At 65.1% G+C, this 55,363-nt stretch carries 55 protein-coding genes and 1 other RNA gene; 29 read left to right on the top strand and 27 right to left on the bottom strand.

Annotated features, from left to right (window positions below; genetic code table 11):
• Positions 1-143: 143 nt before the first annotated feature.
• From NTCA1_RS10110 to NTCA1_RS10100, 3 genes are all read left to right on the top strand, one after another.
• Positions 144-926: an SDR family NAD(P)-dependent oxidoreductase gene (locus tag NTCA1_RS10110; RefSeq protein ID WP_159830354.1), complete on the top strand. Its 783-nt coding sequence runs from the start codon at positions 144-146 to the stop codon at positions 924-926.
• Positions 927-1,172: 246 nt separating this feature from the next.
• Positions 1,173-1,661: a VOC family protein gene (locus NTCA1_RS10105; protein WP_086492824.1), complete on the top strand. Its 489-nt coding sequence runs from the start codon at positions 1,173-1,175 to the stop codon at positions 1,659-1,661.
• An 89-nt stretch (positions 1,662-1,750) separates the two neighbouring features.
• Positions 1,751-2,938, top strand: a complete 1,188-nt coding sequence (locus NTCA1_RS10100) for an acyltransferase (protein WP_159830352.1) — start codon at positions 1,751-1,753, stop codon at positions 2,936-2,938.
• Positions 2,939-2,966: 28 nt separating this feature from the next.
• Here NTCA1_RS10100 and NTCA1_RS10095 read toward each other — a convergent pair whose 3' ends face one another.
• Together NTCA1_RS10095 and NTCA1_RS10090 are read right to left on the bottom strand one after the other, a co-directional pair.
• Positions 2,967-4,136, bottom strand: a complete 1,170-nt coding sequence (locus NTCA1_RS10095) for a thiolase family protein (protein ID WP_201282452.1) — start codon at positions 4,134-4,136, stop codon at positions 2,967-2,969.
• Positions 4,136-4,540 carry a Zn-ribbon domain-containing OB-fold protein gene (locus NTCA1_RS10090; protein WP_159830350.1) on the bottom strand — a complete coding sequence of 135 codons (405 nt, stop codon included), beginning with the start codon at positions 4,538-4,540 and terminating at the stop codon, positions 4,136-4,138. Before NTCA1_RS10090 ends, NTCA1_RS10095 begins: the two co-directional genes overlap by 1 nt.
• A gap of 252 nt (positions 4,541-4,792) precedes the next feature.
• Here NTCA1_RS10090 and NTCA1_RS10085 point away from each other — a divergent pair, with 252 nt between their 5' ends.
• Positions 4,793-7,105, top strand: a complete 2,313-nt coding sequence (locus tag NTCA1_RS10085; RefSeq protein WP_374705172.1) for a TonB-dependent receptor — start codon at positions 4,793-4,795, stop codon at positions 7,103-7,105.
• 61 nt (positions 7,106-7,166) lie between these two features.
• Here NTCA1_RS10085 and NTCA1_RS10080 read toward each other — a convergent pair whose 3' ends face one another.
• From NTCA1_RS10080 to NTCA1_RS10060, 5 genes are read right to left on the bottom strand one after another with little or no spacing between them, the layout of a single operon-like run.
• Positions 7,167-8,375 (bottom strand): CaiB/BaiF CoA-transferase family protein, encoded by a 1,209-nt coding sequence (locus NTCA1_RS10080; protein WP_159830348.1) that lies wholly within the window; start codon positions 8,373-8,375, stop codon positions 7,167-7,169.
• Complete coding sequence (locus NTCA1_RS10075; RefSeq protein ID WP_159830346.1) at positions 8,362-9,522, bottom strand: CaiB/BaiF CoA-transferase family protein; 1,161 nt, start codon at positions 9,520-9,522, stop codon at positions 8,362-8,364. The genes NTCA1_RS10080 and NTCA1_RS10075 overlap by 14 nt, the downstream gene beginning before the upstream one ends.
• The gene (locus NTCA1_RS10070; RefSeq protein WP_159830344.1) at positions 9,519-10,271 is read right to left on the bottom strand and encodes an SDR family NAD(P)-dependent oxidoreductase; all 753 of its coding nucleotides are present in this window, start codon (positions 10,269-10,271) and stop codon (positions 9,519-9,521) included. The genes NTCA1_RS10075 and NTCA1_RS10070 overlap by 4 nt, the downstream gene beginning before the upstream one ends.
• Complete coding sequence (locus NTCA1_RS10065; RefSeq protein WP_159830342.1) at positions 10,271-11,698, bottom strand: SRPBCC family protein; 1,428 nt, start codon at positions 11,696-11,698, stop codon at positions 10,271-10,273. The genes NTCA1_RS10070 and NTCA1_RS10065 overlap by 1 nt, the downstream gene beginning before the upstream one ends.
• An 11-nt stretch (positions 11,699-11,709) precedes the next feature.
• Complete coding sequence (locus NTCA1_RS10060) at positions 11,710-12,996, bottom strand: amidohydrolase family protein (protein ID WP_159830340.1); 1,287 nt, start codon at positions 12,994-12,996, stop codon at positions 11,710-11,712.
• Between the two features lie 217 nt (positions 12,997-13,213).
• Here NTCA1_RS10060 and NTCA1_RS10055 point away from each other — a divergent pair, with 217 nt between their 5' ends.
• From NTCA1_RS10055 to NTCA1_RS10040, 4 genes are all read left to right on the top strand, one after another.
• On the top strand, positions 13,214-13,549 hold the full coding sequence (locus NTCA1_RS10055; RefSeq protein ID WP_086490717.1) for a 2Fe-2S iron-sulfur cluster-binding protein: 336 nt from the start codon (positions 13,214-13,216) through the stop codon (positions 13,547-13,549).
• Between the two features lie 101 nt (positions 13,550-13,650).
• On the top strand, positions 13,651-14,976 hold the full coding sequence (locus NTCA1_RS10050) for a cytochrome P450 (protein WP_159830338.1): 1,326 nt from the start codon (positions 13,651-13,653) through the stop codon (positions 14,974-14,976).
• Positions 14,976-15,830: an SDR family NAD(P)-dependent oxidoreductase gene (locus NTCA1_RS10045; protein ID WP_159830336.1), complete on the top strand. Its 855-nt coding sequence runs from the start codon at positions 14,976-14,978 to the stop codon at positions 15,828-15,830. The genes NTCA1_RS10050 and NTCA1_RS10045 overlap by 1 nt, the downstream gene beginning before the upstream one ends.
• Positions 15,831-15,896: 66 nt before the next feature.
• Positions 15,897-18,260, top strand: a complete 2,364-nt coding sequence (locus NTCA1_RS10040; RefSeq protein WP_159830334.1) for a TonB-dependent receptor — start codon at positions 15,897-15,899, stop codon at positions 18,258-18,260.
• A gap of 126 nt (positions 18,261-18,386) precedes the next feature.
• Here the strand turns inward: NTCA1_RS10040 and NTCA1_RS10035 are convergent, their stop codons facing one another.
• The 4 genes from NTCA1_RS10035 to NTCA1_RS10020 all read right to left on the bottom strand — a co-directional run bounded on the left by NTCA1_RS10035 (position 18,387) and on the right by NTCA1_RS10020 (position 21,538).
• Positions 18,387-19,205 (bottom strand): alpha/beta fold hydrolase, encoded by an 819-nt coding sequence (locus tag NTCA1_RS10035; RefSeq protein WP_159830332.1) that lies wholly within the window; start codon positions 19,203-19,205, stop codon positions 18,387-18,389.
• Positions 19,206-19,248: 43 nt separating this feature from the next.
• Positions 19,249-20,001 (bottom strand): SDR family NAD(P)-dependent oxidoreductase, encoded by a 753-nt coding sequence (locus NTCA1_RS10030; protein ID WP_159830330.1) that lies wholly within the window; start codon positions 19,999-20,001, stop codon positions 19,249-19,251.
• A 77-nt stretch (positions 20,002-20,078) separates the two neighbouring features.
• Positions 20,079-20,570, bottom strand: a complete 492-nt coding sequence (locus NTCA1_RS10025) for a flavin reductase family protein (RefSeq protein ID WP_086490711.1) — start codon at positions 20,568-20,570, stop codon at positions 20,079-20,081.
• Between the two features lie 68 nt (positions 20,571-20,638).
• The gene (locus tag NTCA1_RS10020; RefSeq protein ID WP_306439283.1) at positions 20,639-21,538 is read right to left on the bottom strand and encodes a LysR family transcriptional regulator; all 900 of its coding nucleotides are present in this window, start codon (positions 21,536-21,538) and stop codon (positions 20,639-20,641) included.
• 151 nt (positions 21,539-21,689) lie between these two features.
• Between NTCA1_RS10020 and NTCA1_RS10015 the strand changes: the two genes are divergently transcribed.
• From NTCA1_RS10015 to mmsB, 6 genes are all read left to right on the top strand, one after another.
• Positions 21,690-23,183, top strand: coding sequence for a CoA-acylating methylmalonate-semialdehyde dehydrogenase (locus NTCA1_RS10015; protein ID WP_159830328.1), 1,494 nt, complete (start codon positions 21,690-21,692; stop codon positions 23,181-23,183).
• Between the two features lie 67 nt (positions 23,184-23,250).
• Positions 23,251-23,754 (top strand): hypothetical protein, encoded by a 504-nt coding sequence (locus tag NTCA1_RS10010; RefSeq protein WP_236549214.1) that lies wholly within the window; start codon positions 23,251-23,253, stop codon positions 23,752-23,754.
• A 28-nt stretch (positions 23,755-23,782) separates the two neighbouring features.
• The gene (locus NTCA1_RS10005; protein WP_159830326.1) at positions 23,783-24,925 is read left to right on the top strand and encodes an acyl-CoA dehydrogenase family protein; all 1,143 of its coding nucleotides are present in this window, start codon (positions 23,783-23,785) and stop codon (positions 24,923-24,925) included.
• A gap of 13 nt (positions 24,926-24,938) precedes the next feature.
• Complete coding sequence (locus tag NTCA1_RS10000; RefSeq protein ID WP_159830324.1) at positions 24,939-26,012, top strand: enoyl-CoA hydratase/isomerase family protein; 1,074 nt, start codon at positions 24,939-24,941, stop codon at positions 26,010-26,012.
• Positions 26,009-26,791, top strand: coding sequence for an enoyl-CoA hydratase-related protein (locus NTCA1_RS09995; protein WP_086490707.1), 783 nt, complete (start codon positions 26,009-26,011; stop codon positions 26,789-26,791). The genes NTCA1_RS10000 and NTCA1_RS09995 overlap by 4 nt, the downstream gene beginning before the upstream one ends.
• 144 nt (positions 26,792-26,935) lie before the next feature.
• The gene (gene mmsB / locus NTCA1_RS09990; protein ID WP_086490706.1) at positions 26,936-27,805 is read left to right on the top strand and encodes a 3-hydroxyisobutyrate dehydrogenase; all 870 of its coding nucleotides are present in this window, start codon (positions 26,936-26,938) and stop codon (positions 27,803-27,805) included.
• 28 nt (positions 27,806-27,833) lie between these two features.
• Here the strand turns inward: mmsB and NTCA1_RS09985 are convergent, their stop codons facing one another.
• From NTCA1_RS09985 to NTCA1_RS09965, 5 genes are read right to left on the bottom strand one after another with little or no spacing between them, the layout of a single operon-like run.
• Positions 27,834-28,043 carry a hypothetical protein gene (locus tag NTCA1_RS09985; RefSeq protein WP_086490705.1) on the bottom strand — a complete coding sequence of 70 codons (210 nt, stop codon included), beginning with the start codon at positions 28,041-28,043 and terminating at the stop codon, positions 27,834-27,836.
• 1 nt (position 28,044) lies between these two features.
• Positions 28,045-28,599, bottom strand: a complete 555-nt coding sequence (locus NTCA1_RS09980; RefSeq protein ID WP_086490704.1) for an NUDIX hydrolase — start codon at positions 28,597-28,599, stop codon at positions 28,045-28,047.
• Positions 28,596-29,279 (bottom strand): TPM domain-containing protein, encoded by a 684-nt coding sequence (locus tag NTCA1_RS09975; protein ID WP_086490703.1) that lies wholly within the window; start codon positions 29,277-29,279, stop codon positions 28,596-28,598. Before NTCA1_RS09975 ends, NTCA1_RS09980 begins: the two co-directional genes overlap by 4 nt.
• A gap of 11 nt (positions 29,280-29,290) precedes the next feature.
• On the bottom strand, positions 29,291-30,112 hold the full coding sequence (locus NTCA1_RS09970) for a YgcG family protein (protein WP_086490702.1): 822 nt from the start codon (positions 30,110-30,112) through the stop codon (positions 29,291-29,293).
• A gap of 4 nt (positions 30,113-30,116) precedes the next feature.
• Positions 30,117-30,722: a LemA family protein gene (locus NTCA1_RS09965; protein WP_086490701.1), complete on the bottom strand. Its 606-nt coding sequence runs from the start codon at positions 30,720-30,722 to the stop codon at positions 30,117-30,119.
• A gap of 211 nt (positions 30,723-30,933) precedes the next feature.
• Here NTCA1_RS09965 and mscL point away from each other — a divergent pair, with 211 nt between their 5' ends.
• Both mscL and ssrA read left to right on the top strand, forming a co-directional pair.
• Positions 30,934-31,353 carry a large conductance mechanosensitive channel protein MscL gene (gene mscL, locus NTCA1_RS09960; protein WP_159830322.1) on the top strand — a complete coding sequence of 140 codons (420 nt, stop codon included), beginning with the start codon at positions 30,934-30,936 and terminating at the stop codon, positions 31,351-31,353.
• Between the two features lie 48 nt (positions 31,354-31,401).
• Positions 31,402-31,806, top strand: a transfer-messenger RNA (tmRNA) gene (gene ssrA / locus NTCA1_RS09955).
• Between the two features lie 41 nt (positions 31,807-31,847).
• Here ssrA and NTCA1_RS09950 read toward each other — a convergent pair.
• Positions 31,848-32,141, bottom strand: a complete 294-nt coding sequence (locus NTCA1_RS09950; RefSeq protein WP_159830320.1) for a hypothetical protein — start codon at positions 32,139-32,141, stop codon at positions 31,848-31,850.
• Positions 32,142-32,461: 320 nt separating this feature from the next.
• Between NTCA1_RS09950 and NTCA1_RS09945 the strand changes: the two genes are divergently transcribed.
• Both NTCA1_RS09945 and NTCA1_RS09940 read left to right on the top strand, forming a co-directional pair.
• Complete coding sequence (locus NTCA1_RS09945; protein ID WP_159830318.1) at positions 32,462-34,594, top strand: malate synthase G; 2,133 nt, start codon at positions 32,462-32,464, stop codon at positions 34,592-34,594.
• Between the two features lie 184 nt (positions 34,595-34,778).
• Positions 34,779-35,054, top strand: a complete 276-nt coding sequence (locus NTCA1_RS09940; protein WP_133083854.1) for a hypothetical protein — start codon at positions 34,779-34,781, stop codon at positions 35,052-35,054.
• A 37-nt stretch (positions 35,055-35,091) separates the two neighbouring features.
• Here NTCA1_RS09940 and rsmA read toward each other — a convergent pair whose 3' ends face one another.
• From rsmA to NTCA1_RS09920, 4 genes are all read right to left on the bottom strand, one after another.
• Positions 35,092-35,922 (bottom strand): 16S rRNA (adenine(1518)-N(6)/adenine(1519)-N(6))-dimethyltransferase RsmA, encoded by an 831-nt coding sequence (rsmA, locus tag NTCA1_RS09935; RefSeq protein WP_086490696.1) that lies wholly within the window; start codon positions 35,920-35,922, stop codon positions 35,092-35,094.
• Positions 35,919-36,980 (bottom strand): 4-hydroxythreonine-4-phosphate dehydrogenase PdxA, encoded by a 1,062-nt coding sequence (gene pdxA, locus NTCA1_RS09930; protein ID WP_159830316.1) that lies wholly within the window; start codon positions 36,978-36,980, stop codon positions 35,919-35,921. The genes rsmA and pdxA overlap by 4 nt, the downstream gene beginning before the upstream one ends.
• Positions 36,981-36,998: 18 nt before the next feature.
• Positions 36,999-38,366, bottom strand: coding sequence for a peptidylprolyl isomerase (locus NTCA1_RS09925; protein WP_086490694.1), 1,368 nt, complete (start codon positions 38,364-38,366; stop codon positions 36,999-37,001).
• Between the two features lie 213 nt (positions 38,367-38,579).
• Positions 38,580-40,883, bottom strand: coding sequence for an LPS-assembly protein LptD (locus NTCA1_RS09920; RefSeq protein WP_086490693.1), 2,304 nt, complete (start codon positions 40,881-40,883; stop codon positions 38,580-38,582).
• A gap of 94 nt (positions 40,884-40,977) precedes the next feature.
• Between NTCA1_RS09920 and NTCA1_RS09915 the strand changes: the two genes are divergently transcribed.
• The 5 genes from NTCA1_RS09915 (at position 40,978) to NTCA1_RS09895 (ending at position 44,189) form a co-directional block, all read left to right on the top strand.
• A complete protein-coding gene (locus tag NTCA1_RS09915; RefSeq protein WP_159830313.1) occupies positions 40,978-42,441 on the top strand; it encodes a leucyl aminopeptidase in 1,464 nt (487 codons plus the stop codon).
• 32 nt (positions 42,442-42,473) lie between these two features.
• A complete protein-coding gene (locus NTCA1_RS09910; RefSeq protein ID WP_159830311.1) occupies positions 42,474-42,911 on the top strand; it encodes a DNA polymerase III subunit chi in 438 nt (145 codons plus the stop codon).
• A gap of 127 nt (positions 42,912-43,038) precedes the next feature.
• Positions 43,039-43,461: a nucleoside-diphosphate kinase gene (ndk, locus tag NTCA1_RS09905; protein WP_007684747.1), complete on the top strand. Its 423-nt coding sequence runs from the start codon at positions 43,039-43,041 to the stop codon at positions 43,459-43,461.
• A 109-nt stretch (positions 43,462-43,570) separates the two neighbouring features.
• The gene (locus NTCA1_RS09900; protein ID WP_086490690.1) at positions 43,571-43,816 is read left to right on the top strand and encodes a hypothetical protein; all 246 of its coding nucleotides are present in this window, start codon (positions 43,571-43,573) and stop codon (positions 43,814-43,816) included.
• A 118-nt stretch (positions 43,817-43,934) separates the two neighbouring features.
• Positions 43,935-44,189, top strand: a complete 255-nt coding sequence (locus NTCA1_RS09895) for a YdcH family protein (protein ID WP_086490689.1) — start codon at positions 43,935-43,937, stop codon at positions 44,187-44,189.
• A 24-nt stretch (positions 44,190-44,213) separates the two neighbouring features.
• On the opposite strand, the gene purN is transcribed toward NTCA1_RS09895, so the two are convergent.
• Both purN and purM read right to left on the bottom strand, forming a co-directional pair.
• The gene (gene purN, locus NTCA1_RS09890; protein WP_159830309.1) at positions 44,214-45,179 is read right to left on the bottom strand and encodes a phosphoribosylglycinamide formyltransferase; all 966 of its coding nucleotides are present in this window, start codon (positions 45,177-45,179) and stop codon (positions 44,214-44,216) included.
• Positions 45,172-46,275 (bottom strand): phosphoribosylformylglycinamidine cyclo-ligase, encoded by a 1,104-nt coding sequence (purM, locus tag NTCA1_RS09885; RefSeq protein ID WP_159830436.1) that lies wholly within the window; start codon positions 46,273-46,275, stop codon positions 45,172-45,174. Before purM ends, purN begins: the two co-directional genes overlap by 8 nt.
• A gap of 218 nt (positions 46,276-46,493) precedes the next feature.
• On the opposite strand from purM, the gene NTCA1_RS09880 reads away from it, so the two are divergent.
• From NTCA1_RS09880 to NTCA1_RS09865, 4 genes are read left to right on the top strand one after another with little or no spacing between them, the layout of a single operon-like run.
• The gene (locus NTCA1_RS09880) at positions 46,494-47,795 is read left to right on the top strand and encodes a heavy-metal-associated domain-containing protein (RefSeq protein ID WP_159830435.1); all 1,302 of its coding nucleotides are present in this window, start codon (positions 46,494-46,496) and stop codon (positions 47,793-47,795) included.
• Positions 47,796-47,807: 12 nt separating this feature from the next.
• Entirely contained in the window at positions 47,808-48,446 is a 639-nt protein-coding gene (locus tag NTCA1_RS09875; RefSeq protein WP_086490687.1) for an ATPase, read from the top strand.
• Between the two features lie 44 nt (positions 48,447-48,490).
• Complete coding sequence (gene epsC, locus NTCA1_RS09870) at positions 48,491-49,192, top strand: serine O-acetyltransferase EpsC (RefSeq protein ID WP_159830307.1); 702 nt, start codon at positions 48,491-48,493, stop codon at positions 49,190-49,192.
• A gap of 7 nt (positions 49,193-49,199) precedes the next feature.
• On the top strand, positions 49,200-49,562 hold the full coding sequence (locus NTCA1_RS09865) for a DUF2794 domain-containing protein (RefSeq protein ID WP_086490685.1): 363 nt from the start codon (positions 49,200-49,202) through the stop codon (positions 49,560-49,562).
• Between the two features lie 20 nt (positions 49,563-49,582).
• On the opposite strand, the gene NTCA1_RS09860 is transcribed toward NTCA1_RS09865, so the two are convergent.
• Together NTCA1_RS09860 and NTCA1_RS09855 are read right to left on the bottom strand one after the other, a co-directional pair.
• On the bottom strand, positions 49,583-50,212 hold the full coding sequence (locus NTCA1_RS09860) for a DUF4328 domain-containing protein (protein ID WP_159830305.1): 630 nt from the start codon (positions 50,210-50,212) through the stop codon (positions 49,583-49,585).
• 76 nt (positions 50,213-50,288) lie between these two features.
• A complete protein-coding gene (locus NTCA1_RS09855; protein ID WP_159830303.1) occupies positions 50,289-51,200 on the bottom strand; it encodes an SDR family NAD(P)-dependent oxidoreductase in 912 nt (303 codons plus the stop codon).
• A 144-nt stretch (positions 51,201-51,344) separates the two neighbouring features.
• Between NTCA1_RS09855 and purS the strand changes: the two genes are divergently transcribed.
• Positions 51,345-51,578, top strand: a complete 234-nt coding sequence (gene purS / locus NTCA1_RS09850) for a phosphoribosylformylglycinamidine synthase subunit PurS (RefSeq protein WP_086490682.1) — start codon at positions 51,345-51,347, stop codon at positions 51,576-51,578.
• Positions 51,578-52,255 carry a phosphoribosylformylglycinamidine synthase subunit PurQ gene (gene purQ, locus NTCA1_RS09845; protein ID WP_086490681.1) on the top strand — a complete coding sequence of 226 codons (678 nt, stop codon included), beginning with the start codon at positions 51,578-51,580 and terminating at the stop codon, positions 52,253-52,255. The genes purS and purQ overlap by 1 nt, the downstream gene beginning before the upstream one ends.
• Before the next feature lie 46 nt (positions 52,256-52,301).
• Here purQ and NTCA1_RS09840 read toward each other — a convergent pair whose 3' ends face one another.
• The gene (locus NTCA1_RS09840) at positions 52,302-53,123 is read right to left on the bottom strand and encodes an enoyl-CoA hydratase/isomerase family protein (RefSeq protein ID WP_159830301.1); all 822 of its coding nucleotides are present in this window, start codon (positions 53,121-53,123) and stop codon (positions 52,302-52,304) included.
• A 14-nt stretch (positions 53,124-53,137) separates the two neighbouring features.
• Entirely contained in the window at positions 53,138-55,348 is a 2,211-nt protein-coding gene (locus NTCA1_RS09835) for an acyl-CoA dehydrogenase family protein (protein ID WP_159830299.1), read from the bottom strand.
• Between the last annotated feature and the right edge of the window lie 15 nt (positions 55,349-55,363).

Here is a 55,363-nt window from a genome sequence, read left to right as displayed (position 1 = left end):
CTAGACCTGCCCTCGAAGGCGGCCAAGGTGGGCGGCCGCGCTTATCGCAGAAGCGATCAAGCATCGTTGCCGCCGTGGTCAGGCTTATCCGCCGCGCCGAAAGCGCCTAGCCGAAGGGGAAAGACGATCACGAGAGGTATGCGATGAAGACGGCGATCATCACCGGCGCGGGCAGCGGCATCGGGCTGGAGACCGCGAAGATCCTTCATGCCGAAGGTTTCGCCATCGTCGGCGTTGGCCGCAGCAAGGACAAGCTGGCCACGCTGGAGGCCGAGATCGGCAATCCCGACCATGTGTTGGCGATCAGCGCCGACCTGACCGACCCCGCCGCACCCGGCGCGATCGTGAAGGCGATGCTGGAGCGCTTTGGCCGGATCGACGCGCTGGTGAACAATGCCGGCGTCGGCAGCCCCAAGCCGCTGGACGAGACCGACGACGAGACGCTGGACGACTTCCTCGACATCATGCTGGTCGCGCCGTTCCGCCTCTGCCGCGACGTGATCCCGCACCTTTCGCAAGGGGCCAGCGTGGTCAACGTCACCAGCACTTTCGCCCATATCGGCGGGCGGCGCGGGGGCGCCTACTCTGCGGCCAAGGGCGGCCTCAAGTCGCTGACCGAGCACATGGCCTGCGAGTATGGCCCGCGCGGCATCCGTTCGAACTGCGTGGCGCCGGGCGTGACGATGACCGACATGGTGCGCCACCGTTTCGAGGATGAAGGCTTCAAGCGCGCCAACGTGGAAACCACGCCCTATCCGCGTCTCGCCCAGCCCGAGGATATCGCCAGCGTGATCGCGTTCCTCTGCCTGCCGGGCAGCGAGATGATCAACGGACAGTCGATCGTGGTCGACGGCGGCTGGACGGCCACCAAGTACCTCAGCCCGCGCGTGACGCGCACGACCTGGGTGGAACCCGAAAATACGTGAGGATCAGGCGGCGGCGCTAGCGGCGATGCAGAGCCGGGTGCCGCCATGGCGCTTCGCCGCATAGAGCGCCGCTCCCTTCCGGGAGCTTGCAATCGGTATAAGTGCTTAGGGTAAAAGCTCTAATAACCAAGGCCGAGGACCATTGCCGCCCTGGTCAAGTCGCAAGGATTGTCGGCGCCTGCCGAGGCACTCTAATGTCGCCGCAACACGGCGGGGCAGGAACCCCGCGCCAGGCGGGAGGGAGCGATGATCAGGGGGATCCATCATATCGGCGTCAACTGCCGGGACCTCGATCGCATGACTCGTTTCTACAGGGACGCGCTGGGCTTCGAGCCGGTGGACGAGGGCTTCGCCTGGCGCGACGAGCCGGTGATGGACCTGATCGTGGACCTTTCCGGTTCGGCGGCGAAAGGCGTGATGCTGCGGGCGGGACAGTGCTACCTCGAACTTTTCGAGTATTCCGCGCCGCCGCCTGATCGCGATAGTCCACTGCGGCCGAACGATCGCGGCTATACGCACTTGTGCATAGACGTGACGGATATCGCAGCGGATATCCCGCACCTCGAGGCCTGCGGCATGACCTTCCGCGATCGCCGTTTCGTGGATGTCGGCCATGTGCGGACGCTCTACGGGTACGACCCCGAGGGCAATGTCATCGAAGTTCAGCAATGCATGCCTGGCAATGGCTTTACGCTGGAGGATCTTGGCCCGCCGCGTGGCCCTGCGACGACCTGATACAACCCCGTCATTGCAGAAAAGCCGCCAAATCCCTAAGTGGGCCGTGCTTCCGCAGCTGGCGGACCCGCCCACCCCACCGGAGAACGATGAAGCCCGCCCCGTCGCAACGCCACTATGGAATGGATTGGCTGCGCGTCGGCGCCTTCGTTCTGCTGATCTTCTACCATGTCGGTTTTTCATTCACGCCCTGGGGCTACCAGACCCCTACGCGCGGCGTGGTGAGCTGGGCGGAGATCCCTCTGCTGGGCCTCAGCGCCTGGCGGCTTGCGCTGCTTTTCGCGATTTCCGGCTATGCCAGCGCGGCCCTGCTGAAGAAGGACGGCAACAATCGGGCTTTCCTCAAGAGTCGCATCCTGCGCCTTGGAATCCCTCTGCTTTTCGGACTTACGGTGGTCGTGCCGCCGCAGCCCTACATGGGGCTGGTCAACAGCGGTTATGAGCATGGCTATGGTTACTTCCTGCTTCACGATGCCTTCCGCTTCCACAAGGTAGGCTACGAGGTCCTCCCGGCCACCATGCACATGTGGTTCGTGATCTACCTACTGGTCTACACCCTGGTGCTCTGCGCGGGTCTGATGCTGCTGCCCGCCGCCTGGCGCGCGGCGCTGCGTAGCGGGGCCGAGCGGCTGCTTTCGGGACCGGCGCTGCTGCCGCTGGGCATCGCGGCGATCTTCCTGATCCGCCTCCTGCCTTACGGCTGGACGGACATGCACAATTTCCTTCAGGATCGCGGCGCCCATCTGCACTATTTCGCGATGTTCCTGTTCGGCTTCCTCCTGCGCGGCTCGGAGCCGATGCGTGCGGCGATCGCGCGGCAGTGGAAGCTTGCGCTGCTGCTGGGCGTGCTCGGCTATGCCTGGGTGATCGGCGACACGCTGCTCTATCCCGGCAATGTTCCGACGCCTGCCGCCTGGGTGCAGCCGCTGTCCTTCGCCAAGTCGGTGCAGTGCTGGGGCACCGTGATCGCGCTGTTCGGCATTGCCGACCGCTTCTGGAACTTCGACCACCGCTGGCGCACGACCCTGGTGGAGGCGGTGTTCCCGATCTACATCGCCCATCAGACGGTCATGGTCTTCGTCAGCTACGGCATCCGCGACATGGGGCTGGGCGCCCTCGCGGAATTCCTCACGCTTTGCGCCGCCGTGGCGGGCGGGTCCTGGCTGTTCTATCTTCTGGGCCGCGAAATCGGCCCGCTGCGCCCGCTGATCGGGCTCAAGCGGCATCGCGCCCGCAAGTCGTCCGAACAGAAGCCGGCGCTCGCTTCCGCAGGCTGAACGGGAGCGCGGGGAACCCCCGCTCCCGTCAGTCTCGCGCCAGCAGCAGGGCCGCCGCCATCGGGCCGCCGCCGGACGTCGCCACGGCGACCCTGGGGTCTCCCGCAATCTGCCGCTCTCCGGCCTTGCCGCGCAGCTGGGTGACCGCCTCGTGCGCGAAGCCGAAGCCGTGGAGACGCCCCGCGCCGAGTTGGCCGCCGAACGTGTTGAGCGGCAGTTCGCCGCCACGCGCGATCCGGGTCCCTCCCTCGATGAAGCGCCCGCCTTCGCCCTTGCCGCAGAACCCCAGCCCTTCGAGCCAGGTGACCGGCAGGAACGCGAAGCCGTCATAGAACTGCGCGGTATCGACGTCGGCCGGGGTGTAGTCCGTGCGTTTCCAGAGATCGGCGCCGGTTTCGTAGGCGGCGAATTCCTCCACCTGGTCCCAGGAATAGCGATCGACCGAACCGGACATGGCGGCGATGCGGATCGGGCTGGCGGAGACTTCGTCGAGCGCGTCCCCCGCCGAGACGATCACGACGGTGGAGGCATCGGAAAAGCGGTCGCAATCGTAGAGGCACAGCGGTGTCGAGATCATGCGCGCGGACATGTACTTTTCGAGCGTGAGTTCTTCCTTGGTGATCGCGCGGGCGCGCGGGTTGGCCATGGCGTTGCGCGAGGCGTTGATGGCGATCTGCGCCAGCTGTTCGCGCGTGAGGCCATACTTGTGCATGTGCTTCGCGGCATATTGCGCCGTCCAGCAGGCTGCCGAGGTGGCCCAGAACGGACTGGTCCATTGCGAGGACCCGCTCACGCTGTCCTGCTTCGCCCCGGACATGTACTGGGCAGGATCGGCCATGCCGCCCGCTTCGTAGACCGTGCGGAAGCAGATGACGTGACGGCACAGGCCCTGCTTCACCGCCATGGCGGCCACGCCGATGGCGGAAAGCTGGGCGGGCTGCTCCATGGCGCCCATGTGCCATTTCGACTTGATGCCGAGCACTTCGATCAGGTCTTCGCTGGCGACGGGCGAGAAGGCGGTATAGCCGTTCATCTTGCCGGGATAAGTGAAGACGCCGTCGATCTGGCCAAGCGTGAGCCCGGCATCGTCCAGCGCCTCGCGCACGGCATCGACCGTCAGCAAAAGGGGGTGTCGCGGCAGGCGCACGCCGACTTCGGATTGGCCGACGCCGGTAATGTAGGCTTCCCTGTCGGCCATCAGTCCGCTTTCTCGAAGAGGGGATAGAACAGGCCGTCCTGTTCCTCGAAGGTGACCCGAACCCTGTCGTCGAAGTCCACCGCTTCGACCGGGCAGTTGACGATATTGGTGGTGAGATAGACGCCGGGGGCGCCGTCCAGCTTCACGCGGGCGATCACATAGGGCACTTCCAGGCCCTTGGCCCAGGGCTGGTGGTTTACCGTGAAGCTGTCGATCGTTCCGGTGCCGGGCACCGCCTGCGCCGCAACGTTTTCCGACTGGCAATGGCGGCACAGCAGGCGCGGAGGATGGGTGAATTCGCCGCAGTCGCCGCATTTCACGATCTTGAGCAGGCCTTCACGGCCTCCGGTCCAGAAGGCGGTGTTTTCCTGGTCCAGCCTGGGTTTGGGCCTGGGTGGATTCATCGCGGATATCTCTCCCTGTAATGCTCGGGACAGTTCGGCAGCCATGCGGCGCGGTCAAGGCAGGGAGGGGATTGATCGCAGGGGCGCGGGCGTTGCGCAAATGTCGCAATGCTTCCCAAAAGTGTCGTCGCCCAAGTTGACGGAGCACCGGATAGCGGTGTCTACCTCGTTACCAGCAAAATTCGGTAACAGGACTGTCATCGACCGTAACTATTCGCGCCGCCTGAATTGTTGAACGATAGGGAATGCGACGTGATCACCAAAGTCATTGCCAGGACGGCTCTGCATCTGACCTGCGGCCTGGGTGCCCTCTGTATTTCGGCACAGGCCTTTGCACAGGACGCTTCTTCTTCTGATGCAGGGGCCACCGGCGAAGGTCTGGGCGACATCGTGGTCACGGCGGAACGGCGTACCGAGAACCTCCAGCAGGTGCCGATCTCGGTCGGCGTGGTCGGCGGTGACCAGCTTCGCAGCTTCCAGGCGGCGGGCGACGACATCCTCTCGCTTTCCGGGCGCGTGCCCGGCCTTTATGCCGAGACGACCACCGGCCGCATCTTCCCGCGCTTCTACATTCGCGGCCTCGGCAATATCGACTTCTACCTAGGCGCCTCGCAGCCGGTCTCGATCATCCAGGACGATGTCGTGCTGGAGCATGTCGTGCTGAAGTCCAACCCGGTCTACGATCTCGACCAGGTGGAAGTGCTGCGCGGTCCGCAGGGCTCGCTGTTCGGCCGCAACACCACGGCCGGTATCATCAAGATCGACACGATCAAGCCCACGACCGACCGCTGGACCGGCCGCGCCAGTGCCAGCTACGGCGAATACAACTCGGTCAACGTTGACGCGGGCGTGGGCGGCCCGATCATTCAGGACGTGCTGGCGGTGCGCGTCTCGGGCCTCTACCAGCGCCGTGACGACTGGATCGACAATACCTACAGCGGCCCCAGCGCCGACGGCACCGTCTCGCCGAAGAAGAACGCGATGGGCGGCTTCGAGGAACGCGACGCGCGCATCCAGCTGCTGCTGGCGCCGACCGGATCGGGCTTCTCGATGCTGACCAGCTTCCACGCCCGCAAGTACGACGGCACGTCCACGATCTTCCATCGCGGCGCCTTCACCAAGGGTTCGAACGACGTCAGCGGCGAACCGCGCGACAAGATCGCCCTCGACGAGGCGCACGACAACCCGCAGGGCTACGACACCTACGGTGCCTCCAGCCGCATCGCCATGGATTTCGGCCCGGTCACCCTGACCTCGATCAGCGCCTGGGAGACGACCTCGGGCTATAGCCGCGGCGATACCGACGGCGGCGCGGCGGCTGACTATCCGGTCAACGGCGTTCCCAACGGCTATGGCCAGTCGCAGGGCAATGTGCGCGATCTCGACCAGCTGAGCCAGGAACTGCGCCTGTCCAGCAATGGCGACACCCGCTTCAAATGGCAGGTCGGCGGCATGTGGTTCGACCAGCGCGACATCACCGAATTCTACCAGCGCGCCTATTTCCTGACGCCGCCCGCCAACAATCCCAACAACTGGGTGCGACTGCGCAACCAGAACACCAGCTGGGCCCTGTTCGGGCAGGCGAGCTACGAACTGGTGCCGGGCCTGACCGTCACGGCTGGTGGCCGCTATACCAAGGACACCAAGAAGACCCGCCTGCTCAAGACCGCCGACAGCGCAGCCGGTGTCTCGACCTATCGCGGGCGCCGCTATGTGCGCCTCTCGGGCGAGGAGCCGAGCTGGGACGTCAGCGTGAACTATGAAGTGAACCCCGACGTCAACGTCTATGCCCGCGTCGCGCGCGGTTTCCGCGGGCCGACCATCCAGGGCCGCTCGGCGGTGTTCAATTCGGACTTCACCACGGCGGATTCGGAAACGATCCTCTCGGGCGAGGCCGGGATCAAGACCCAGCTGTTCGACAACAAGGTCCGCTTCAACCTGTCCGGCTTTGCCTATCGTGTGAAGGACATCCAGCTCAACGGCAACGATAGCGACGGCAATGGCGTGCTGTTCAATGCGGACAAGGCCGAGGCCTATGGCATGGAAGCGGAGCTGGAAGCGCGGCCGGTGCCGAACCTCACGCTGACGGCGGGGCTCAGCCTGCTGCATAGCGAGATCAAGGACAAGAACGTCTATGCCCAGGTCTGCGCGCTCAACGGCGTCGTGGTCTGCACGGTCGACGATCCGACGATCACCAATGCGCGCGGCACTTTCGCGCAGATCGACGGCAATCCGCTGCCCAATGCGCCCAAGTACACCGCCAACATCACCGCGCGCTACGACGTGCCGCTGGGCAACGGCGGCGCGCTGTTCGCGGCGACCGACTGGATGGTGCAGGGCTACACCAACTTCGTGCTCTACAAGACCAGGGAGTTCTACTCCAAGGGTGACTTCGAGGGCGGGCTGAAGCTGGGCTATTCGGCGCCGGGCGGGCGCTACGAGATCGCCGCTTTCGCGCGCAACATCACCAATGAGAAGAACCTCAAGGGCGTGATCGAGAACTACATGGCGGCCGTGTTCAACGAACCGCGCGTGATCGGGGCCTCGTTCTCCGGCAAGTTCTGATTACGGCAGGGGCGGTGTGCTTCTTCTGGGGGCGCACCGCCTCAGTGCTTGGGATCCGCTTTCAGTCGATGACCTTGCGCGCGATCAGGTTGTCCATTTCGCTTTCGGACAGGCCCAGAAGCTCGCGGTAGACGAAGCCGTTGTGCTCCCCCAGCAGGGGCGCGCCGCGTTCGATCTGCGGACCGTCGGGGCTGATCCGCCATGACGGGCCGATGATCGGGCGCGTGCCGCTGCGGTGATCGCTGACCATTCGGAAGGCGCCTCGGCCCCAGAGGAAGCCGTCCGAGCAGAGGTCCAGCGAACTCATCGCCTTGAACGCCGGGACGCCTGCGTTCCTCAACCTCTCGGCAAGGTCTGCCGCGTCGTGCGGGCGGGTGAGTGCGGATAGTTCGGCATCGAGTGCGGCGCGGTTGATCAGCCGGTCCGCCAGCGTCGTAAAGCGTGGATCGGTGGCGAGAGCAGGCGCTTCGAGTGTGCCGCAGAGGGCGCGCCATTCGGCCTGGGTCGCCGTCGCGATACTGGTCCAGCCGTTCTCGCCGCAGGGGTAGAAGCCGTGCGGGGCCATCTCCGGGTGGTAGTTGCCATCGGCCTTGGGCACGTCTCCGGTGACGCTGGCGGCGAAGAGGCTGTCGCCGACGAGGCTGGTCATCGCCTCTACGGCCGACAGGTCGATGAACTGGCCTTCGCCAGTGCTCTCGCGGTGGTGGAGCGCGGCCACGCAGGCGAGTGCGGCTAGCGCGCCGGCGGTGGAATCGCCGTAGCGGATGTTCATGCCCTTGGGCGTCTCGCCCTCATGCCCCACCAGCGCGGTAAGTCCCGAGAGCGCGGCGAAGCAGGGGGCGTAGCCGGTCTGATAGCCCAGCGGGCCGTCGCTGCCCCACATCTTGATCGCGCACTGGATGAGGTCCGGCTTGATCGCCTTGAGGCTTTCGTAATCGAGCCCGGACCGCTCCATCGCGCCGGGGCGGATGTTTCCGATCAGGATATCAGCCTTGGCGATCATGCGCTTGACGAGGTCCAGCCCTTCGGCGGTCTTCATGTTGGCCTGAACCGAGAGGATTTCCTGATTGATCGACAGGAAATAGGGCGCGGCGTCGATGTCCACGCCGCCATAGGCGCGCATCTCGTCTAGGTTGGAGCGGGATTCGATCTTGATCACTTCCGCGCCGAGATGGGCGAGCAGTTTGCCCGCATAGGGGCCGGCCCAGACTTTGGTGAGTTCGACGACGCGGATGCCGGCGAGGGGGCCTTTTCGGTCAGGAAGCGGCATCAGGAATGTCCTCCCGATGGGCGCCGAGGCGGGGCGCTGCGGCTCTCACCGAAACCGGCGTGGCGCTCATTCGGTAGGCGGCGGTGGGATAGGAGACTTCCCCGAACGCCGGATGCACCGCCTGCTGGAAGAAGCCGCGATGGACGAACTGTTCGTGGCGCGGCAGGTCCTCGGCAGTCTGGACTGGCACCATGGCGACGCCTGCCTTCTGCGCGGCCTCGGTAATCGGATGCTTGTCCTGCCGGGCGATCCAGCCGGTGAAGTGCTCGCGGAATTTGGCGACATTGGGCGGCGTGCAGTCGAACTCCAGCCAGTCCTCCCGCAGGTCCTGCGTCCAGGCCGGATCGCCCATCAGCGCACAGAGGCCCTTCCAGTGCGCTGGGCTGGTCATCAGCAGGAAAACATGCCCGTCCCGGCAGGCGAAGGAGGTGCCGGGGCCGCCCATGTCGTAGGCAGTGCGCGCGTCGCTGGGTTCCGCCTCGCCCGCCAGCATGCGGTCGAGCACGCAGTCGATGCGGTTCAATTGCACTTCCACTTCGGAAATATCGACAAACTGCCCCTGACCCTTGCGGCGCAGGCGTAGCAGCGAGGCCATGGTGGCCAGCGCGGCGTCGATCCCGGCTTCGTAGTCGGAGAGGAACCGGCCCGCGCCTTTCAGCGGCGGCTTGTCGGCAGGCGTTTCGCTGGGGCTGTGATAGGCCCAGCCGCCAGCGGCGATGACGTTGATCGGGCGGGCGGATTGCCAGCCTTCCGGCGCGTCCTGCCCGAACGGCGTGACCAGCGTGTGCACCAGCCCGGAACGCGCTGCGGAGACCATTTCCGGCGTCAGGCCCATCGCCCGGCACCACCCGGCGTCGTGATCGTCGATCAGCGCGTGGGCGCGGCCGAGCAGCCGGTCCAGCACCTTGCGATCCGCCGCATCGGCAAGGTTCAGCACGACTGATTTCTTGTTGGTGTTGAGGTAGGCGAACAGCGTCGATTCCCCCGCCGCGAAGGGCCCCATCGCGCGCGTAGGCGCGCCGCCGGGGCGTTCCACCTTGATCACTTCGGCGCCGAGATCGGCCAGCAGTTTGCCGGTATATTCGCCGCTCACCCGCTCGGCGACCTCGATCACGGTCAACCCCTCAAGGGCACCACTACTCGTCATAGCGATTGCCCGTCGTCGATCGTGAATGTCGCGCCCGTCACTTGCGCGGAGGCGTCGGAAAGCAGGTAGAGCAGCATAGGCGTCAGCGCCTCGGCATCGAGCAGGCGGCGGCGGTGGAGGGCGGCGATGTCGGCCTTGCCGCGCTCGCTGGCGAACCAGTCCGTGTTGATCTCGGTGGCGATCCAGCCGGGTTGCAGGGTGTTGACGTTGATCCCCTGCCGCACCCATTCGCGCGCCAGCTGTCGGCCCAGGTGGGCAAGCCCGGCCTTGGTGGCCGCATACATCGCATCGCCAGTGCCGTTCTGCAGCGCGGTGATCGATCCGATCAGAACTACGCGCCCGCGTTGATGTTCGCGACTGCCGCCCGCGATCAACCGCCGTCCGGCCTCGCGCGCGACCAGCATCGCGCCGAGCAGGTTGGTATCGAGCACGCGGCGCAGCCCGTCTTCCGGCACATCGGTGGAGCGGCCCCCGGTGCCCACGCCGGCATTGCAGATCACGCCGTCGATCGTGCCGAAGCGATCCTCAGCCGCATCGAAGGCGGCGCGCACCGAAGCCTCGTCCGTCACGTCCAATTCGACGGCCAGTGCCTCGCCCAGTTCCGCCGCCAGCTTGGCGCAGCGGTCCACGCGCCGCGCGCCCAGCACGACGCGTCCGCTCGCCGCATGAATGGCACGCGCGAAACCGGCGCCGATCCCGGAGGAAGCGCCGGCCACGAAAACGGTGCGACCCGATAGTGAAAACGTCATCAGCGCTGAAGGGCCCTAAAATCAGGATGATAGGGCGGCATCGCCATGTACTTGTCGATGGTCTGTTCGAAGTGGCGCACGCGCACTTCCTGATAGTCGCCCAGGGTCAGGCCCGGCTTGGCGCTGGCTTCCAGCCCTTCCTGCTGGGCGTAGAGATTGTCGGTATCCTGATCGAGAATATGGCCGAAACCGGGATCCATGCCCCGCGCCTCCGCGAAGGACTGGTGGTCCTGCAATATCTCGACTTCGGCGGTCTCCACCTCGCTGCCGTCCCTGGGCTTGGGGCGCATGAACATCACTTCGTAGATCGTGCGACGATGGTCGCGCGCATCGGGGCGGAAGCGGTAGATCATCGGCAGCGAAATGCCGGGGAACAGGAACAGGTTCGGGAAGAACGTGTAGCTGTAAGTATCGAGCAGCTCGGTATCCGAAACGTGGCTGAGATCGGTGTTGGTCGCCGTCTCGAACATGTCGCGGAACATGTCCGCCATCACTTGCCGCGCGCGTTCGCCTGCCTTCAGTTCGGGCTTGCTGCCGCCCAGCGAGGAACTGTCGCCCAGCGTGAAGTTGGCGATGATGTCCGCCTCGCTGTACTTGTCGCGCAACTTTGGGCTGACGACGCCGAGCGTGGAGATGAAGCGGTCCACGTGATCGCCGTAGACATCGTATTGCGAGTTCACGTCGCCATTGGCGGGCGCGACTTGCGGGTGGGTGTCGCCGACGTGATAGGCCTCCATGAAGGCTTCCATCGTCAGCTTCCAGTTGGCCGGGTAGCTCTTCTGGACGTGGAGGTAGATATAGCGATCCTCCAGCTTCCACGCCTTGAGATGGGCGAGGGCCTCGGCGCCGAGATAGTCTTCAAGGCTGGGTGCGGCGGGGTCCATGTTGACCCAGACGAAGCCGCCCAGCCGCTCCACCCGTGCTTCGGGCAGGCACATCTTCTGCGTGGCGACATGGGCGAAGTCCCACTTTTCGGGGATTTCCTTCAGCGATCCGTCGAGGTTCCAGGTCCAGCCATGGAACGGGCACTTCAGGTTCGCCGCGAAGCCTGCCGTGCCGGAGGGCTTGAGCTTGGTGCCGCGATGGAGGCAGGCGTTGAAGTAGGCGCGGATCTCATCGTCATCACAACGCGTGACGACGAACGAGTACGATCCAATGTCGTAGACGTAATAGTCGCCCACTTCGGGAATGTGGTCCTCTCGGCAGGCCATCTGCCAGGTGCGCGTCCACATCCGCTCGAACTCCGCTTTGGCGAAGGCGGGATCGGTGTAGCGTTCCTTGGAAACGTCCTCGCTGCCGAGGTAGTGGTAGCTTTCGCTGGCGGCCCAGGCGGGCGCGGCGTTGCGGTCTGCGGCGATGATGTCCTGCGTGGATTCGGCGGGGCAGCGGGCCTCGCCGGGCTGCAGCGTTCCGGTGGCGACGTTCATTCCGAGGCTCCTTATTCCGCCGCTTCGAGCGTCGGCGTGCTCGCATGTGTGGTGAGGGCAGGGCTGATTTTCTGGACCACGCCGTCCTTCATCACGAAGGCGACCTTTTCCGGCCCGGCCAGGATGGAAATGTCGGCAAGCGGATCACCGTCGACCAGGATCAGGTCGGCCAGCTTGCCCGGTGCCAGCGTGCCGAGTTCGCCGCCATATCCCATGGCAAGGCCGCCGTTGTGGGTGGCACAGACCAGCGCTTCGGCCGGGGTGTAGCCGTAGAAATCGACGAAGGATTTGAGGTCGCGCCCCTGCGTGCCCTGCGGGCTCCAGCCGAAGCCATAGTCGCCGCCGATCAGGTGGCGGATGCCACGCTTGCGCAGTTCGGTATGAGTCTTCAGCGAGTTTTCCAACAGGTCCGGAATGTTCATGTAGCCGCCGACTTCGGGCGAGAGGCCGTGCGCCGAAGCCTCACCCGCCATGATCTGCGCGAAGAGGCCGACGGTGGGGACGACGAAGATGCGGTCCCGCGCCTCCTCCATCATGTCCAGCAGTTCCTCGTCCACGTATTCGCAGTGGAACAGGCCGTCCACGCCCGCGCGGACGCAGTGCTTTGAGCCTTCGATGGAGCGGGTGTGGGCGTTGATCTTGCGGCCATAGGCATGGGCCGTTTCGGCGGCGACGCGCACTTCCTCGAACGTCATCGGCGTCGTGTTGCCGGGGGTGCCGGGGTAGAACGGGTCGCCCGAGACGTCGAGCTTCACGTTGTCGATCCCCTCGCGGCAGTGGAGGCGCACGGTCTTGCGCATCTCCTCCACGCCGTCGACGATGGCGGAGGGGCCGATGCGCGGGTTGTGCAGCTTGCTCTCATCCCCCATCGCGCCGGTGACGGAGATTTCGAGGCCGCCGGCACGGATGCGCGGGCCGGGGAGGCGGCCGGCGTTGACCTCGTCACGCACGGCGACCGCCAGTTTCAGCTTCGCTTCGGACGCGCCGTAGGCAGAGGTAAAGCCCGCCTCGATCAGCGCCTTGGCCCCGCGCGCGGCGGTGAAGACCTGCGTTTCGGGACAGGGGGCGATCAGGTCCTCGGTCGCGCAGACATTCTCGAAAGAGAGGTGCGCGTGGCCTTCGACCATGCCGGGCATCAGGAACATGCCGCTGGCGTCGATCGTGATGTCGTCCGGCTGCGCGGCGGTCGTGGTGCCGACCGAGGTCACGCGGTTGCCCACTACCACCAAGTCGCCCTTGATCGTACTTTTGCCGGTCCCGTCGAATATCGTGGCGTTCTGGATCACTGTCCGTCCCACGGTTTTTCTCCTTTCGGCCACGGGTGTTCTCGTGGCCCTCGCGTCTCAGGTTAGGAGCGGGGAGGGGCGCGGCAAATGACGGGCGGGGCAGAGGGCTTGTCCTGTACGGGAACGTCGCAGGAGCGTTTTCCCGCTGGGGCAAGTCGCAGGGCGTGAGGAGCGCTTTGCGCGGCCCCCCGGCTGCGGCATCAATCAGGAAAATCAATCGAGAGGATTTATGGGCAACCTTCATGTCACCATGACCGACATCGACGGCGTGAAGCACGAATTTCCCGATGTAGAGGAGGGCGTGAGCCTGATGGAACTCGGCCGTTCGCGCGGGGTTGCCGGGATCATGGGCGATTGCGGCGGCGGCTGTGCCTGCGCGACCTGCCACGTCTACGTCGCGGCAGACTGGTGGAACGAGGTGGGCGAGCCGGATGATGTGGAATTCGCCATGCTCGACATGGTGGCGGACGTCATGAAGGACACCAGCCGCCTGGGGTGTCAGATCAAGATGAACGGCAATCTGGACGGGCTGGAAGTCACCGTGGCGCCTGCGTCGGGTTACTGATCCTTCCCCTCGGGGCAAGCCTTGGTTCGAGGGCGGGCATGGCTGGCCGCCGCTGCGCGGTCCATAGAAGATCGCAAAGACACAGAATACGGGACAGGCTAATGGCTACACAGGCAAGCGAAGATCGGATCAGCGAGCGGCGGGAACTGACCGCCGAGGAGCAGGCGCTGCTCGATAGCGGTTCGCTGGCCGATACCGCGATCCAGGCGCAGCCCAACGCGTTCTACCGCGCCATGCGCCACGGCGATCCGATCCACTATGACGCGCGGCTCGGTTCCTGGCTGGTGACGCGGCACGAGGATATTGCGCAGATCCAGTCGGACCCGGTGACCTTCTCGGTCAAGCACGGCTATTCCGAACAGCAGGCGCGCGGGATGCGGGAGGAGTTTCAGGCCTACCTCCAGAAACATGGCGGCGGCTATTTCCCGGACGCGATCATGTCCGATCCGCCTTACCATACGCGCATCCGCAAGCTGATGGAGCAGGCCTTCACCGCGCACCGCGTGAAGGAACTGGAGCCGCGCATTACCGAAGTGGTACGCGGGGTGATCGCCGATGTGGTGGCGCGCGGCGATGGTCAGTGCGATGCCGTGAAGGACATCGCGATCCCGCTGACCATTCGCGTGATCGTGGAGCAACTCGGGCTCGATCAGGGCATGGAGGAGCAGATTTCGCGCTGGTCGGTCGCGGTCACCGCGCAGATCGGCGCGATGCAGAGCCGCGAGACGATGTTGGCCAACGCCGCGCAGATCGCGGAGCTGCAGCAATATCTGATCGCCAAGATGAACCAGCGTGAGGCGAACCCGTCGGAAGACATGCTTTCCGATCTGGTCCATGCCGAAGTCACCAATGAGGATGGCGGCAAGGAAAAGCTGACCTTTGCAGAGGCGGTCTCGCTGGTGCGCGCCACGCTGATCGCGGGCAACGACACCACCGCGACCGCCATCGGCAACTTGTTCTACGTCCTCACCACGCGCCCCGGCATGGCCGAATTGCTGGAAAGCGTGGCGGACGACGATCGTCAGCTGGGTCGCTTCGTGGAGGAGCATCTGCGCGCCGAACCGCCGGTGCGCGCGCTCAGCCGCATGACCACACGCGAAGTCACCGTGAACGGCACGACGATCCCCGCCCATGCGCATATGCTGCTGGTCTACGGATCGGGCAACGATGACGAGACGGTGTTCCCGGAGCCGCGCAAGTTCGACCTGACGCGCACCAATCTCGGCCGCCACGTGGCCTTCGGTGGCGGTCCGCACCGCTGCATCGGGTTGGCGCTGGCACGCATGGAAGTGAAGGTGGCCGCGCGAGAGATCGCCCGGCAGATGAAGAACCTGAAGCTGGCCATTCCCGAAAGCGCGATCCGCTACACGCCCACCGTCGCCACGCGCACCATCGAGTCGCTGCCGATCACTTTCGAGGCGCGCTGATGGAACTTGCGGGCAAAGTAGCGGTCGTCACCGGCGGCGCCAGCGGCATCGGCCGCGCCACCGTGGAACTGTTCGCGGCGGAGGGGGCGAAAGTCCTGATCGCCGATATCGCGGACGAGGCGGGAGAGGCGCTGGCGGAAAGGCTGGGCGCTTCGGCGGTCTACCAGCGCACGGACGTATCCGATCCGACGGCGGTGGAGGCGATGATCGAGGCTGCCGTCTCCCGCTTCGGCGGGATCGACGTGCTGTTCAACAATGCGGGCATGTCCTGCGGCGCGTTTCCCAGCTTTCTGGACGATACGCTGGAGGATTTCGACCGGGTGATGCGCGTCAACGTGCTCGGCCCGATGCTGGGCACGCGCAATGCCGCGCGGATCATGGCGAAGCACGGCAGAGGAGGCGTGATCCTCAATAATGCCTCCATCGCCGGCACCCTCGCAGGCCATGCAATGATGACCTATCGCGCGTCCAAGGCGGCGCTGATCCAGTTCTCCAAGTCCTCCGCCATCGATCTGGCGCGGCACGGCATCCGGGTGAACTGCATCGTGCCGGGGCATGTGCGCACCGAACTGTCCTCGTTTGGAGAAAAGGGGGCCGAGAGCGGCCTTGCCGCTCGGATCGAGGAGGGCGTCAACGCGGTCTACCTCTCCAACCAGCTGATCAAGCGGCGCGGGGAGCCGGAGGATGTGGCGCAAGTGGCGCTGTTCCTTGCCAGCGACCGTGCGCGCCACATGACCGGCGCGGTGATCCCGGTGGAAGGCGGGGTGACCGTGGGCGATCCGGTCAACCATCTGGAGCAGATATTCGACGCTCGCGCGGCGGCATTCGCGGCGATGGAGCGCGTGGAAGGCTGAGAGATCCCGAATACGGGGCCAAGGCTTTTGAGGTGGTGGTGTGCCGCTTCAGGGAGGAGAGGGAACATGAGGAACTGGCTGAAGGTCGCGCTTGCGGCCGGAACCGTGCTGTCGGGCATTGATGGCGCCCATGCACAATCGCAGCAGGCACCGGCAGGTGGCGGCGTTACCATTCACGAAGGCGATATCGTCGTCACCGCGCGGCGGCGTGACGAAAGCCTGTCCACCGTGCCGGCGGCGATCATCGCGCTCAATGCCACCGATCTTGTCGAGCGCGGCGTGAAGACCGATTCCGACCTGCAACGCATCGCGCCGGGCCTGACGATCCGCCAGACACAGGGCAACAACTCGCTGACGTACTCGATCCGTGGGCAGTCCGCCGATACGTTCTCGGGTTCGCCCTCGGCCGTCATCGCCTATCTCAACGAAGTGCCGCTGACGATCAACAGCGCCTCCTCGTTCTACGATCTGGAGAACGTGCAGGTGCTGAAAGGCCCGCAGGGCACGCTGTTCGGCCGCAATGCCACCGGCGGCGCGGTGCTCTACAATTCGGCCAAGCCCAGCGACAAGCTGGAGGCGGCGCTGACCGGCCGGGTCGGCAACTACGACATGTGGGAAGGCGAGGGGATGTTGAACGTGCCCCTGCTGGCGGACAGGATCCTGCTGCGCGGCGCCTTCGACGTGATCCGCAAGGACGGCTATATCCGCAACTTGCTCAACGATGAGCGTCTCGGCGACATCCGCCGTGACAGCGGGCGTGTGACGCTGACGGTGAAGCCCACCGATACGATCAGCAACACCACGATGCTGCAATATACCAATACGCGCGGCACCAATACCGGCGCGTCCTACACCTACAGCGTCTATTCCTGCGGCCAGACCAACAATGGCTTCGCGCTGACCTGTGGGGCGGGCTCGCTCTTCGGGCCGGGGCTGGACGCGATCACCGGGCCCGGATCGTGGGACGCCTATCTGGCCACACACCCCGATGCCTATGCGCCGGGCCTGATCGACTATGTGAACGAACAGCGCCGCATCGGACCCTACAAGACGCGCCATCCCGGCGGGGCCAGCCACCACGGCAAGGACTGGTTCGTCACCAACACGACCGAGGCGGAGCTGAGCGACAGCATGACGCTGCGCAACATCTTCGGCTGGTCGGATTCCAAGACCCGTTCCGAACAGCCGCAGCTGGGCGCGCCCTTCGTGACGATCCTGACCGCCAATGCCGCGGCGGACGAGTATGGCAACCAGCTGAAGGTCCGCTCCGTGTCCGAAGAATTGCAACTGGTCGGCGATGCGATGGACGGCAAGCTGGACTATATCTTCGGCTACTATTTCCAGAACCAGCGCAGCGACACGCTCTGGCCGCAGACCTATTTCGACGTCTCGCCGATCATTGCGCCCAGCTACGTCACCAACAACTTCCGCATCCGCAACCGCACCAATGCCGTCTACGGCCAGGTCTCCTACGCAGTCTTGCCGGACCTGAAGCTGACAGGGGGGCTGCGCTATACCTGGGAGCGGGTCTCGATCGCCCAGCTTCCCGGCGCCACCTACACTTACGGCGCACCGGACCAGCGGAAGACCTTCCATGATCCGTCATGGGAAGTGGGGCTGGAATACAAGGTAACGCCCGACGGGTTCGCCTATCTCAAGACGCGCGGGAGCTTCCGTTCGGGCGGTTTCAACGGCGCCGCCCCGCCGGTCAACGCGACGGCGACCGATGGCGGCAACCTGTTCAATTCGGAGCATACGCAGGATATCGAGGGCGGCCTGAAGTTCGCGGGCGATGTCATGGGCCGCCCGGCCAACTTTGCCGGCGCCGTGTTCATCCAATGGGTGCAGGACGTGCAGCGCGTGGAGTTTCCCGACCCGGACGGCCCCAGCGGCCTCGCCTCGATCGCGGTGACCGCCAACGTGCCGTCGGAACGGATCTGGGGCTTCGAGGCGCAGGGCAATATTCGTCCGGCTGCATGGCTGGAGATCGGAGGTTCGGCGGCCTACACCAAGGCGACGTTCACCGATGGCCGGATCGAACTGTTCGGCACGCCGTATTCCTACGGGCCGGTGGGCGATACGCCGAAGTTTTCCGGCACTGCCTATGCACAAGTGTTCCTGCCGGTGGGTGAGGATGCGGGCGAAGTCTCCCTGCGCGGCGATCTCTACGGCCAGACCGCGCAGTATTTCTCCAACGCGGCGGATTCGATCGCGCCGGGGACCAGGCTGCCGGGCTATGTGCTGGTGAACGGCAGGCTGGACTGGAACAAGATCATGGGATCGGGCTTCTCGGCCGCGCTGTTTGCCAAGAACCTGACGGACAAGGCCTATTTCGTCGGCGGCATGACGCTGGCCGCCGCACTGGGGCACAATGCCGCTGCCGTGGGCGAACCGCGCACTTATGGTCTGGAAATACGGTACAGTTTCTAGAGAGTTCTTGGGGTCTGTTTGAAAATTCGCGAAACGCGAATTTTGCGGCACCAGCCCACGCCCCCACCCTACCACCCAACGGTATTATCCTGCGGGTGGTAGGGTGGGGGCGTGGGCTGGTGCCGCTCAAAAATGCCCTTTTTGGGCGTTTTTCGAACAGGCTCTTGGAAAGGCCGCGATCTCGCGGGCGATCGTCTCCGGGAGTTCGAGATTGAGCAGGTGGCCCGCATCCTGATGGTCGACCCGGTGGACCTGGTCGCTCGCCCCGGCGATCAGGTCAGCCATCAGACGAAAGTCCTGCGTGTCATGGCTGCCGGTCAGCAGAAGCGTGGGACGGCTTAGCGCGGTCAGCCGATCGACTTCGGGCAGTTCCGGCCGCTGGAGGTCTTCCACCCACTGGCTGCCGTGAAAGGCCTCGATCCCGGCGCGCAGGCGATCGGCGGAGGGGCTTTGGCGGGTGGTATCGAACAGGGGATGGCGCCACCAGAGTTCGCGGGCGGCGGCCATGTCGCCGCTTCGGGCCGCGCGGCCGATGGCCTTCCAGCGCTCCACCCAGTCCGCGCTCCATGACCAGCCGACCATGAGCGGGCTGACCAGCACCAGCCGCCGCAGCCGCTCCGGCCAGTTCAGCGCGAAGTTGAGAACGGTGCCGCCGCCCATCGAAAGGCCGCACAGATCGGCTTTCCCGATGTCCAGGGTATCGAGCAAGGCGAGCAGGTCCTCGGCATGCGAGAAGGTCTCGCCCGGTACGGCTGGCGACTCTCCGAAACCCCGCTGGTCGTAGGCGATCAGCGCCATGTCGGCAGGCAGCTCGGCAATGACCGGCTCCCAGTCGTGCCGGGAGCCGCCGAAGCCGTGAACGAGCACCAGCGGCGTGCCGGTGCCCTCGCGGCGCCATCCAGAGAGGGTTGCGCCGTTCGTTTCGATGCGGAAGTCCTGCGTCATGGGGACGAGGCTAACGCGCCTATCCCCTTTCCGCACCCTAAAATCAAGCAGAGCCCATGTACCGGCCGCCATTGGTGCTGATCGTCTGCCCGGTCATGTAGCTGGCTTCCTCGGAGGCGAGGAAAGCGGCGGCGGCTGCGATATCTGCGACCTGACCGAGCCGCTTGACGGGCAGGGACTTGCCGTAGGCATCGGCATCGATCGGCGCCTGGCGCAGCATGGGCGTGTCGATCGAGCCCGGTGGGATCATGTTGGCGGTAATGCCGGTGCCGCCCAGTTCCATCGCCAGAGCCTTGGTCATGCCGAGGAGGCCGCCCTTGGACGAAACGTAATGGCTTTGCGCGAAGGAACCGGACTGGGTGGAGGACGAGGTGATGTTGATGATCCGGCCCCATTGTGCCGCCAGCATGTCGGGCACGATCTCCTTGGTGACCAGCCAGGGGCCCTTGAGGTTGATGCGGATCACCTTGTCGAATTCGTCATCCTCGATATCGAGGAAGGGCGTGAAGGGGGCGATGCCCGCATTGTTGACGAGGATCGCGACCGGGCCGAACCTTGCGCGGGTCTCGTCGGCGGCGGCCTTGATCGCTGCCTTGTCCGAACAGTCGGCCGTGACCGCGATGGCCTTGCCGCCTTCCGCCTCGATCATCCGCACGGTTTCCGCCGCGCCTTCCGGGTTGAGATCCCATACGGCAATGGCGGCCTTGTCCTCGGCCAGCCGAACGGCGATGCCGCGTCCGATGCCCGAACCGCCGCCGGTAACGACGGCGACCTTGCCTTCAAGCGAACGTGTCATGAAATTCTCTCCCGCGGTGCTGCTGCGTTTGTGCTGAACGGGTGAACAGCGCGCGCGGCGAGAGTCAAGCGGGCAGGTTACATGCGTTCGGCAAAACCGCCGTAGCGGCCTTTGTGGAACAGCATGGGATCGTCCTCGCGAACCACTTCCATGCTCAGGACTTCGCCCAGGACAAACCAGTGATCGCCCGCTTCGGTCACCGAATAGAGGCGGCATTCGATGGCGGCGATCGAATCCTTGATGATCGGCAGGTTGTGATCCGAGACGATGTAATCCACGCCCACGAACTTCTGCTCGCCCCTGGCGGTTACCGCGCGGCAGACTTCGGTCTGGTCGCTGGCCATGACGTTGACGCAGAAATGCCCGGCCTTCTCGATCAGCGGCCACGAGGTGCTCTTGCGATCGGGGAAGAAGCCCACGAGCGGGGGATCGAGCGAAACCGAGGTGAAGGAACCGACCACCATGCCCGCGGGCCTGTCTTCGTCGAGCGCGGTTATCACGCAGACGCCGGTGGGGTAGCTGCCCAGCACCTTGCGGAATGCTGCCGGATCGATGGTGGTTGTCGTCACTGGGTGGTTCATCCTGTCATGGAAGAGGCGGTCATGAAAAGGCGGCCATGAAAAAATCGGGGCGGGCGTCAGGGCTTGAGTATCCCCTCCATCCGTGCGGCGGTTTCGTCAAGCCATTGGCGGAAGGCCGTTACGCGCGGGAGCTTGCGTATGTCCTGGTGCGTGACGAACCAGAAGCTGCGGACGATGCGCTTTTCGGGCAGGACGGCAACCAGGCGCGGGTCGGTTTCGGCCATGAAGCAGGGCAATACGCCCAGGCCTCCGCCACCGGCGATCATGCTGTGCTGCGCGGTGATGCTGGGCGAACGGATCGCCGCTTTCAGGCCCGGCTGGATCTCGTCGAGATAGCGCAGTTCGGGCGAGTAGACGAGGTCGGGGATATAGCCGACCAGGGTGTGCCCGTCGAGCAGGTCCGCCGGGCGGGCCGGGGTGCCGCGCGCGTCGAGATAGTCCCGCGTGGCATAGAGCCTCAAAGTGTAGTCCGATAGCTTGTGCGCCACCAGCGGGCCGGTGCGCGGGCGCGAGAGCATCACCGCCACGTCCGCCTCGCGCCGGGTCGGGCTGAGAAAGCCGCTGCTGGCGACGAGATCGATGGCAAGGCGCGGATGGGCCGCCTGGAAGCGGGGGATATGGCGGGCCAGGAACCAGCAACCGAACCCTTCGGACGTGCTGATCCGCAAGGTGCCGTAGAGCCCGTCATGGCCATCGGCCTGCTCGGCGATCCTTCCGGCGGCGCTGGCCATGGCCTCGACCGAGGAAAGCAGCGTTTCCCCCGCTTCGGTCAATTCCTGGCCGCTGCGGGTCTGTTCGAAAAGAGCCGTGCCCAGCGAGGCTTCGAGGCGGCGCAGGCGGCGGCCCACTGTGGTGGGGTCGACGCCGAGTGCGCGCGCGGCGCCGGCCAGTTGCCCCGCCCGGGCGATGGCGAGGAAGGCCTGGTAGTCGCTCCAGTCGATCGAAGGTATCGTCAATGTATCGTCACCGCGGCAAAGTAATCCTCGTAGCTGCAAATGTGCAGTTATCGATGGCGTATTTTCAGCTTGCCTGCAAATCGGAGCGGGACCACCTACCGTGGAAAGGGCGCGAAGCGTGCCTGCGAGAAAGATTGCGAAAGGATGAGGAATGCGCCTGATTGACCACCTCGTTGTCGGCGGAAGCGGCGGTTCGGCCGCGCGCCTGGGTGACGTCTTCAACCCCAGCACCGGTGCGGTGCAGGCCCAGGTTCCGCTGGGCGATGCCGCGCTGCTCGACCGCGCGGTGGCCACGGCGCAGGCGGTCCAGCCCCAGTGGGCGGCGATGAACCCACAGCGCCGCGCCCGGGTGCTGTTCAAGTTCAAGGAACTGATCGAACAGAACATGCAGAGCCTGGCCGAGCTCCTGGCCAGCGAGCACGGCAAAGTGGTGGACGATGCCAAGGGCGACATCCAGCGCGGGCTTGAAGTGGTCGAGTTCTGCTGCGGCATCCCGCATATGCTCAAGGGCGAGTACACGCAAGGCGCCGGTCCCGGCATCGACGTCTATTCGCTGCGCGCGCCGCTGGGCGTGGGCGCGGGCATCACCCCGTTCAACTTTCCGGCGATGATCCCGATGTGGATGTTCGCCCCCGCCGTCGCGGTGGGCAATACCTTCATCCTCAAGCCTTCCGAGCGCGATCCTTCGGTGCCGAACCGTATCGCCGAACTGTTCCTGGAAGCGGGCGCGCCCGAAGGCGTGCTGCAGGTGATCCATGGCGACAAGGAGATGGTGGACGCGATCCTCGACCATCCGGGCATCGCGGCCGTCAGCTTCGTCGGTTCGTCCGACATCGCGCACTACGTCTATTCGCGCGGTGTCGCGGCGGGCAAGCGCGTTCAGGCGATGGGCGGCGCGAAGAACCACGCGATCGTCATGCCCGATGCGGACATGGACCACGCCGTCAACGACATCATGGGCGCCGCCTATGGCTCGGCGGGCGAGCGCTGCATGGCGCTGCCGGTTGCCGTTCCCGTGGGTGACGAAACCGCAGACATCCTGCGCGAAAAGCTGGTCGCCGCGATCGACAAGCTGAAGGTGGGCGTCTCCAACGATCCCGAGGCGCAGTACGGCCCGGTCGTCACCGCCGTCCACAAGCAGAAGATCGAGAACTGGATCCAGACCGGCGTCGATGAAGGCGCGGAACTGGTGGTAGACGGTCGCGGCTTCTCGCTGCAGGGCTATGAGGAAGGCTTCTTCGTCGGCCCGTCGCTGTTCGATCATGTGACGCCCGAGATGAGCGCCTACAAGGAAGAGATATTCGGTCCGGTTCTCCAGATCGTCCGTGCCAAGACCTTCGAGGAAGCCGTCGAACTTCCGACGAAGCACCAGTACGGCAACGGCGTTGCCATCTTCACGCGCAATGGCCATGCCGCGCGCGAGTTCGTGAACCGCGTGCAGGTGGGCATGGTCGGCGTCAACGTGCCGATCCCGGTCCCGGTGGCCTATCACAGCTTCGGCGGCTGGAAGCGTTCGGCCTTTGGCGATCACAACCAGTACGGCATGGAAGGCGTGCGCTTCTGGACCAAGGTGAAGACCGTGACCCAGCGCTGGCCGGACGGCGGTGCGGGCGATAGCGCCTTCATCATTCCGACCATGGGGTGATATGAGGGAACATGCCTGATAATGCGGGTGTTTCCCTGGAAACGCCCGCATTATGGAAGGATGCTTGATGATGAAGATCGGCAACGCCCTTTTACCGAAGCTCGTACCGGCCCTGGCCGCCTCCGCGCTTGCCCTGGGCCTGGCGGCCTGCTCGAAGGAGCCGGCAAAGCCCACGGACACCCCCACGGCGGTGCCGGCGCCTGTGGAGACGGCCACGACTGGCGATGAAGCGCAGGGTTCGGCGGAGACAATACCCACCGCCATTCCCGCGCAGTTGCAGGGGCGCTGGGGTCTCGTCGATGCCGATTGCACCAGCACCATGGGCGATGCCAAGGGCCTGCTGACGATCGACGCCGATACGCTCAAGTTCTATGAATCGGTGGCGAAGCTCGGCACGATCAAGTCCGGCTCGGCCTCCGCGCTCGACGGCGCGTTCGCCTTCTCCGGGGAAGGTCAGAGCTGGAACCTTGACGTCGCGCTCTCCTCGCCTGACGGCGGCAAGACATTGATCCGCAAGGATACGGGACCGGATGCCATGCCGGGCACGCTTACATATACCAAGTGCTCCTGAGGGGGCCGCTTACCTGACAGGGACTAGGATGACTGAACAGTTTGGCCTGACCGAGGACCAGCTTGCGATCCAGGAGACCGCACGCAAGTTCACCGCAGACCGCATCACCCCTTATGCCGCCGAGTGGGACGAGAAGCACCACTATCCGGTAGACGTATGGAAGGCGGCGGGCGAACTGGGCTTCGGCGCGATCTACGTGTCGGAGGAAAGCGGCGGGATCGGCCTTGGCCGGCTCGACGCGGCGCTGATCATGGAGGCCATGTCCTACGGCTGCCCGGCGACCAGCGCCTATATCTCGATCCACAACATGGTCGCCTGGATGATCGACAGCTTCGGGGACCAGCAGCTCAAGGATCGCTATCTTCCCGATCTCTGTTCGATGGAGAAGATCGGCTCCTATTGCCTGACCGAGCCGGGTTCCGGCTCCGACGCCGCAGCGCTCAAGACCACCGCGCGCCTCGATGGCGATCACTATGTCTTGAACGGCACCAAGCAGTTCATCTCGGGCGGCGGCTATAACGATGTCTATGTCGTCATGGCCCGCACCGGCGAGCACAAGTCGCGGGGGATTTCCTGCTTCGTGGTGGACAAGGATACGCCCGGAGTCTCCTTCGGCGCGCCCGAGAAGAAGCTCGGCTGGAATGCGTCGCCCACCGCGCAGGTGATCTTCGAGGACGCGCGGATCCCGGCGGAGAACCGTGTCGGCGCCGAGGGCGACGGCTTCAGGTTCGCCATGGCCGGGCTGGACGGCGGCCGCCTCAACATCGGCGCCTGCTCGCTCGGCGGGGCGCAGCGCTGCCTCGACGAGGCGGTGCAATATGTGAAGGATCGCAGGCAGTTCGACCAGCCGATCGCGGAATTCCAGAACACCCAGTTCCGTCTTGCCGAAATGGCGGCGGAACTGGAGGCGGCCCGCGCGCTGCTCTATCTTGCCGCTGCCAAGGTCACCGCCGGCTCTCCCGACAAGACCCGTTTCGCTGCCATGGCCAAGATGATGGCCAGCGACACCGGTTCCTCGGTGGTCGACCGCGCGCTCCAGTTGTTCGGTGGATACGGTTATCTTCGCGACTATCCCATCGAGCGGTTCTGGCGCGACCTTCGCGTCCATCGTATCCTCGAAGGCACCAACGAGGTCATGCGGATGATCATCGGCCGCGACCTCCTCAAGTAAGGGGCCAGAGGACATGACCACCGATACTTTGCCCGCAGAGACCCAGGCCGCGGAAATCCTCGATCGCCGTGAGGGCGTGGCGGGGGTGATCTCGCTCAACCGCCCCAAGGCGATCCACGCGCTGACGCTCGGCATGTGCGAATCGATGAGCGCATTGCTGGCCGGATGGGCCGGTGATGACGAGCTGAAGGCCGTGATGATCGAGCATAGCGAAGGGCGCGGGTTCTGCTCCGGCGGGGACATCAACCTGCTGCGCCGTTCGGCACTGGAAGACCACGGCGCGGAAGGGGGCCGGTTCTTCCTGGCGGAGTACCGGCTCAACCACCAGCTTTTCACTTACGGCAAGCCGGTCGTGGCGTTCATGGACGGGATCACCATGGGCGGCGGCGTCGGTATCTCGCAGCCCGCGCAGTTCCGCGTGGCGACCGAGCATACCCGCTTCGCCATGCCGGAAACAGGCATCGGCCTGTTTCCCGACGTCGGCGGCGGCTGGTATCTGTCCCGGCTGGACGGGCGGCTGGGCCAGTTCCTCGCGCTGACCGGCGCGCGGCTCGACGGCGCGGAATGCCTCTGGGCAGGCCTCGCCACCCATTACCTGCCGAGCGAGGCGCTGCCCGAGGCCAAGCGCCGGATCGCCGCCGGGCATGAAATCGGCGGCGTGCTCGGCGCGCTTTCGGTAAAGCCCGGCGAAGCGAAGATCGCAGGCCATGCCGCGCAGATCCGCAGGCACTTCGCCTTCGATACGCTGGAACAGGTGCTCGCCTCGCTGGAAAGCGACGACAGCGAATGGGCCGCGCGCGAACTCGCCACCTTGCGCATCAAGAGCCCGCAGGCCTGCAAGGTCTCGCTGCGCCAGCTTGCCACGTCGCTGACCCTCGACAATTTCGCGCAGAACATGGCGATGGAGTACCGGATCGCCAGCCGCGTGCTGGTCCTGCCGGACTTCGCGGAAGGCGTGCGCGCGGTGATCGTCGACAAGGACAATGCGCCGAAATGGAATCCCCCGGCGCCCGAAGGCGTCACCGATGCGATGCTGGATGCGATCTTCGCGCCGCTCGCCCCAGAAGAGGAATGGAAGCCTTTATGAGCTACGAGACGATCCTGGTCGAGCAGAAGGGCCGCGTCACACTCATCACCTTGAACCGGCCGCAGGCGCTCAATGCTCTGAATTCGAAGGTTCTGGACGATCTCATCAAGGCTTTCGCCGCTTTCGAGGCTGATCCCTCGCAAGGCTGCGCAGTGATCACCGGTTCGGGAGAAAAGGCCTTCGCGGCCGGTGCCGACATCAAGGAAATGGCCGACAAGCCTGGCGCGGAGTTCTATTCCGAGGACTTCTTCGCGGGCTGGACCAGCCAGATCGTCAAGACCACCCGCAAGCCCTGGATCGCGGCGGTGAACGGCTTCGCGCTGGGGGGTGGCTGCGAACTGGCGATGATGGCGGATTTCATCATCGCCTCTGAAAACGCTAAGTTCGGCCAGCCCGAGATCAAGCTGGGGGTCGCTCCCGGCATGGGCGGATCGCAGCGGCTTACGCGCGCGGTCGGCAAGTCCAAGGCCATGGACATGTGCCTTACCGGGCGGATGATGGATGCCGCCGAAGCCGAGCGGGCCGGCCTCGTCAGCCGCGTGGTGCCGCTCGACCAGTTGCTGGAAGAGGCGTTGAAGGCGGCGGAGGCCATCGCCGGAATGCCGCCGCTGGCCGCGACGATGAACAAGGAAATGGTCAATCTCGCCTTCGAGACGACGCTCGATACCGGCCTCGTCATGGAACGCCGGATGTTCCAGGTGCTGACGGCCACCGAGGACAAGGCCGAGGGCATGGCCGCCTTCGTGGAGAAGCGGCCGGGGGTCTGGAAGGGGCGCTGACGCCATCCGCCGGGCGATGCCGCGATGTGTCGTCCGCTCCATTGTGCAGAGTGAAGTAACGGCTCCGGTTCCGGTCCTTGCCGGAATGACGGGCTTTGCCTGGAGAGAAATCTGGGCCTGCACGAAAACCTGGGAGAGAATGTCATGAAAATTGCCTTCATCGGCCTCGGCAACATGGGCGGCGGCATGGCTGCCAATCTCGCGAAGGCGGGCCACGAAGTTCGCGCCTTCGACTTGTCCGCCGAAGCCCTCGCCAAGGCCGCGGAGCACGGCTGCGCCACTTTCTCCGCCGTTCCCGAGGCGGTCGAGGGCGCCGATGCCGTCGTCACCATGCTGCCGAACGGGGCGATCGTGCGGTCGGTTTACACTGCCGAAGTCTTCGGCCATGCGCCCGAAGGCGCGCTGCTTCTCGATTGCTCGACCATCGACCTCGAAACCGCGCGCGAAGTGGTCGCACTGGCGCAGGCGGCGGGTTACGAGATGGTTGATGCGCCTGTCTCGGGCGGGATCGCGGCGGCGAATGGGGGCACCCTGACCTTCATGGTCGGCGGCAGCGATGCGGTGTTCGCCCGCGCGAAAGCCGTGCTGGAGCCCATGGCCAAGGCCGTGATCCATGCCGGAGAAACCGGCGCGGGGCAGGTCGCCAAGATGTGCAACAACATGCTCCTGGCGATCCACATGATCGGCACTTGCGAGGCGCTGGCCCTGGCGGAGAAGGCAGGTCTCGATCCGCAGACCTTTTACGAGATCAGTTCGAAAGCCACCGGCTACTGCTGGTCGCTCAACGACTATACGCCGATGCCCGGCGTGGGCGCGACCAGCCCTGCGGACAACGGCTATGCAGGCGGCTTTGCCTCGGCCCTGATGCTGAAGGACCTGCGGCTGGCAATGGCGGGCGCGACAAGCTCCGGCGCCACTGTGCCGATGGGCGAGCACGCGACGAAGATCTACGAGGCCTTCGTCGAGGCAGGCAACGGCGGCAAGGACTTCGGGGCCATCTTCACGACGCTGTGAAGATGAAACTGGCGCGAGGGGCAGGGGGCTATGCTCCCCTGCCTTCCTCTTCCTTCTTCCTGTCCAGCACGAACCGAGGCACGCGCATCCCCTTGGTCCTGCCGGTCAGATGAAACTGCCGACAAAGCGCGCAGCGGTAGGGGCGCAAGGTCACGGCCGCCTTCGCTGCTGCCTCCAGCGCTTCCGCCTCGCTGGCGTAGCGCCGCTTGCGCTGGCAGACGCCAAAGTGCGTGCGCATCTCAGCCGAGCAGCCGCGCGCCCAGAAGCATGAGCAGTTTCACGTCCATGGCGTAGCCTTCCGCCCGCCAGTCCGCGATCGCCTGTTCGATCCCGGCGAGGGGAACGCGGTGGACGACGATATCCTCGCTGTCCACGCCGCCGCCTTCGCCTGTCTTCACCAGATCGTGGGCGCGGAACAAGGTGAAGCTTTCGCTGACCATGCCGGGCGAGGAGAAGAATTCGCCAAGGTTTTCCATGCGGCCCGCGCGGTAGCCGGTTTCCTCTTCCAGCTCCCGTGCGGCCGCGACCATGGCGTCCTCGTCGGCACTGTCTTCATGGTCGCCGACGAGACCGGCGGGCAGCTCGATGCAGCGCTTGCCCAGCGGTACGCGGTACTGATCGACGAGGATGACATGGTCTTCGGCATCGATTGCCAGGATCACGGCGGCGCGAATGCCGCGTGCGCGGCTGACATATTCCCAGCGGCCGCGCTTGCGGGTGGTGATGAAGCGGCCCTGCCACATGACCTCGTCGGGCGCGTCGGCATCGGGGGGCAGGGTGGTGGTATCGCTCATATCTCGATCAGCCTGTCGGGAAGTTCGTTCACGTCGTCATCGGCGCGCGGGAAGTGTTCGGAAAGGATCGCGCCGACTTTGCCGACGGCCACGACCATGCCGTCACAGATGCGGCCCTTGCCGACATGGGCGAGCATGGCGGTCATGGCATCGCCCCAGACTTGCGGGTCGACCTTGGCGGCGATGGCACGGTCGGCGACGATCTCGGCGCGATGTTCGCGCATGGAAAGGTAGATGAGCACGCCCGTGCGCCCGGTGGTGCGCTGCTCCGCACCGATGCGAAAGGCGCGGACGGCATGGGCGTGGACGCGCATGGTCTTGATCCGGGCCGGGACGAGCCAGAACTTGAGCGGCGGCCAGAGCTGCAGAAGCAGCATGGCGCCGAACTTGATCGCCGCCACGCCGCCCGCAAGGCCCAGGATCATGCGCGGGGTCCATTCGTGCCCCCAGTCAGCCAGAAGGCTGTCGTAGAGCCCCATGTAGAAATCGGGCGCGATTACCAGCGCGCCCAGGGCGAGGAAGGCGATAATGGCCGACCAGGCGAGGGCCACATCGGTATAGCCGTCCGAACGATCGGCCAGCACGGTGACGATCTCTCCGGCGCTGTGCATCTCGGCCTCGCCCACGGCGGCGCTGAGGCGCTCGTGATCCTCGGCGGAGAGATATACGGGTTTTGCCATTGTCTCTCCCCTTACCAGCTGCCGCTCGCGCCGCCGCCGCCGAAGCTGCCGCCGCCGCCCGAGAAGCCGCCTCCACCGCCGAAACCTCCGCCGCCACCCCAGCCGCCACCGCCGCCCCAATGGTCGTCGTCATCGCCGCCGAAGCTGCCGGGCATCCAGATGATCGGGCCGCCGAAGCCGCCCCGCCGCCTGCCGCCGCCGCGCGCCTCGTTGATCATGGGCAGGACCACGAAGAAGACGATGATCAGGATGAAGATGATGGTGCCGATCGGAAAGCCGCCGCCGCTGCCTTGCTTGCGCGCGGCATCGGCTTCTGCCGCCACTTTCTGCGCTTCTTCCTGGGGCAGGGTGAGCTGCTTGACGAGTGCGTCGGTGCCGGCCTCGATCCCGCCGGCGATGTCGTTCGCCTTGAAGCGGGGAACGATATCGTTGTTGATGATGAGGAAGCTCATCCCATCGGTCAGGATGGGTTCGAGGCCGTAGCCGACCTCGATCCTCAGCTTGCGCTCGCTGGGCACGACGATCAGCATCGCGCCACTGTTCTTGCCCTTCTGGCCGATGCCCCAGGCGCGGCCGAGCTGGTAGCCGTAGTCGGAAATCTCGTAGCCTTGCAGGCTGGGGAGCGTGACGACCACGAGCTGGCGGCCGGAATTCTTCTCCAGCGCCTCAAGCTTGCCGTTGAGGCGTGCCTCCACGTCGTCCGGGATCACGTTCGCATCGTCGACGACGCGGCCGGTCAGCTTCGGGAAGGTGGGCGCGGCGACTGCCTGCTGGGCAAGCAGCGCGCCGAACGCCAGGAGAACGGCCGCCAGAACGGCCCGGAAGCGGGTCACGTTATCAGATCTTGCCTTCGAGGCTCGGCGCGTTTTCGGCACCCGGCGTGGTCGCCTGATAGGGAACCAGCGGGTCCGCACCGCGCAGCTTGGCGCCGATCATCGTCGGGAACGTGCGGACTTCGGTGTTATAGTCCTGCACGGCCGCGTTGTAGTCGCGCACGGAAATGCGGATGCGGTTTTCCTGACCTTCGAGCTGGGTCTGGAGCATCTGGTAGTTCACGATCGACTTGAGCTCGGGATAACGCTCGACGCTGACCAGCAGGCGCGAGAGGCTCTGGCCGAGCTGGCCCTGTGCGGCCTGGAACTGCTGCATCTTGGCCGGGTCGTTGAGATCGTCCGCGGTCAGCTGGATCGAGGTGGCCTTGGCGCGCGCCTCGACCACGCCGGTGAGGATTTCCTTTTCCTGCGTGGCAGCACCCTTGGCGACAGCGGCAAGGTTGGGAACGAGGTTGGCGCGTTCCTGGAAGGCGGCCTGCACGTCGGCCCACTTGGCCTTGGCGGCTTCCTGCTTGGTCGGAACCGAGTTGAAGCCGCAGGCTGCCAGCGACAGTGCGGCGGCAAGGGCCAGCACCGCGCGGCTCTTGCGGGCCAGGTTGGAAAGGGACATGCGAGATCCTCCTGATCGGCAGGAGCGATGAGCCCCGCCTGTTGCCCAGATAGATAGCAGTCGCCCGGTCCGGTTCAAGGACATGTCGCGTTGCAACTTATTGCCGCAACCGATTGTTAGCTAAACGACGATGTGGCAGGTCTCCAGAGCCACGAATGGCCAGAGATGGCCCGATCGATATGGATCGCACAGGATCGAGGGGAAACGACCCATGCTTCAGGAATTCAAGACTTTCATCGCGCGCGGCAACGTGCTGGACCTTGCCGTCGGTGTGATCATCGGCGCCGCTTTCGGCAAGATCGTGGCGTCGCTTACGGATGACGTGATCATGCCGTTCATCGGCCTCATCACCGGCGGTATCGATTTCAGCAACAAGTTCGTGGTGCTCGGCACCATTCCGGCCGGTTACACCGGGCCGATGACGTACGCCGGTCTCAAGGCGGCGGGCGTGGCCATGTTCGGCTACGGCGCATTCCTCACCGCAATCATCAACTTCCTGATTCTCGCCTTCGTGATCTTCCTGATAGTGCGCCAGGCCAACCGCCTGCTGCCGAAGAAGGAAGATGCGCCCAAGGGGCCGACCGAGGTGGAACTGCTCTCGGAAATCCGGGATACGCTCAAGCAGCGGTGAATTGTTCCACAGGGTTCTGACAGCGAGGAAGGGGCGGGGCATATCCCGCCCCTTTTCATTTCCGCGCGACACCCTATATGAGATCTCGCCGGTTTCGACCGGCTATGATGATAAACTGCGCCGTATAATAGGCACAGCGGACCCGGGGGCGGTACCCGGCGGCTCCACCATCACCCGTCCTGCCTTCGGCCGGACAACCCTGTTGTCGCAGGGGTGATGACGGGGCCGAACTAGGATCGACGTGTGTTGAAAAGCGGTGTTTTCATTCGGGCTGAGTAACCCGTTCAAGGCTCAAAACTCACAAGTGCCAACGACAACGAAGCACTCGCTCTCGCCGCGTAATTCTAGGGGCTAACGCCCTGAAGTTACAAAGCTAAAGCGCGGTTGGACCCACCGGGCAACAGAAGGGATTCCAGGGGTCCGGGGTGTACCTTGCAACAGAAACACCCCACCTTTCCCCATCGTTGAACATAGATCGGCCTGTTTCGGGACGATCAGGCGCTGTCGGCTGTCGCGCCGCGTATTTGCTCCGCTTCGGATGCGGTTGTCGCTTCCCTTGCCGCGGCTTCCTGCTGGGCCTGTTCGAACTTCAGGCAATCGAGGATCTTGGCGCCGGCCATGAAGACCGCGCCGGTGCAGGCCAGGAACAGCAGTTTTCCGCCAAAGCCCGGAAAGCGGGTGAGGTAGGCGCTGCCACGCTCCACCGCGCCGAGGGCGAGGGCATAGATGATCATGAACGCTTCCCAGCGGGTCTTGATCACGAAAAGGCGGCTGATCCTGCGAAGCATTTTTAGTCCTTCCAGCACGCAAAATCGCCCCCGCATGAGAGGCAACAGCCCACGGCGCCGCCTGTTCCCGAGCGGTCGTGGGTGGGGGGAGTTTTCTCTGTAAGTCTTTCCGACGCAAGGTGTAAGCTGGTCCGACGTGGTGCCAATCTGGGACGAAGCGCTTCTCGCCCCAACCGCTGAAGGGCCGCGCTGGTCTTTTCGGATTTGCCAAGCGATGTCGCTTGGGGCATAGAATGCGCATTCCTCCCCAGGACAATCTTGAAACAGATGTCACGATCGCGCGCGTAGATCTTGTGTGCGCGCACGGAATGCGAGGATAAATGACCGACAGAATTGAACGTTCGGGCCTTCTGGTCGATGCCGCGCTGGCGCGTTTCGTCGAGGAGCAGGTTCTGCCGCCGATCGGGCAGGACTCGGTTGGGTTCTGGGCCGGATTTGCAGCGCTCGTAGTTGAACTGGCGCCGCGCAACCGGGCCTTGCTGACGCGGCGCGACGCGCTTCAGGCGCAGATCGATGGCTGGCATGACGAACGGCGGGGGAAGCCCCTCGAACAGCCCGAATACCAGGCTTTTCTGCGCGAGATCGGCTATCTCGTCCCCGAGCCCGGCGATTTCGCGATCGCCACCCGCGGTGTCGATTCCGAAATCGCGGCGATGGCGGGGCCGCAACTCGTCGTTCCGGTGCTCAATGCCCGGTTCCTGCTCAACGCGGCCAATGCGCGGTGGGGCAGCCTCTACGATGCGCTCTATGGCACGGACGCGCTGGATGCCCCTGCGGTAGCGGGGAAGGGATATGACGCCGCGCGCGGCGCTGCCGTCATCGCGCAGGGCCGCCGTTTTCTGGACGAGGCCCTGCCGCTGGCATCGGGCAGCTGGGCCGATCTGGCCAGCTTCGACGCCGTTTTGGCGGATCCCTCGCAATATGTCGGGGACACCCGTGTCGGACGTTTCTATCGCTCGAACGGGCTGGGAATAGAGATCGTCGTCGATCCCGCCAGCGACGTGGGCCGTTCGGATCGGATCGGGATTGCCGATATCGTGCTTGAAGCGGCGCTCACGACGATCGTCGACCTGGAAGACTCGGTCGCGGCCGTCGACGCCGAGGACAAGCTGGCAGCCTATCGGAACTGGCTGGGCGTGATTCGCGGCGATCTGACCGACAGTTTCGAAAAACACGGTCGGGCGCAGACGCGGGAACTGGCATCCGACAGGACCGTCACCACGCCTTCGGGCGAAGTGCTCACGCTGCCGGGCCGCAGCCTGCTGTTCGTGCGCAATGTCGGCCATCTCATGACCAATCCGGCGATACTGTTGCCGGATGGCTCGGAAATTCCCGAAGGCATCATGGATGCGGTGCTGACCAGCGCCATTTCGGTGCAGGACGTCAAGGGGCTGGGCCGCTTCGGCAACAGCCGCGAAGGATCGATCTACATCGTCAAGCCGAAGATGCACGGGCCGGAGGAATGCGCCTTTACCAATGACCTGTTCGATGCGGTCGAGGACCTGCTCCGGTTGCCGCGCCATACCGTCAAGGTCGGGGTCATGGACGAGGAACGGCGGACTTCCGCCAATCTTGCCGCCTGCATCCACGCCGTGAAGGACCGCATCGTCTTCATCAACACCGGCTTCCTGGACCGTACCGGCGACGAGATCCACACTTCGATGCGGGCAGGGCCGATGATCCGCAAGAACGCGATCAAGGGATCGACCTGGATCGCGGCTTACGAGACGCGCAATGTCGCGATTGGCCTGCGCCACGGGCTTTCCGGCATCGCGCAGATCGGCAAGGGCATGTGGGCCGCGCCGGACCGGATGCGCGACATGCTGGAACAGAAGATCGCGCATCCCCGTACCGGCGCCAATACGGCCTGGGTGCCGTCTCCCACCGCGGCGACGCTCCATGCGATGCATTATCACGAGGTCGACGTGTTCGCGCTCAGGGAAGAGATGGCGGGTGCCGAGGTTCCCGGCCTCGACCTGCTTCTGCAAGTGCCGCTGGCGGACGGCGTGAACTGGTCGGAGGAAGAGATTCGCGAGGAACTCGACAACAATGCGCAAGGGCTGCTGGGCTACGTCGTTCGCTGGATCGACCAAGGCGTCGGCTGCTCCAAGGTTCCCGATATCGACGACGTCGGCCTGATGGAGGACCGTGCGACGCTGCGGATTTCGAGCCAGCACCTGGCGAACTGGCTGCTTCACGGCGTCTGTTCGCAGGACCAAGTCATGGATTCGCTCCGGCGCATGGCGGAGCGTGTCGATGCCCAGAACCTTGGCGACCCGCTCTATGAACCGATGGCCGGAAACTGGGACACGTCCTTCGCCTTCCGTGCCGCCTGCGACCTGGTTTTCAAGGGCACCGAGCAGCCGAGCGGCTATACCGAGCCGTTGCTCCATGCCTGGCGCCGCCGCAAGAAGGAGGCCGTGGCGGCAGGCCGGATTTTTGCGGAAGTCTGACTCTCGCATTAACTTTAATTTGATCTATCGCCCCCAAAGCACTATTCAAAGGATTGTTCGCTAGGGGGGCCCGGCGTTGAAGAGACATAATGTTGACCGTGCCCACGGGCACGACCTGCCAGCTACGCCGTCGAATGACGGGCCGGATGGTGCTGTTGCAAGCTCGAATGAACCCGCGCGTGTGGTGCGTCTGGATCTCCGGCGCGCCGCGCGCGATTCTTCTGAGACAGGTGAACCGCTACCGGTTGCCTTGGCGGCGGAAGCCCTGCGTTTCCCGCGCGATCGCGGTATCGCCGGGCTTCTGGCGTCCGATGGACCGTGGGCGGGGCGGATGATCCAGTTCGCGCTGATGGTGCTCGGCGTTGCCGTGGCGATCTGGGTGGCGGGCCAGCTTGCGAAGCCCGATCTCGGTGCCGGCGATCAGGCGGCACCCGCATCGCAGCAGATTTCCGGCGAGTAGGGCATACCCCAAGGTCGCTGACCTTGGGGACGCAGAGCTATTTTTGGGGCGTCAGTTCGCGCGCCACGCTCACGAATTCGGCCACCGAAAGCGTTTCCGCACGTCGCTGCGGATCGATACCCAGCTTTTCCAGCGCATCGAGCGCGCCCGGTACGCCTTTCAGGCTCTGCCGCAGCATCTTGCGGCGCTGGCCGAAGGCGGCTTCCGTCACGCGTTCCAGCACGCGCATGGACACGCCCTCCGGGGCCTCGCCCGGAACGACGTGGACGATTGCCGACATGACCTTGGGCGGCGGCGTGAAGGCGCTGCGATGGACTTTCATCGCTAGCCTGGACTTCGAGCGCCACTGCGCCAGCACGGCAAGGCGGCCATAGGCGGACGTGTCCGGCTCGGCCACGATGCGGCGGGCGACTTCCTCCTGGAACATCAGCGTCAGCGACGACCATTGCGGCGGCCAGGTTTCGCCGGAAAGCCAGCCGGTAAACAGCGCGGTGCCGACATTGTAGGGCAAGTTGGCGACGACCGCATAGGGCCCGTCGAACAAGTCGGCGGGGGCGATTTTCATCGCATCCCCTTCGATGACCTTGAGCTTGCCGGGGAAGGCCGCTTCCACTTCCGCCAGTGCGGGCAGGCAGCGGCGGTCCATCTCGATGGCGGTCACCGTGGCACCGGCGCGCAGCAGGGCGCGGGTGAGGCCGCCGGGGCCGGGGCCGACTTCCAAGACATTGCGGCCTTCGAGCCCGCCGGGAATGGCGGCGATCCGGTCCAGCAGTTGTTCGTCGAACAGGAAATTCTGCCCGAGCGCCTTCGAGGCGGAAAGCCCGTGGCGGGCGATGACCTCGCGCAGGGGCGGGAGATCGGCAGTCATGCGGTTTTCTCCGTAAGCAGCCTGCGCGAGGCGCAGTCCCCGGCCATGCGCAGGGCGGCAATCGTGGCGCCGGCGCTGGCCACGCCCTTTCCGGCAATTCCGAAAGCGGTGCCGTGATCGGGCGAGGTGCGCACGATCGGCAGGCCGAGCGTGACATTGACCCCGGCGTCGAAATCCAGCGTCTTGATCGGGATCAGCGCCTGATCGTGGTACATGCAGAGTGCCACGTCGAACTTTTCCCGCTCATGCGCGGCGAACAGGGCGTCGGCGGGGTGAGGGCCGGTCACGGCCAGACCTTCACCGGCAAGGGCGGCGATGGACGGGGCGATCGTATCGATTTCCTCGCGGCCCATGCGGCCGTCCTCTCCAGCATGTGGGTTGAGACCGGTAATGGCGATACGTGCGGGCGAGAGGCCGAAATCGCGCGCGAGCGCGGCGGCGACGATGCGGGCCTTGCGCTCGATCAGTTCACGGGTGAGCAGGGCGGGGACGGCGGACAGGGCGACGTGAACCGTCAGCGGCACCGTGCGCAGGTTCGGTCCTGCCAGCATCATCACCGCGTCGGTATGGGGCACGCCGCAGGCATCTGCGAGAAACTCGGTCTGTCCGGGCTGGACGAAGCCGATCTCTGCCAGCTTCGATTTGGCGATCGGGCCGGTGACGATGGCGCCCGCTTCGCCCGACAGGGCAAGCGCGGCAGCGCGGGTCAGGGAATGGAGGGCAAGGGCCGCGCCGTCGCCATCGGGCTGGCCGAAAGAGGGCTGGGCATCCTCGTCGCCCAGGACGGGAAAGGCGCTGTCGAACACAGCCGCCGCTTCGGCGGGGGCGGCGATGCGGGCGATCGGCAGATCGATGCCCCGGCTTCGCGCGGCGGCCACCAGCACTTGCGCCCCGCCGACCGCGAAGAACGGGGCAAGGCCCGCCTCGCGGCGATCCGCCCAGGCCTGCGCGAACAGTTCAGGGCCGACGCCGGCCGGATCGCCCAGCGAAACGGCCAGTGGTGCTATTGCCGGGAGCGAAACCGCGAGGGGCGGCGCGCCGTCGGTTTTGGCCGCCATATGCGCCGCCCTCACTCGTCAGTTGTATTCGATCACCGCGTCGCGGCGAAGGTCGCGCAAGTACATCTGCGCGCGCTTGTTGACGCGGTCGTCTTCGAGCTGGGCCATGACCTGCTCGAAGTTCGGGCCGGAATCGACCTGCGGATCGTCGCGGCCGCAGAGCATGAGGATGCGCACGCCCTCGGTCAGCGAACCGAACGGCGGCAGGGTCTCACCCGGCGAGAGGTTGAGGATCGACGACTGGATCGGCCCCGGCAGGTCGCGCGCCTTGACCTGGTCGTTGGCGACGACCTGGGCGCCGATGGTGGCGGCCACCTTGTCGACATCGCCGCAGCCCTTGGCGGTCTGGATGGTCTTGGCGAAGCTTTCCGCCTTGGCATTGGCCTGCGCCTCGGAGAGGCCCTTGGGGAACTCGATCGAGATCTGTTTGAGGGCCAGCACGGCGTCGCGCGGATCGGCGGTAAGCACCTGGCGCTTGTCGATCAGGTAGACGATGTCGTAGCCGCCCGGAATGGCGATCGGGCCGCCGAGCTGGCCGGGCTGCATGTCGCGCACGGCTGTAGCAACCTCGCCGGGAAGCTGGCCGAGGCGGACCCAGCCGAGGTCGCCGCCGACCGATGCGGTGGAGGCCTGCGAATACTGGCGGGCATAGGCCACGAAGCTGCCGCCCTGGCGGAGCTGCTGCATGATCTGGTTGGCGTTGCCTTCAACCTGCTGCTCGGTTTCCGGAGTGGCGGCCAGATAGATCTCGCCGAGGCGATACTCTTCGGTGCCCTTCGACGCCTTGAGGCGGTCGATCACTTCGTTCACTTCATCGTCGGAGACGTTGATGAAGGGCTGGACGTTGCGCTGGAGCAGGCGCTGCCAGGAAAGCTCGCCGCGGATCTGGCGCTTGAGCGAATCCGGCGAGGAACCGACGCGCTTGAGATAGGCGTCCATCGCCTGGGTGTTCTGGTTGAAGTTCTGCGCCGCAACGCGGGCGTAGGACTGTTCGATCTCGGCATCGTCCACCGAGACTTCGGCAGCCTTGGCTTCCTGGATCTGGAGCGTTTCGTCGATCAGGTTGCGCAGCACCTGCAGGCGCAGGCGCTTCTGTTCCTCTTCGCTGATCTTGCCCTGGTTGGCGGCAAGGATCAGGGCGAGGCGCTGGTCTACGTCGGTGCCGGTGATGACCGCGCCGTTTACCACTGCCGTGGCGCGGCGCAGGTTGGGATTGTCGTTGCCGAAGATCTTCACATCGTCAGGAATGACGATCTCGCCCTGTGGGGCCGACTGGGCGAAGGCGGCCGGAGCAGAAAGCGTCGCCGCCCCTGTACCGCAGGCAACCAGGGCGCCGCACGCAAAGGCGGCGCGCTTGATGAACGTGTTGCGTTGGATTGCTTTCACCTTGACCTATATCCCGTATTCGACCCGCACGGCCGATGCCGCTCGATGGAAATTTCGCCGAGGGACGCTTCCCGGCCTATGTCGGCACGCGGCTTAACCGAAACTGAGCACGTCCGATAGCCGCTTTGGCCCAGAGTCCCAAGTGCCAGTCCCAAGTGCCAGTGCCGAGCGTCCTAAATCCTGGTGTCCTGAACCTTCCTCTTCATCGCCGCATCACCATGCACCGATGTTCTTGAGCGCAAAGCCCAGCTGGAAGGAGTTGCCCTTGCGGGCATCGCCGAAGGTCACGTAGTCGCGCCGCCAGGTGAAGGAGATCTGGAGGCAGTCGTCCTCGTAAGCCATGCCCAGGCGCGAACGCAGGGGCTGGAAACCGTCCGAACCGTAAGTCGGGTCCTCGACGCGGTCGGTCAGGTTGACCACGGCGGAGCCGAATAGCGACCAGTAGTTCGCAAAGGCCACGCGCCCGGCGGCGCGGACTTCCTCGCGGTCCTTCAAGTCCTCGATATCCATCGAGATGTCGCGGTTCAGCTTGGTATAGCCGAATTCGAGGTAAGTCTGGTTGTTGCCCAGCGAGATGTCGAATTCGTTGCGGCGGACCGCCAGCGTGTCCTTGTCCACGCGGTAGCGGTGGATGATGTTGAAGAAGTTGCGGTAACGCACTTCGGTGCGGCCGACGATGTCGGAAGTCTTGCTGGCAAGGCCGGTGCCGTCGGGCAGGATCGAGGGCTTGTTGCTCAGGCGCACCGACTGGCCGATCGTGGACTTGATGCGCCAGCGCGGGCGCTCGAACATCCAGTCGAAGCCGTAAGTGAAGCGCACCCCGTCCTCGAAGCGGTCGTAGCCGGGGAAGCGGTTGAGTGCGAAGAGGTTGGAATCCTCAAGCTCGATGGCGCGCGAATCCTCGTTGGGAATCGCCAGGTTCTTGACGCGGGGCGTGGCGACCAGCTGGACGCGCGGGGTGAGGACCTGGCTGCCGCCGAAGACCTGGCCGATCAGCGGCCATTTCACGTCCACCGCGGCCAGTGCGATGGCGCGGGTCTGCCAGCCTTCCTGGCCCTGGTAGAGCACCGTCGGGGTAAGGTCGTTCTGGTCGGAATGGTAGACGTCGCCGCGTACGAGGCCGGTCAGCGTCACTTCCTGGCCCATGCCGGTAAGCTTGCGCAGCGACCACTGGGTGCTGGCGAAGGCGCGCTGGGTGTCCTGGCCGTCCACGCGGGTGATGCCCATGGTGTTCACCTGGGTATCGATCTTGCCGCCCAGAATCGATTCGTCGAAGCGGTGGCGATAGTCGATCACCGGGAAGGCGACCGGGATTTGCCCTTGGTCACGGCTCGATTGCAGGGTCTGCGTGGCATAGCCCGCAAACGAGAAATAGCTGTCCTGGTCGATCCGCTCCACTTCGACCGACGAACGCAGGCGATCGTCGCGCGAGATGTCGTAGCGGCGCACGAATGTGCGGTCGGTGGCGCGGCGGATCGAGGTGGCGATGCTCCAGTTCTCGTCGAGCTGGAACTTGCCGTTGGCGAAGATGTAGCCGCGGAAGGCACGTTCCCGGTTAGGGTCCGGGTTGGTGCTGTTGATCGGGATGCGGTTGCTCGACGTGGCGTAGCCGGTGATCTGGTAGGCGCCGATGTCGGTGAGCGCGCGGTACTGGAACGAGGCCATCGGCGCCGCCTTGGTATAGGCGTGGAGCGAGCCGGTGAGATCCCGGTTCTCCGCGATCTTCCAGTAGTAGGACTGCGCAACTTCGATGCCGTTAGACGGGCTCGACCGCAAGTCGGGGACCAGGAAGCCGGATACCGCGCCGCCGTTGGTGCTGACCGAAAGGCCCAGCAGCGGCAGCTGGACGACGCCGAACAGTTCGAGCCGGGCATCGCTGAAACGCACCCGGTTCTGGGTTTCGCTATAGACCACCGTCTTGGCGACGACGCGCCAGGTCGGCTTCTTGGGGCAGCCCTGGTCGTTTTCCACGGCGCAGCCGGTATAGGCGGCATGCTGGAGCACGACGTCGCCGTTGGCGATCCGCTCGCCCTTGTTGGCGGCCAGTCTTCCGCCCTGGCGCATGACCAGGAGCAGGTTTTCCATCATGCCGGTCTTCAGCTCGTCGGTCAGCTCGACGCTTTCGGTGTAGAGCTGGTTGCCGTCCTGATCGACCATGCGGACATTGCCGCTGCCCATGATCTGGCCGGTCTTGCGGTTCCAAGTCACCTTGTCGGCGCGGACGGACTGCCTGTCCTTGCGCAGCACGACATTGCCGGTGGCGGTCACGAACTCGTCGTTCTGGTCGTATTCCACCGTATCGGCTTCGAAGGCGATCGGCACGTTGTCTTCGGTCGAAGCGGGCGGGGCGGGCGGCGCACCCTCGATCGGGCCGGTATCGACGGGACGCGAGACGTCCTGCGCAAGCGCCAGCGAAGGCATGCCGAGCGCGGCGATTCCAAGGGCCATCACGCTCAGCGAAACGGGTCGCAAGCGGCGAACGGGGGCTTGCAGCGAGGTCGGCGCGGCAGGGAGCATCACTTGCCTATCGCACCGCCTGTGCCTAACTGCAATCCGCTGTTGCGGCGAAGCGCACAACATCGACGCTCGCCCACGTGATTCAGGAGATCTCATGAATATCCAGTTCCTTGACGCTGCTGCCGCCGCTCCGGCGCGTCTCGTCGCCCGCTTCGTGAATCAGGATTCGATTCCCGCCGATATCGAAACGGTGCTGGCAGAAGGCGCGAAGGCATCGCGCTTCACCGGCAAGGCCGGGCAGCTCTTCGAGGGCTTCGTCGAGCGTGACGGCAAGGCCGTGCGCGTGGCGCTGGCCGGGATCGGTGCCGCGGATGCGAAGGATCGCAAGGGTGCAGTCGAGCGCGCGGGCGCGGCCGTCGTCGGCAAGTACCTGACCTCGGGCGAGACCGCCGTGACGCTGGACCTGACCGGCGCTGGCCTCTCCGCTGACGAAGCGGCAGGCGTTCTGCTCGGCGCAGTGCTGCGCGCCTGGCGCCTGGATACCTATCGCACGAAGCTGGCCGAGGACGCCAAGCCCAGCCTGGTGGACATCGCCGTGGTCGGCGCGCCGGAAGGCACCGAGGCGGTCTGGGCGGTCGAGCAGGCGATCGTCGCGGGCGTTTCGTTCACCCGCGAACTCGTCACCGAGCCCGCCAACGTGATCTATCCCGAATCCTTCGTCGCCCGCGTCGAGGCGAAAGTGGCGGGCAGCGGCCTTAAGGTCCGCGTGCTCGACGAAAAGGAAATGGCTGATCTCGGCATGGGTTCGCTGCTCGGTGTGGCCCAGGGCTCGGTGCGCCCGGCGCGCCTGCTGGTCCTCGAATGGATGGGCGGCACTGCGGGCGAGGCGCCGGTCGCCTTCGTCGGCAAGGGCGTGACTTTCGACACCGGCGGCATCTCGATCAAGCCCGCGGCCGGCATGGAGGACATGAAGTGGGACATGGGCGGTGCAGGCGCCGTCGCGGGCACCATGCTCGCGCTGGCGCTGCGCAAGGCCAAGGCCAACATCGTGGGCGTCTGCGGACTTGTGGAAAACATGCCCGACGGCAACGCCCAGCGCCCCGGTGACGTCGTCACCTCGCTCTCGGGTCAGACCATCGAAGTCATCAACACCGACGCCGAAGGCCGCCTGGTGCTCTGCGACGCGCTGACCTGGGTGCAGCGCGAATACAAGCCTGCCAAGGTGGTCGACCTCGCCACGCTGACCGGCGCGATCATCCTCAGCCTTGCGCATGAATATGCGGGCCTGTTCTCGAACAACGACGACCTCGCCGCACAGCTTGCCGCCGCGGGTGACGCTTCGGGCGACCGCCTGTGGCGCATGCCGATGGGCCCGAACTACGACAAGATGATCGACAGCCCGATCGCCGACATCAAGAACGTCGGTCCCCGCTTCGGCGGCTCGATCACGGCGGCACAGTTCCTGCTGCGCTTCATCGAGAACGACACCCCCTGGGCACATCTGGACATTGCCGGCACAGTGTGGACCGACAAGCCGGGCGCCACTTGGGACAAGGGCGCCTCGGGCTTCGGCGTACGCCTTCTGGACCGCTTCGTGCGCGACAATCTGGAAGCCTGAGAGACGGCCTGAGAACAGGGAGGGGTCACGAGATGCGCGTCGATTTCTATCAGCTCAGTCGTGACCCCGCCGAAAGCGCATTGGCGCTGATCGCCGGAAAGGTCGCGGAGAACGGCGAGCGTCTGCTCGTCGTCTCCGGCGACCTGGCGCAGCGCCAGCGCATCTGCCAGGCACTATGGTCTGCCGGGCCCGAGAGCTTTCTCGCCAACGGCTTCGCGGGCGAGGGCAATGAGGATCGCCAGCCGATCCTGCTTTCGGATGCGCCCGATCCGGTGAACGGGGCAAGGTTCATGGCCATTGCCGACGGGCAGTGGCGCGAGGGCGAGCGCGCCTTCACGCGCACGTTCTTCCTGTTCGACGATACCACCCTGCAACACGCCCGCGACACCTGGCGCATGCTCCGCACCCGCGACGGGGTGGAGCATCACTACTGGAAGCAGGAAGGCGGACGCTGGGTCCAGGCGGGCTGATAGCCAGCGAAAGCGGCGTGAAATCTCGTCGGGACGACGAGAAGTTAATCTTGCCCGCCTTGCGATTCCCTTGGTTCCCCGCTAGGGGCGCGCGCAAGAATCAAACCCTTTTCCAAGGAAACATCCCATGGCGGTCACCCGCACCTTTTCGATCATCAAGCCCGACGCCACCCGCCGCAACCTGACCGGCGCCGTCACCAAGATGCTCGAGGAAGCCGGCCTGCGCGTCGTCGCCTCGAAGCGCATCCAGATGAGCAAGGAACAGGCCGAGGGCTTCTACGCCGTTCATGCCGAGCGTCCCTTCTTCAACGACCTCGTCTCGTTCATGATCTCGGGCCCGGTCGTGGTTCAGGTTCTCGAAGGTGAAGACGCCGTGAAGCGCAACCGCGACATCATGGGCGCCACCAACCCCGAGAACGCCGACGCCGGCACCATCCGCAAGGAACTGGCCGAATCGATCGAAGCCAACTCGGTCCACGGTTCGGACTCGGAAGAGAACGCGGCGATCGAAATCGCCTACTTCTTCAAGCCGGAAGAACTGGTCGGCTGAAGCACCTGCTTCGCAAGACAATGAAAAGGCCGTCCTTCGGGGCGGCCTTTTTGTTTTTGCGCACTTCTCCGGTTTTGCGTTAGGCTCGCGCAAAAGGTGGAGAGCCAGGATGCAGAACATGGGCGGTGCGGACGAAGTGTGTCCGTTCGAATTCAACTTCGACGAGAAGACGTTCAAGGTCGGGGATACCGTCAGCTACCGCGTGAACGGCAGTCTTGAGGGCTTTCCTTTCGTCGGCACGCTGGTGGAAGTGCATGACGATCATGTCGTGATCGCCGGGGATCCCCAGGAGCCCGAGAAGCGTTATCGCGGCACGCGCGAAAGCCGCCCGCAAGTCGATTACTCGGAAGTGTGAGCATCGGGTCCGTCTTTTCGTCCGCGCGTTCTTGATCTTGCGCAAGGCACGCGCCGGGCCGGACGGGATAGACTGCGCGTTAAGCCTTCAATGCCGTTCGAGCGATAGAGGAGAGCCGATGTCCCACAAAGCCCATGAACTCGCTGCGGAATTCCCCAACGATCTGGAAGTCCTGTATCACCTCAAGGCCACGCGCGGGCACTTTGCGGCGCTGGCGGATCGCTACGACGAAGTGAACGGCGCGATCTACCGGGTCGAAGCAGGGCTGGAAGTCGCCTCGGATGCCCGGCTGGAGGACCTGAAGAAGGAGCGGCTCTGCCTGCTGGATCAGCTGGGCCGGATGATCCGGGATGCAGGCGCCGTGGGTGCCTGATCGATCCGAAACGCGAGGCGTCGCTCAGAACTGATCGGCGGCGTTCATGAGCGCCGTCAGTTTCTTCGGCGCGATCGCGCGCCAGGAACGGCTGAGCCAGCCTTCGATGGCGTCCCAGTCGTTCTCGCCAAGATCGAGGCGGATGCCGATCCAGCCGTCGCCGAAGTAGGCGGGGCGGAAGTAGCGTTCCTCGTCCTGTTCGATCAGCATGGCCTGCTCGTCGGCGCCACTGATCTTCACCAGCAGGGCGGTTCGTCCGTCGGCATGATGGTTCGAGGTGAAATAGGCGAATTTCTTGCCCTTGATCACGCCGAAGCACGGCATGCCGTGGCTTTCCACTTCGTCGGCTTCGGGAAGGGCCATGGCCCGCTCGCGCACGCGGCCAAGCAGCCATTCCGGGCTCGATTCGCGCACGACCAGCGCCGAAAGGCAGCGCGAATAGAGCTGGTGCTCGGCGATCAGGACGCGCGCGGCCAGCGTTTCGGCGGTATCGCCGGGCACGATGGCGACGGGCGTCTGGCCCAGAATCGGTCCTTCGTCGAGTTCGGGAATGACGAGGTGGACACTGACGCCGCCGTGACTGTCACCGGCATCGAGGGCGCGCTGGTGCGTGTGGAGGCCGGTGTATTTCGGCAGGAGCGAAGGATGGATATTGACCATCCGGCCTTCCCAGCCCCGCACGAAGCCCTCGGTAAGAATGCGCATGTAACCTGCCAGCGCCACCCACTGCGCGCCGGATTCGCGGATCGCCGCGTCCATTGCCGCGTCGTGTTCCTCGCGCGAGAGGCCCTTGTGGCTGAAGGCGAAAGTCGCCACGCCCTCGGCGGCGGCAAGGGCAAGGCCGCCGGCATCCGGCCGGTTGCTGGCGACGAGGACGATCTCGTAGGGACAGTCCTCGTCCCGGCTGGCGTAGAGCAGGGCGGCCATGTTGGTGCCGCTGCCCGAAATCAGGACGGCGACTTTTGCCTTCCCGGGAGCCTTCTCAGGCAAGATGCACCGCTTCCCAGTCCTCGCGGGCAGACCATTCCTCGGCCTTGCCCTGGACGGTGCAGCCCTTTTCGCCTTCCTCGACGATGCCGATCACGAAGACGGTCTCTCCGGCGGCCTCCAGTTCCGCCTTGAGCGCGGCGGCGTCATCGGCCGGAACCGCAAGCACCATGCCGATGCCGCAGTTGAAGGTGCGAGCCATTTCCGCCGGTTCGATGTTACCCTGGGCCTGGAGGAAGGCCATCAGGCGCGGCTGCGGCCAGGCGCCGACGTCGATACGGGCATGGAGGCCCTTGGGTAGGACGCGCGGAATGTTTTCCAGCAGGCCGCCGCCGGTGATGTGGGCGAGGGCATTGATGCGACCCGAGCGGATGAAGGGCAGCAGGCTCTTCACGTAGATGCGCGTAGGCGCGATCAGCGCGTCGATCAGCAGGGTATCCGAATCGAACAGCGCCGGACGATCGAGCTTCCAGCCCTTGTCCTCGGCCAGGCGGCGGACCAGCGAGTAGCCGTTCGAGTGAACGCCCGACGAAGCGAGGCCCAGCAGCACGTCTCCGTCGGCCACCTTGTCGCCGGTCAGCTGCTCGCCGCGCTCCACCGCGCCGACGCAGAAGCCTGCGAGGTCGTAGTCGCCAGCGGCATACATGCCGGGCATCTCGGCGGTCTCGCCGCCGATCAGGGCGCAGCCGGAAATGCGGCAACCCTCGGCGATACCGGCGACGACGCGCTCGGCGACGCCGTTCTCCAGCTTTCCGGTGGCGAAATAGTCGAGGAAGAACAGGGGCTCCGCGCCCTGGACGATAAGGTCGTTCACGCACATGGCGACAAGGTCGATACCGATATGGTCGTGGCGGTCATGATCGATCGCCAGTTTGACCTTGGTGCCCACGCCGTCGTTGGCGGCCACCAGCAGCGGGTCCTTGTAGCCTGCCGCGCGCGGATCGAAGAAGCCGCCGAAGCCCCCCAGTTCCGCATCGGCGCCGGGACGCGCGGTGGATTTCGCGAGCGGGGCGATGGCCTTCACCAGCGCGTTGCCGGCGGCGATCGAGACGCCGGCCTGCTCGTAGGAATAGCTCTGCGGGGTGTTATCGTCGGACATTGCGCGCGCATAGTGCGCAAACGCGCCGCTGTCACGCCCGAGCATCGGATCGGGCATGGATAATTCCGGCAATTCGGGCGGAAAAATTTATTGCGGAACGGCGGTTCCACGCTGTTCCGCCGAATTTCGGACAGGCGCGCAAATGCAAGAGCAGCGCGGCGTAGGATTACGGCTTGGTTTTCCAGATCGGTTTGGGCAAAAGGCCACACGGTTTGATGATGGCGATGACGTTTTCCCATAATTTCCGGCGCGTGACCGGTACAGGCTCGGGCGAAGGCGCGGGTTGGCGTTCGGTGCGCCGTGTTGGGCTGATGGCCTGCGGCGCCGCGATTCTCGCGTTGGGCGCGGCAGGCGGCTATCGACTCGTCGCGCAAGTGGAGGGCGATCGCGGCATTGCCCCGCTCGCGAACTCGGAAGATATCCAGGTCAACGGCATCAAGGTGGACGTTACCGCCAAGACCGGCGCCGATGCCCGCCTCGAAGGCTGGAAGCAGGCGGAAAAGGAAGCCTGGAAGAAGCTGGGCGGACCGGACATGCCGGTCGAGGCGATCGACGCCATGGTCTCTTCGGTGGTGATCGGCCAGGAGCAGGTCGGGCCGCGCCGCTATATCGCCACGCTTGGCGTCATCTTCAGCAAGGCACGTGCCGGGCAATATGTCGGCGCCGGCGGCGCGACGATCCGTTCGGCGCCGATGCTGGTGCTGCCGGTGCTCTATTCGGGCGGCGTGCAGCAGGTCTTCGAGGTGCGCGGGCCGTGGCAGCGCGCATGGGCCGAATTCCAGGCGTCGCAGAGCCCGATCGACTACGTCCGGCCGGTGGGCGCGGGCGGCGAATCGCTCATTCTCACGGCCGGGCAGGCTTCGCGCCGCAGCCGCCTGTGGTGGCGCAACGTGCTCAACCAGTTCGATGCCGCCTCCGTGCTGGTGCCTTATGCCCGGCTTGAGCGGCAATGGCCGGGCGGCCCGATCCATGGCACGTTCACCGCGCGCTACGGCCCGGACAATACTTTCCTCGGCACTTTCGAGATGGACGCGGCAAGCGAGCAAGAACTCGCGGGCATGCTCGACAAGGCGGTGCAGCGCATGGACGGGCTCTACCGCGATGCGCTTGCAAGCGGCGAACTGCGCACGGACCCCACGCTGACGACCAGCGGACAGGTGCTGGACCGCGCTTTCGCCGAACTTCGCACCAAGCTCATGCCGAAGGGCGGCGCACCGATAGAGGCGCTGCCGCCGCAGGTCGTGACGCCCACGGCCGCGCCTTCGCTGGCGCCGACCGCGCCGGTGGAAACCGTTCCCGTCCAGTTCCCGTCGCCCGACGCCGCTGCCGTGGACGCGGCGCTGGCGGCGGTTCGCGGAGTTCCGGGCGTGCGCGGCGCGGCGACCGTCAGCCTTGCGGTCGGCGGCACCTCGGTCATGCGCGTCACCGTGGAAGGCGGCAGCGAACGTCTTGCCGGGGCTCTGCGCGGGCAGGGCTGGAAAGTGACGAGCGGGGGCGGTGCCCTGAGGATCACCCGCTAGGTCCTCCCGGTGATGAAGCAGATCGCACTCCCGCTGTCCGCCGCGAGCGACAGCCCGCCGCGCATTGTAGTCGGCAATGCCAACGCCGGTGCGATCGATGCCCTGCTGGAGCCCGCGACATGGCCGTTTCACAGCGCGATACTGTCCGGGCCGCCGCGTTCCGGCAAGTCGCTGCTCGCGCGCTGGTTCGTCGAGGCGGGGCACGGCGATGCACTTGACGATGCCGATCGCATGGATGAGGACGCGGTGTTCCACAGCTGGAACCGCGCCCAGGAAACCGGGCGTCCGCTGCTGATCGTTTCCGCGCGCAGGCGCGGCGAGGGCGAGGGACGCTGGCAGGTGTCCCTGCCCGATCTCGGTTCGCGGCTTGGCGCTGCGCTGGAACTGGAAATCGGCGATCCCGACGAGGAGATGCTGGGCGAACTGATCGATGTTCATGCGCAGATGCGCCGTCTTTCCCTCGACCCTTCTGCAACCGACTACCTTGTACCGCGTTGCGAACGTAGCCATGTGGGCGTCGAAAACCTGGTCGCCGCCATCGACCGCCTCAGCCTTGAGCGCAAGCAGCCGCCGACGCTGGCGATCTGGCGTGAGGCGCTGATCGAACTCTACGGTTCGGAAGGCAGTGGCGGCGATCCGAGGCCCCTTTGACCTCATGGCTTGCCAGACGAGCCAATTGATGGGAGATTCGCGCGATGCTGGGTAATCTGGTTCGCTATCTGGATTCCGTCGTCGCGCGCGACCCCGCGCCGCGTTCGCGTTGGGAAGTCCTGCTCTATCCGGGCGTCTGGGCGCTGTTCTTTCACAAGATCGCGCACCGGCTGTTCCGTGCCGACCTGTTCTTCCTGGCCCGCGTGGTGAACCACGTTTCGCGCTTCCTGACCGCGATCGACATCCACCCCGGTGCCACGATCGGTCGCAATTTCTTCATCGACCACGGCTTCACCGTGATCGGGGAGACCGCGCATATCGGTGACAACGTGACGATCTACCAGTGCGTCACGCTCGGCGGCTCCAACCCGACCAACGGCAAGGGCGGCAAGCGCCACCCGACCCTGCTCGACAATGTGATCGTCGGTTCCGGCGCGCAGATCATCGGCCCGGTCACCGTCGGCAAGCGGGCCCGCGTGGGCGCCAGCGCCGTCGTGACCGAAGACGTGCCGGAAGGCGCCACCATGATCGGCGTCAAGGCCCGCTCCACTCTGGTCAAGGCCGAGACTTACGCCAAGGAATTCATGCCCTACGGCACGCCCTGCAAGGAACCTTGCGAACCTGTGGGCAGCCAGCGCGTCGATGAACTGGAAGAGCAGGTCGCGGCCCTGCGTGCCCAGCTCGATACGGTCATGCGCAGGCTCGAAGAAGAGAAACAGGCCGAGCCCGTCGTGAAGGGCGTCTGACGGGCGAATGTCGGCGGGTTCGAATCCTCTGGCCGGAACCGTCGTCGCCTTCCCGGGGCGCGGGCCGCTTCAGGTCGGTTTCGACCGCCTCGAACTCCAGCGCATTCTCGATCTCTACGGCCGCATGGTGGCAGCCGGTTTCTGGCGCGACTATGCGATGGATTTCGGCAAGGAAGCGGCCAACTTCTCCGCCTTCCGCCGCGCGGCGGAACGGCCGCAGGCGCGTGTCGAGAAACGGCCGGCGCTGCGCGGAAAGCAGGGCATGTGGACCCTGTTCGGAGAAGCGGGGCAAGTGCTCAAGCGCGGCCACGAACTCGCCGGTGTGCTGAGCCCGCTGGAGCGCAAGCTGCTGAAAATCGTCGAGGACTGACGCTTCCAAGTCAGCCCGAGTCAGGCGAAAGCGTGGCGCACGCTCATTTCAGATGACTGTGCTTTCGTGACGGCATTTACAATCATCAGCAGGACCGCTGCTGCAACGATGTGAAAAGCGTAGCCTGCGAGGTCCAGGAGGTTGATCGCGCTGGCGAATCCACTGCTTTTCAGACTCAGGTTTGCGATCATGTTGCCGAGTATCCAGCAGGCCCACCAAACGATCAGCTTGCCGTCCGTTCGCTCAGGCAGGCGTTCGTCGGCGAGATGGCTGGACTGCCAGAGTTCCTGCATCGCTTGAAACGGTTTGAACCAGAAGGCAAAGGGCACGAAATACCAGCCCACGGCCCAATTTGGCTTGTATTTCAGATCCTGAATGCCTGCGACAAAAAGGTTGGCATGGGCGCGATGAAGCCAGAAACAGACGGCAACTATGCTGGCTATGAAGAGAACGGCATAGAAGCCGCCGGATAATCCGGCTGCCAGTAACAACGGATCGTCCCCTTCCTGGTCGATACCGCGGCCGATAACCGCTCCCCACAGAGAAAGCGCTACCGTCGTACAGACGAGGTAAAGTCCGATCACGACACGGAGGGCGGTTTCCCTTTTGCGCAGCGAGATCAATCCCTGCTCAAGCTCGGCTTCGTTCACGGTGTCGTCCCCTGGTTCCTTTACAGGATCGACGCTGTATCTTCTGACTTTTAGGCGTCAACGGGATTTCTGGACTTTAACCACGCGATTTCAAAAGCATCGACAAGGCATGATGTGCTTGGTCCATGCCCGTTGCCAGCACTTGGTCGCCTCGGCGGTCGGCAATGCGGGGCCATGCTTCGGCGACGCCTTCGACGGTCAATTCACCCCCGTCCAGCAACACGCCTTCGTTCATGGTGATGAAGGCGCTCTGGCAGACGCCGCCTCCCGCGCCGACCACGGCGTCGTTGGGGGCATTCCGCGACACCAGGAACAGCGCCGCCGGAACGACGGCTTCGGGGCGGAAGGCGTTGTAGGCCTCGTCCGGGAAGATGTCCGCCGTCATCCGTGTGCCCGCCGTGGGCGCGAGCGAGTTGACGCGGATGTCGTATTTGGCGCCTTCCATGCGCAAGGTGCGTGCGAGGCCGAGCACGCCCAGCTTCGCGGCGCCGTAGTTGGCCTGCCCGAAATTGCCGCCAAGGCCGCTCGAACTCGTGGTCATCAGCACGCGGCCATAGTTCTGCTCGCGCATGGTTTCCCACACGGCCTTGGTCGCATAGGCGCTGCCGAGCAGGTTGACCCGCACCACGCGTTCGAAATCGGCCATGTCCATCTTCGCGAACGTACGGTCGCGCAGGATACCGGCGTTGTTGATGAGGACATGGATGCCGCCCCAGGCCGCGCGGGCGCGGGCGGCCATCTCTTCCATCTGCGCGAAGTCGGAAACGTCGCCGCCATCCGCCATGGCTTCGCCGCCGCCCTCCCGGATTTCCTCGACGACGGCGAGGGCCGCATCGGAGTGCCCGCTGCCGTCGCGCGCGGCCCCGATATCGTTGACGACCACTTTCGCGCCGCGCCGCGCCAGTTCCAGCGCATAGGCGCGGCCGAGGCCCTGTCCGGCGCCGGTTACCACGGCGACTTGTCCGGCGAACGAGATCTTGTCCTGCATGGCCTAGGAAATGGCAGGTTGTGCCGAAGGCTTCAATGTCGGTTCGAATCCCACCCTCTTAATGCGATCACAAACCTTGCCCCCGCGCCTGTCCGGGGCCATAGGCGCTGAAACGAATCTGCGCCCTTACCGAAAGGCCCTGTGATGAAAGTCCGCGTCCACGTCAGCCTCAAGCCTGGTGTCCTCGACCCGCAGGGCCGGGCGATCCATCACTCGCTCGAAGGTCTGGGCTTCTCGGGCGTCAACGACGTGCGCGCCGGTCGTCTCTTCGAACTGGATGTCGAGGAATCGGTGAGCGACGAAGCGCTCGACGACATGTGCCGCAAGCTGCTCGCCAACATGGTGATCGAGAACTACCGCATCGAGAAGGTCGCCTGATGGCTTTCCGCTCCGCTGTCGTCACGTTCCCGGGCTCCAACTGCGACCGCGACCTGGCGGTGGCGCTGGAGAAGATCTCGGGCACCGAGTGCATCCGCGTCTGGCACGGCGATGCCGAGCTGCCGGACAACCTCGATTTCATCGGCCTGCCCGGTGGCTTCTCTTACGGAGACTACTTGCGCTGCGGCGCGATCGCCTCGCGCTCGCCGGTCATGCAGGCGGTGATCGAGGCAGCGAACCGCGGCGTGCCGGTGTTCGGTGTCTGCAACGGTTTCCAGGTGCTCACCGAAAGCGGCCTGCTTCCCGGCGCCTTGCTGCGCAATTCCGGCATCCGCTTCGTCTGCCGCGAGGTTTCGCTGAAGGTGGAGAACGCGCAGTCGCTGTTCACCTCGGGCTATGAGAGTGGCCAGCACATCCGCATCCCCGTGGCGCACCATGACGGCAACTACCATGCCGACGAAGAAACGCTGGACCGTCTGGAAGGCGAAGGCCGCGTGGCTTTCCGCTATGCCGAGGACGTTAACGGTTCGGCTCGCCAGATTGCGGGCGTGCTGAACGCGGCCGGCAACGTGCTGGGCATGATGCCGCACCCTGAGCGTGCGATCGAAAGCACTCACGGCGGCACCGACGGCCGGGCGCTGTTCGAAAGCGCCATTCGCGGCCTCGTCGGGGCCTGAAACCCGGCATGGGACGGCGGGGCCGTGGCTCCGCCGCCTTCCGGCGTCAGCCTTTGCCCTTGCCGCCGACGCCTTTCAGATACTCCTCCATGCCCCGGATATAGTCCGGGTTGAGCATCAGCGCGCTGTTGGCCATGCGTTCGATGTGGCGGGCGCTGTCACGGCCCACTTCGGCGCTGAGTTCGATGGCGACCTTCGCCGCGCCCATCTGTTCGGGATTCTGCTTGGTCAGGTGACGGCAGAACTCCATGACCTCCGCCTCGAACGTCTCATCCTCATAGACCTGATGGACCAGCCCCATGGTGAGTGCCATGTCGGCCGGGGCGGGCTTGTTCGCTATGATCAGCCAGCGCGCCCAGTGCGGCCCGCAGATGCGCGTGAGGCGCGAGACGCCGCCCGATGCGGGCAGCACGCCGAACAGACCTTCGGGGAAGGCGTAGGACGCGCTCCTGGCGGCAAGGCGAAAATCGCACGAGAGGCTCATTTCCAGCCCGCCGCCCACGCACATGGCATGGTGGGCGACGACGAAGGGCTTCTCGATATGCTCGATCTCGTCCCACAGCTGCTGCATGTTGTTGAGATTGAGGCGGTGGTTCTCGCGAATGCCGCGCGCGCTGCCGCTGGTGGCGGTGGGTGAGATGATGTTCTGGTTCCCGCCGCGCAGGTCCGCGCCGGAACTGAAGTAACGCCCGGCGGATCGGATCAGCATGACCTTGAGTTCGGGCGTCTCGCGAAAGCGGAGCACGGCCTGCGTCAGCAGGTCCATCATCTGCCGGCTGATCGCGTTGAGCTTGTCGGGCCGGTTGAGCGTGGCGATCAGGATGCCGTCCACGTCTTTGGTGAGCAGGTGGGGTGCTTCTTCGGTCATTGTATCCCCCAGAATCAATTGCGTGAACGCGGCAGGCCGAGGCCCTTTTCGGCGATCATCGAACGGTGCACCTGGCTGGTGCCGCCGTAAATGGTCGTCCCATGCGCATGGCGATAGGCGAGGTTGATCGCATCGGCGGCCCCTTTGCGCTTGGCCAGCGAGTAAGGCGCTGTCAGGTCGAGCAGATCGCGGGAATCGGTGATGAACAGTTCGGACGAGAACATCTTCGCCATCGGGCCGTAAGCGCCGTTGCCCTTGCCGTGGACTTGCGTCCAGTTGGCACGATAGGCGATCAGTTCGGAGGCGAGCACATTGGCGTAAGTACGCGCCAGCCGCGCCTGCGCCTTGGGCGTTTCAATCAGCTTGCCGCCGCCCGCCACGGGGATTTCCTCGCAGAGTTCGACCGCGTTCTCCAGCATCGCGCGCTGCACTTTCGCAAAGCCGCCGCCGTGTTCCAGTTCGAGGCTGGCCGCCATGGTGCGGCCGCCCGCGTTGATTTCACCCAGACGCCAGGTGTCGGGGATGCGCACGTTGTCGTAGAAGGTGATGTTGGTGCGCTCGTCCATGAACGTGTGGACGCCCTGCACGGTGACGCCTTCTGCCTTCAGCGGCACGATGAACATCGTCAGCCCCTTGTGCTTGGGCGCATCGGGATCGGTGCGGCAGAGCATCAGCACATAGTCGGTAAGGTTGGCGCCGCTGGTCCACATCTTGGTGCCGTCGATCCGCCAGGAGCCGTCCTCAAGCTGGGTCGCCTTGCACTGCGCGGCGAAGACGTCCGATCCGCAGCCCGGCTCCGAATAGCCGAGCGAGCAGATCGCCTCGCCCGCCATGACCTTGGAGAGCACGTCGCGCTTCAGTTCCTCGGTGCCGAAGCGGTACATGATCAGCGCCACCATCTGCGCGACATTGGCGACCGGGTTGCTCCAGCCTTCTTCCTCGAAGGCATAGCGTGCGCCGGTGACGGCGTAGGGGCTGAGGCCGCGCCCGCCGACATCCTTGGGCAGCTGGAGGTAGGCGAGGTTCGCCTCGACCAGCTGCTTGTGGATGACCGGATTGTGGCCTTCCCACGAGAAGTGGAACTTCTCGCGCTGCTCGTCGGTGACGTTCCTGGCGAAGAATTCGCGGATTTCCTGCTGGATCGCGCGGGCATCCTCGCCCAGATCGAACTCGACCGGCACTTCGCCCACGTCAGGAAGGCTGGCCTTCTCGCCCGCGTAGAGGCGGCGGCCCGCTTCTGCCAGCCAGTCCTCGGGATCGCCCGCCACCAGCGGCCAGGCCTTGGCGCGCAAGTTGTAGAGGTGAACGTCATGCTCGGTGGTGAGGCCGATACCGCCGAAAGTCTGCACGGCGTGGCGCACGGTGCGGCCCGCGGCACCGGCAGCGTACCATGCCGAAAGCGAAACCTGGGCGCCCGCCGCCGCGTCGCCATCGGCGATCGAGCGCATGGCCTGCCACGCCAGGAACTTGGCGGAATCGATCTCGCAGATCAGGTCCGCCATGGGGTGCGACAGCGCCTGGAACGTGCCGATGAACACGCCGAACGCCTTGCGCTCTCCCGCATATTCAGCCGCCATCGTCAGCGCCGCACGGCTGAGGCCGGACAGCGCCAGCGCCATCAGGATCTTCCATTCCTCAAGACCCGCAGCGAAAGCCGCAAGCGCCTCTTCGCCGCTGCCCAGCACCGTCGTCGGCAGGGCGGCGAGATCGAGTTCCGCGATTGCCGTGGTGGCAAGGGTAGGTTCCGCGATCCGTGCTTCGGCGGGAATGGAGATGAGCACGACATGATGGCCCTTGCGTGCGACTACGGCCTCGGCAACCAGTCCGCCAGCGACCCACTGCCGGGGGAATTCGGCAATGTCCTGCATGGCGATCGTAACGACCGCCTCGCCGCCGACGGCACTCGCCAGCAGTTCATCCTGACCGCCCAGCAGGCCAAGCAGGCGCGTTGCCACCAGCGCTTCCGCCAGCGGGCCGGAGACCAGCGTGCGCCCCGCTTCTTCCATCAGCACGCCCGCATCGAACAGGCCAAGGCCCATGCCGTCCGCGTCCTCTGGCACGCGCATGGCAAAGGCGCCGAGTTCGGCAAGGCCGCTCCACAGCGCGAGATCGAAACCGCCGGTTTCCTGTGCCTTGCGTACGCGGGCCATGCTCGAATGTTCATCGAGGAAGCGCGCGAAAGTGTCGCGCATCATGGACTGTTCGTCGGTGAGGTCGAAGTTCATGTTTCAGGCTTTCCC

The organism is Novosphingobium sp. TCA1, assembly GCF_009811895.1.
GTDB lineage: Bacteria > Pseudomonadota > Alphaproteobacteria > Sphingomonadales > Sphingomonadaceae > Novosphingobium > Novosphingobium panipatense_A.
This window is presented reverse-complemented; position numbering and strand designations above follow the sequence as displayed.

Excerpts from the sequence above, each read along its gene's own strand:
- NTCA1_RS09915 (WP_159830313.1), top strand. The coding sequence starts at position 40,978 with ATGAATATCCAGTTCCTTGACGCTGCTGCCGCCGCTCCGGCGCGTCTC.
- NTCA1_RS09840 (WP_159830301.1), bottom strand. The coding sequence starts at position 53,123 with ATGACCGAAGAAGCACCCCACCTGCTCACCAAAGACGTGGACGGCATC.
- NTCA1_RS09920 (WP_086490693.1), bottom strand. The coding sequence starts at position 40,883 with ATGCTCCCTGCCGCGCCGACCTCGCTGCAAGCCCCCGTTCGCCGCTTG.
- NTCA1_RS10080 (WP_159830348.1), bottom strand. The coding sequence starts at position 8,375 with ATGCCGCTTCCTGACCGAAAAGGCCCCCTCGCCGGCATCCGCGTCGTC.
- NTCA1_RS09985 (WP_086490705.1), bottom strand. The coding sequence starts at position 28,043 with ATGCGCACGCACTTTGGCGTCTGCCAGCGCAAGCGGCGCTACGCCAGC.
- NTCA1_RS10030 (WP_159830330.1), bottom strand. The coding sequence starts at position 20,001 with ATGACACGTTCGCTTGAAGGCAAGGTCGCCGTCGTTACCGGCGGCGGT.
- pdxA (WP_159830316.1), bottom strand. The coding sequence starts at position 36,980 with ATGGCGGCCAAAACCGACGGCGCGCCGCCCCTCGCGGTTTCGCTCCCG.
- mscL (WP_159830322.1), top strand. The coding sequence starts at position 30,934 with ATGCTTCAGGAATTCAAGACTTTCATCGCGCGCGGCAACGTGCTGGAC.
- NTCA1_RS09950 (WP_159830320.1), bottom strand. The coding sequence starts at position 32,141 with ATGCTTCGCAGGATCAGCCGCCTTTTCGTGATCAAGACCCGCTGGGAA.
- purQ (WP_086490681.1), top strand. The coding sequence starts at position 51,578 with ATGGCTTTCCGCTCCGCTGTCGTCACGTTCCCGGGCTCCAACTGCGAC.
- NTCA1_RS10035 (WP_159830332.1), bottom strand. The coding sequence starts at position 19,205 with ATGACGCAGGACTTCCGCATCGAAACGAACGGCGCAACCCTCTCTGGA.
- NTCA1_RS10040 (WP_159830334.1), top strand. The coding sequence starts at position 15,897 with ATGAGGAACTGGCTGAAGGTCGCGCTTGCGGCCGGAACCGTGCTGTCG.
- NTCA1_RS10010 (WP_236549214.1), top strand. The coding sequence starts at position 23,251 with ATGATGAAGATCGGCAACGCCCTTTTACCGAAGCTCGTACCGGCCCTG.
- NTCA1_RS09880 (WP_159830435.1), top strand. The coding sequence starts at position 46,494 with ATGGCGATGACGTTTTCCCATAATTTCCGGCGCGTGACCGGTACAGGC.
- NTCA1_RS09900 (WP_086490690.1), top strand. The coding sequence starts at position 43,571 with ATGCAGAACATGGGCGGTGCGGACGAAGTGTGTCCGTTCGAATTCAAC.
- NTCA1_RS10070 (WP_159830344.1), bottom strand. The coding sequence starts at position 10,271 with ATGACGTTTTCACTATCGGGTCGCACCGTTTTCGTGGCCGGCGCTTCC.
- ndk (WP_007684747.1), top strand. The coding sequence starts at position 43,039 with ATGGCGGTCACCCGCACCTTTTCGATCATCAAGCCCGACGCCACCCGC.
- NTCA1_RS09855 (WP_159830303.1), bottom strand. The coding sequence starts at position 51,200 with ATGCAGGACAAGATCTCGTTCGCCGGACAAGTCGCCGTGGTAACCGGC.
- NTCA1_RS09980 (WP_086490704.1), bottom strand. The coding sequence starts at position 28,599 with ATGAGCGATACCACCACCCTGCCCCCCGATGCCGACGCGCCCGACGAG.
- NTCA1_RS09945 (WP_159830318.1), top strand. The coding sequence starts at position 32,462 with ATGACCGACAGAATTGAACGTTCGGGCCTTCTGGTCGATGCCGCGCTG.
- NTCA1_RS10095 (WP_201282452.1), bottom strand. The coding sequence starts at position 4,136 with ATGGCCGACAGGGAAGCCTACATTACCGGCGTCGGCCAATCCGAAGTC.
- NTCA1_RS09835 (WP_159830299.1), bottom strand. The coding sequence starts at position 55,348 with ATGAACTTCGACCTCACCGACGAACAGTCCATGATGCGCGACACTTTC.
- NTCA1_RS10005 (WP_159830326.1), top strand. The coding sequence starts at position 23,783 with ATGACTGAACAGTTTGGCCTGACCGAGGACCAGCTTGCGATCCAGGAG.
- NTCA1_RS10055 (WP_086490717.1), top strand. The coding sequence starts at position 13,214 with ATGGGCAACCTTCATGTCACCATGACCGACATCGACGGCGTGAAGCAC.
- NTCA1_RS09910 (WP_159830311.1), top strand. The coding sequence starts at position 42,474 with ATGCGCGTCGATTTCTATCAGCTCAGTCGTGACCCCGCCGAAAGCGCA.
- NTCA1_RS10100 (WP_159830352.1), top strand. The coding sequence starts at position 1,751 with ATGAAGCCCGCCCCGTCGCAACGCCACTATGGAATGGATTGGCTGCGC.
- NTCA1_RS10105 (WP_086492824.1), top strand. The coding sequence starts at position 1,173 with ATGATCAGGGGGATCCATCATATCGGCGTCAACTGCCGGGACCTCGAT.
- NTCA1_RS10050 (WP_159830338.1), top strand. The coding sequence starts at position 13,651 with ATGGCTACACAGGCAAGCGAAGATCGGATCAGCGAGCGGCGGGAACTG.
- NTCA1_RS10065 (WP_159830342.1), bottom strand. The coding sequence starts at position 11,698 with ATGAACGTCGCCACCGGAACGCTGCAGCCCGGCGAGGCCCGCTGCCCC.
- NTCA1_RS10090 (WP_159830350.1), bottom strand. The coding sequence starts at position 4,540 with ATGAATCCACCCAGGCCCAAACCCAGGCTGGACCAGGAAAACACCGCC.
- NTCA1_RS09865 (WP_086490685.1), top strand. The coding sequence starts at position 49,200 with ATGTCGGCGGGTTCGAATCCTCTGGCCGGAACCGTCGTCGCCTTCCCG.
- NTCA1_RS10015 (WP_159830328.1), top strand. The coding sequence starts at position 21,690 with ATGCGCCTGATTGACCACCTCGTTGTCGGCGGAAGCGGCGGTTCGGCC.
- NTCA1_RS10075 (WP_159830346.1), bottom strand. The coding sequence starts at position 9,522 with ATGACGAGTAGTGGTGCCCTTGAGGGGTTGACCGTGATCGAGGTCGCC.
- NTCA1_RS09995 (WP_086490707.1), top strand. The coding sequence starts at position 26,009 with ATGAGCTACGAGACGATCCTGGTCGAGCAGAAGGGCCGCGTCACACTC.
- mmsB (WP_086490706.1), top strand. The coding sequence starts at position 26,936 with ATGAAAATTGCCTTCATCGGCCTCGGCAACATGGGCGGCGGCATGGCT.
- purM (WP_159830436.1), bottom strand. The coding sequence starts at position 46,275 with ATGTCCGACGATAACACCCCGCAGAGCTATTCCTACGAGCAGGCCGGC.
- NTCA1_RS09895 (WP_086490689.1), top strand. The coding sequence starts at position 43,935 with ATGTCCCACAAAGCCCATGAACTCGCTGCGGAATTCCCCAACGATCTG.
- purS (WP_086490682.1), top strand. The coding sequence starts at position 51,345 with ATGAAAGTCCGCGTCCACGTCAGCCTCAAGCCTGGTGTCCTCGACCCG.
- epsC (WP_159830307.1), top strand. The coding sequence starts at position 48,491 with ATGCTGGGTAATCTGGTTCGCTATCTGGATTCCGTCGTCGCGCGCGAC.
- NTCA1_RS10000 (WP_159830324.1), top strand. The coding sequence starts at position 24,939 with ATGACCACCGATACTTTGCCCGCAGAGACCCAGGCCGCGGAAATCCTC.
- NTCA1_RS10110 (WP_159830354.1), top strand. The coding sequence starts at position 144 with ATGAAGACGGCGATCATCACCGGCGCGGGCAGCGGCATCGGGCTGGAG.
- NTCA1_RS09965 (WP_086490701.1), bottom strand. The coding sequence starts at position 30,722 with ATGTCCCTTTCCAACCTGGCCCGCAAGAGCCGCGCGGTGCTGGCCCTT.
- NTCA1_RS09975 (WP_086490703.1), bottom strand. The coding sequence starts at position 29,279 with ATGGCAAAACCCGTATATCTCTCCGCCGAGGATCACGAGCGCCTCAGC.
- NTCA1_RS10045 (WP_159830336.1), top strand. The coding sequence starts at position 14,976 with ATGGAACTTGCGGGCAAAGTAGCGGTCGTCACCGGCGGCGCCAGCGGC.
- rsmA (WP_086490696.1), bottom strand. The coding sequence starts at position 35,922 with ATGACTGCCGATCTCCCGCCCCTGCGCGAGGTCATCGCCCGCCACGGG.
- NTCA1_RS09875 (WP_086490687.1), top strand. The coding sequence starts at position 47,808 with ATGAAGCAGATCGCACTCCCGCTGTCCGCCGCGAGCGACAGCCCGCCG.